At 37.8% G+C, this 57,671-nt stretch carries 46 protein-coding genes (1 of these 46 cut by a window edge); 27 read left to right on the top strand and 19 right to left on the bottom strand.

Annotation, left to right across the window (positions count from 1 at the left end; all coding sequences use genetic code 11):
• The 4 genes from H4J76_RS06560 to H4J76_RS06545 form a co-directional block, all read right to left on the bottom strand.
• Positions 1 to 1,049, bottom strand: partial view of a malate synthase G gene (locus H4J76_RS06560; RefSeq protein WP_182216692.1) — the beginning only. It extends 1,132 nt beyond the left edge of the window; the window shows 1,049 of its 2,181 coding nt (coding positions 1–1,049); its start codon is at positions 1,047 to 1,049; the stop codon falls past the left edge of the window.
• A gap of 472 nt (positions 1,050 to 1,521) precedes the next feature.
• On the bottom strand, positions 1,522 to 2,241 hold the full coding sequence (locus H4J76_RS06555) for an LrgB family protein (RefSeq protein WP_310733510.1): 720 nt from the start codon (positions 2,239 to 2,241) through the stop codon (positions 1,522 to 1,524).
• The gene (locus H4J76_RS06550; protein WP_182216694.1) at positions 2,238 to 2,615 is read right to left on the bottom strand and encodes a CidA/LrgA family protein; all 378 of its coding nucleotides are present in this window, start codon (positions 2,613 to 2,615) and stop codon (positions 2,238 to 2,240) included. The genes H4J76_RS06555 and H4J76_RS06550 overlap by 4 nt, the downstream gene beginning before the upstream one ends.
• A 9-nt stretch (positions 2,616 to 2,624) precedes the next feature.
• Entirely contained in the window at positions 2,625 to 3,560 is a 936-nt protein-coding gene (locus H4J76_RS06545; protein WP_146795953.1) for a LysR family transcriptional regulator, read from the bottom strand.
• 342 nt (positions 3,561 to 3,902) lie between these two features.
• Here H4J76_RS06545 and H4J76_RS06540 point away from each other — a divergent pair, with 342 nt between their 5' ends.
• The 12 genes from H4J76_RS06540 to ribBA all read left to right on the top strand — a co-directional run bounded on the left by H4J76_RS06540 (position 3,903) and on the right by ribBA (position 15,964).
• On the top strand, positions 3,903 to 5,486 hold the full coding sequence (locus tag H4J76_RS06540) for an isocitrate lyase (protein WP_182202968.1): 1,584 nt from the start codon (positions 3,903 to 3,905) through the stop codon (positions 5,484 to 5,486).
• A 145-nt stretch (positions 5,487 to 5,631) separates the two neighbouring features.
• Positions 5,632 to 5,838, top strand: a complete 207-nt coding sequence (locus H4J76_RS06535; protein ID WP_182230290.1) for a hypothetical protein — start codon at positions 5,632 to 5,634, stop codon at positions 5,836 to 5,838.
• A gap of 120 nt (positions 5,839 to 5,958) precedes the next feature.
• Positions 5,959 to 7,425 carry an alpha/beta fold hydrolase gene (locus tag H4J76_RS06530; RefSeq protein WP_182216696.1) on the top strand — a complete coding sequence of 489 codons (1,467 nt, stop codon included), beginning with the start codon at positions 5,959 to 5,961 and terminating at the stop codon, positions 7,423 to 7,425.
• 13 nt (positions 7,426 to 7,438) lie between these two features.
• Positions 7,439 to 8,185, top strand: coding sequence for an ATP-binding cassette domain-containing protein (locus tag H4J76_RS06525; RefSeq protein WP_182216697.1), 747 nt, complete (start codon positions 7,439 to 7,441; stop codon positions 8,183 to 8,185).
• Positions 8,182 to 9,345 carry an ABC transporter permease gene (locus H4J76_RS06520; protein WP_070375855.1) on the top strand — a complete coding sequence of 388 codons (1,164 nt, stop codon included), beginning with the start codon at positions 8,182 to 8,184 and terminating at the stop codon, positions 9,343 to 9,345. The genes H4J76_RS06525 and H4J76_RS06520 overlap by 4 nt, the downstream gene beginning before the upstream one ends.
• A gap of 32 nt (positions 9,346 to 9,377) precedes the next feature.
• Entirely contained in the window at positions 9,378 to 9,980 is a 603-nt protein-coding gene (locus H4J76_RS06515) for an RNA polymerase sigma factor (RefSeq protein WP_070375856.1), read from the top strand.
• Entirely contained in the window at positions 9,977 to 10,666 is a 690-nt protein-coding gene (locus tag H4J76_RS06510; protein ID WP_182230289.1) for a hypothetical protein, read from the top strand. The genes H4J76_RS06515 and H4J76_RS06510 overlap by 4 nt, the downstream gene beginning before the upstream one ends.
• Positions 10,667 to 10,972: 306 nt before the next feature.
• Positions 10,973 to 12,229 (top strand): serine hydroxymethyltransferase, encoded by a 1,257-nt coding sequence (gene glyA / locus H4J76_RS06505; RefSeq protein WP_070375858.1) that lies wholly within the window; start codon positions 10,973 to 10,975, stop codon positions 12,227 to 12,229.
• Between the two features lie 229 nt (positions 12,230 to 12,458).
• Positions 12,459 to 12,914: a transcriptional regulator NrdR gene (gene nrdR, locus H4J76_RS06500; protein ID WP_070375859.1), complete on the top strand. Its 456-nt coding sequence runs from the start codon at positions 12,459 to 12,461 to the stop codon at positions 12,912 to 12,914.
• The gene (ribD, locus tag H4J76_RS06495; RefSeq protein ID WP_182216701.1) at positions 12,915 to 14,051 is read left to right on the top strand and encodes a bifunctional diaminohydroxyphosphoribosylaminopyrimidine deaminase/5-amino-6-(5-phosphoribosylamino)uracil reductase RibD; all 1,137 of its coding nucleotides are present in this window, start codon (positions 12,915 to 12,917) and stop codon (positions 14,049 to 14,051) included. It abuts the gene before it with no gap.
• Between the two features lie 55 nt (positions 14,052 to 14,106).
• Complete coding sequence (locus H4J76_RS06490) at positions 14,107 to 14,772, top strand: riboflavin synthase (RefSeq protein ID WP_182216703.1); 666 nt, start codon at positions 14,107 to 14,109, stop codon at positions 14,770 to 14,772.
• A gap of 82 nt (positions 14,773 to 14,854) precedes the next feature.
• Positions 14,855 to 15,964, top strand: a complete 1,110-nt coding sequence (gene ribBA, locus H4J76_RS06485; RefSeq protein WP_070375862.1) for a bifunctional 3,4-dihydroxy-2-butanone-4-phosphate synthase/GTP cyclohydrolase II — start codon at positions 14,855 to 14,857, stop codon at positions 15,962 to 15,964.
• 70 nt (positions 15,965 to 16,034) lie between these two features.
• On the opposite strand, the gene H4J76_RS06480 is transcribed toward ribBA, so the two are convergent.
• The 6 genes from H4J76_RS06480 to H4J76_RS06455 form a co-directional block, all read right to left on the bottom strand.
• Positions 16,035 to 18,026 carry a TonB-dependent siderophore receptor gene (locus tag H4J76_RS06480; RefSeq protein ID WP_182230288.1) on the bottom strand — a complete coding sequence of 664 codons (1,992 nt, stop codon included), beginning with the start codon at positions 18,024 to 18,026 and terminating at the stop codon, positions 16,035 to 16,037.
• Positions 18,027 to 18,208: 182 nt separating this feature from the next.
• On the bottom strand, positions 18,209 to 19,288 hold the full coding sequence (locus H4J76_RS06475; protein ID WP_182216707.1) for a hypothetical protein: 1,080 nt from the start codon (positions 19,286 to 19,288) through the stop codon (positions 18,209 to 18,211).
• A 155-nt stretch (positions 19,289 to 19,443) separates the two neighbouring features.
• Positions 19,444 to 23,079: a hypothetical protein gene (locus tag H4J76_RS06470; protein ID WP_182230287.1), complete on the bottom strand. Its 3,636-nt coding sequence runs from the start codon at positions 23,077 to 23,079 to the stop codon at positions 19,444 to 19,446.
• Between the two features lie 194 nt (positions 23,080 to 23,273).
• A complete protein-coding gene (gene dxs, locus H4J76_RS06465) occupies positions 23,274 to 25,157 on the bottom strand; it encodes a 1-deoxy-D-xylulose-5-phosphate synthase (protein WP_182222792.1) in 1,884 nt (627 codons plus the stop codon).
• Between the two features lie 37 nt (positions 25,158 to 25,194).
• Positions 25,195 to 26,085, bottom strand: a complete 891-nt coding sequence (ispA, locus tag H4J76_RS06460) for a (2E,6E)-farnesyl diphosphate synthase (RefSeq protein ID WP_182230286.1) — start codon at positions 26,083 to 26,085, stop codon at positions 25,195 to 25,197.
• The gene (locus tag H4J76_RS06455) at positions 26,085 to 26,348 is read right to left on the bottom strand and encodes an exodeoxyribonuclease VII small subunit (protein ID WP_070375867.1); all 264 of its coding nucleotides are present in this window, start codon (positions 26,346 to 26,348) and stop codon (positions 26,085 to 26,087) included. The genes ispA and H4J76_RS06455 overlap by 1 nt, the downstream gene beginning before the upstream one ends.
• A gap of 513 nt (positions 26,349 to 26,861) precedes the next feature.
• Here H4J76_RS06455 and pomA point away from each other — a divergent pair.
• From pomA to thiI, 3 genes are all read left to right on the top strand, one after another.
• The gene (gene pomA, locus H4J76_RS06450; protein ID WP_182216714.1) at positions 26,862 to 27,629 is read left to right on the top strand and encodes a flagellar motor protein PomA; all 768 of its coding nucleotides are present in this window, start codon (positions 26,862 to 26,864) and stop codon (positions 27,627 to 27,629) included.
• Between the two features lie 12 nt (positions 27,630 to 27,641).
• The gene (locus tag H4J76_RS06445) at positions 27,642 to 28,580 is read left to right on the top strand and encodes a flagellar motor protein MotB (RefSeq protein ID WP_070375869.1); all 939 of its coding nucleotides are present in this window, start codon (positions 27,642 to 27,644) and stop codon (positions 28,578 to 28,580) included.
• 194 nt (positions 28,581 to 28,774) lie between these two features.
• Entirely contained in the window at positions 28,775 to 30,229 is a 1,455-nt protein-coding gene (gene thiI, locus H4J76_RS06440; protein ID WP_070375870.1) for a tRNA uracil 4-sulfurtransferase ThiI, read from the top strand.
• 19 nt (positions 30,230 to 30,248) lie between these two features.
• Here the strand turns inward: thiI and H4J76_RS06435 are convergent, their stop codons facing one another.
• Together H4J76_RS06435 and H4J76_RS06430 are read right to left on the bottom strand one after the other, a co-directional pair.
• Positions 30,249 to 31,169: a ketopantoate reductase family protein gene (locus H4J76_RS06435; RefSeq protein WP_182230285.1), complete on the bottom strand. Its 921-nt coding sequence runs from the start codon at positions 31,167 to 31,169 to the stop codon at positions 30,249 to 30,251.
• A gap of 1 nt (position 31,170) precedes the next feature.
• Positions 31,171 to 31,533, bottom strand: coding sequence for a VanZ family protein (locus H4J76_RS06430; protein ID WP_182230284.1), 363 nt, complete (start codon positions 31,531 to 31,533; stop codon positions 31,171 to 31,173).
• A 145-nt stretch (positions 31,534 to 31,678) separates the two neighbouring features.
• Between H4J76_RS06430 and H4J76_RS06425 the strand changes: the two genes are divergently transcribed.
• Together H4J76_RS06425 and H4J76_RS06420 are read left to right on the top strand one after the other, a co-directional pair.
• A complete protein-coding gene (locus H4J76_RS06425; RefSeq protein ID WP_182216720.1) occupies positions 31,679 to 32,161 on the top strand; it encodes a YajQ family cyclic di-GMP-binding protein in 483 nt (160 codons plus the stop codon).
• Positions 32,162 to 32,402: 241 nt separating this feature from the next.
• Positions 32,403 to 33,758, top strand: a complete 1,356-nt coding sequence (locus H4J76_RS06420; RefSeq protein WP_182230283.1) for a sodium-dependent transporter — start codon at positions 32,403 to 32,405, stop codon at positions 33,756 to 33,758.
• Positions 33,759 to 33,943: 185 nt separating this feature from the next.
• Here the strand turns inward: H4J76_RS06420 and H4J76_RS06415 are convergent, their stop codons facing one another.
• Together H4J76_RS06415 and H4J76_RS06410 are read right to left on the bottom strand one after the other, a co-directional pair.
• Positions 33,944 to 34,651, bottom strand: coding sequence for a TIGR01621 family pseudouridine synthase (locus H4J76_RS06415; RefSeq protein WP_182222796.1), 708 nt, complete (start codon positions 34,649 to 34,651; stop codon positions 33,944 to 33,946).
• Positions 34,652 to 36,013, bottom strand: coding sequence for a Na+/H+ antiporter NhaC family protein (locus tag H4J76_RS06410; RefSeq protein WP_182230282.1), 1,362 nt, complete (start codon positions 36,011 to 36,013; stop codon positions 34,652 to 34,654).
• A 270-nt stretch (positions 36,014 to 36,283) separates the two neighbouring features.
• On the opposite strand from H4J76_RS06410, the gene gshA reads away from it, so the two are divergent.
• Both gshA and H4J76_RS06400 read left to right on the top strand, forming a co-directional pair.
• Positions 36,284 to 37,855: a glutamate--cysteine ligase gene (gene gshA / locus H4J76_RS06405; RefSeq protein ID WP_310733620.1), complete on the top strand. Its 1,572-nt coding sequence runs from the start codon at positions 36,284 to 36,286 to the stop codon at positions 37,853 to 37,855.
• A gap of 1,039 nt (positions 37,856 to 38,894) precedes the next feature.
• Entirely contained in the window at positions 38,895 to 39,515 is a 621-nt protein-coding gene (locus H4J76_RS06400; protein WP_182173615.1) for a hypothetical protein, read from the top strand.
• A 498-nt stretch (positions 39,516 to 40,013) separates the two neighbouring features.
• On the opposite strand, the gene H4J76_RS06395 is transcribed toward H4J76_RS06400, so the two are convergent.
• The 3 genes from H4J76_RS06395 to H4J76_RS06385 form a co-directional block, all read right to left on the bottom strand.
• Positions 40,014 to 41,297, bottom strand: coding sequence for an HlyC/CorC family transporter (locus tag H4J76_RS06395; protein WP_182216728.1), 1,284 nt, complete (start codon positions 41,295 to 41,297; stop codon positions 40,014 to 40,016).
• 77 nt (positions 41,298 to 41,374) lie between these two features.
• Positions 41,375 to 42,175: a cytochrome c biogenesis protein CcsA gene (locus H4J76_RS06390; protein WP_182230281.1), complete on the bottom strand. Its 801-nt coding sequence runs from the start codon at positions 42,173 to 42,175 to the stop codon at positions 41,375 to 41,377.
• A gap of 89 nt (positions 42,176 to 42,264) precedes the next feature.
• Positions 42,265 to 43,371, bottom strand: coding sequence for an SO_0444 family Cu/Zn efflux transporter (locus H4J76_RS06385; RefSeq protein ID WP_182230280.1), 1,107 nt, complete (start codon positions 43,369 to 43,371; stop codon positions 42,265 to 42,267).
• Positions 43,372 to 43,628: 257 nt separating this feature from the next.
• Here H4J76_RS06385 and ffh point away from each other — a divergent pair, with 257 nt between their 5' ends.
• From ffh to glpD, 8 genes are all read left to right on the top strand, one after another.
• Positions 43,629 to 45,020, top strand: a complete 1,392-nt coding sequence (ffh, locus tag H4J76_RS06380; RefSeq protein ID WP_070375879.1) for a signal recognition particle protein — start codon at positions 43,629 to 43,631, stop codon at positions 45,018 to 45,020.
• A gap of 320 nt (positions 45,021 to 45,340) precedes the next feature.
• Entirely contained in the window at positions 45,341 to 45,589 is a 249-nt protein-coding gene (rpsP, locus tag H4J76_RS06375; RefSeq protein WP_070375880.1) for a 30S ribosomal protein S16, read from the top strand.
• Positions 45,590 to 45,615: 26 nt separating this feature from the next.
• Positions 45,616 to 46,146, top strand: a complete 531-nt coding sequence (gene rimM, locus H4J76_RS06370) for a ribosome maturation factor RimM (RefSeq protein ID WP_070375881.1) — start codon at positions 45,616 to 45,618, stop codon at positions 46,144 to 46,146.
• 1 nt (position 46,147) lies between these two features.
• On the top strand, positions 46,148 to 46,969 hold the full coding sequence (gene trmD, locus H4J76_RS06365; protein ID WP_259366338.1) for a tRNA (guanosine(37)-N1)-methyltransferase TrmD: 822 nt from the start codon (positions 46,148 to 46,150) through the stop codon (positions 46,967 to 46,969).
• 37 nt (positions 46,970 to 47,006) lie between these two features.
• A complete protein-coding gene (rplS, locus tag H4J76_RS06360; protein ID WP_070375882.1) occupies positions 47,007 to 47,360 on the top strand; it encodes a 50S ribosomal protein L19 in 354 nt (117 codons plus the stop codon).
• Positions 47,361 to 47,938: 578 nt separating this feature from the next.
• On the top strand, positions 47,939 to 48,604 hold the full coding sequence (locus tag H4J76_RS06355; protein WP_182230279.1) for a PEP-CTERM sorting domain-containing protein: 666 nt from the start codon (positions 47,939 to 47,941) through the stop codon (positions 48,602 to 48,604).
• Positions 48,605 to 49,499: 895 nt separating this feature from the next.
• Positions 49,500 to 50,258, top strand: coding sequence for a DeoR/GlpR family transcriptional regulator (locus H4J76_RS06350; protein WP_182216736.1), 759 nt, complete (start codon positions 49,500 to 49,502; stop codon positions 50,256 to 50,258).
• 275 nt (positions 50,259 to 50,533) lie between these two features.
• Positions 50,534 to 52,054 carry a glycerol-3-phosphate dehydrogenase gene (gene glpD, locus H4J76_RS06345; RefSeq protein ID WP_182216738.1) on the top strand — a complete coding sequence of 507 codons (1,521 nt, stop codon included), beginning with the start codon at positions 50,534 to 50,536 and terminating at the stop codon, positions 52,052 to 52,054.
• Between the two features lie 250 nt (positions 52,055 to 52,304).
• Here glpD and H4J76_RS06340 read toward each other — a convergent pair whose 3' ends face one another.
• Together H4J76_RS06340 and H4J76_RS06335 are read right to left on the bottom strand one after the other, a co-directional pair.
• Positions 52,305 to 56,813, bottom strand: coding sequence for a DUF6701 domain-containing protein (locus H4J76_RS06340; RefSeq protein ID WP_182230278.1), 4,509 nt, complete (start codon positions 56,811 to 56,813; stop codon positions 52,305 to 52,307).
• A 477-nt stretch (positions 56,814 to 57,290) separates the two neighbouring features.
• Positions 57,291 to 57,479, bottom strand: coding sequence for a hypothetical protein (locus H4J76_RS06335; protein ID WP_182218724.1), 189 nt, complete (start codon positions 57,477 to 57,479; stop codon positions 57,291 to 57,293).
• Positions 57,480 to 57,671 lie beyond the last annotated feature (192 nt).

Here is a 57,671-nt window from a genome sequence, read left to right as displayed (position 1 = left end):
GCATTGTTCGTCATTAAATGCCCAACATTACGGACAAACATTAAACTACGGCCTTTTAGCGTTAAGTTCGCGCCATCAGTTTGATGATACTGTCTGTCAACCGCCATAGTGCGCTGAATAGTTTTACCATTTTTGACTAAGTCAGTGGTTAAGTTACCTTGCATTAATCCCAACCAGTTTTTATAAGCGACCACTTTATCATCAGCATCAACGGCTGCGACAGAGTCTTCACAATCCATAATGGTGGTTAAAGCCGACTCAAGGGTAATGTCAGAAATACCTGCTTTATCGCTTTTTGCGATAACACTACTTTTATTAAAGTTAATTTCAAAGTGTAAACCATTATGTTCAAACAATAGCGCGGTTGGTGCATCTACTGTGCCTTGATAACCTTTAAAAGCATCGCCATTTGCAAGTTTAACGGTTTCGCCACTTTCAAGTGTAACCGTTAAAAGAGCATCAGATACGTTGTAGTGTTTCGCTTGGACGTGACTACCAGCAGTTAATGGAATACTTTGATCTAAAAATTGTCGGGCAAATTCAATAACCTTTTGACCACGAATGGCATTATAGCCACCAGCGTTTTCAGCCCCATTTTCTGAAGAAATAACGTCGCTACCATAAAGGGCATCATACAAGCTTCCCCAACGAGCATTAACGGCGTTAATGGCAAACCTAGCGTTCATTATTGGTACCACGAGTTGCGGACCCGCCATTGTTGCTAATTCAGCATCTACATTTTTGGTTGTTATGGCAAAGTCATCAACCTCAGGTACCAAGTAATTGATATCTTTTAGAAATTTTTTGTATGATGAAAAATCAAAGTTATCGGCAAAGTTATTCTGATGCCAGCCATCTATTTTTGTTTGTAAATCATCACGTGTTGCTAACAAGGCTTTATTAATAGGTGTTAATTTTTCAATGATTGTTGAGAAGTTTTGCCAAAAATCTGTTGGTGAAATTAGGCTATGAGGAAGTACATCCTGTTCAATAAATTGATGTAAACATTGCGCTACTTGGATATTTTGGATCTTTATGTACGGGGTCATCATGTTTCCTCTTGTGCAATCATTTACGCAACTTCTATTTGAATATTTAACTATGGCGTAAATATTTTTATCATAAATGTATTTAACCCTCTTTCTAAAAGAGCATTAAACATAATTAATAACAGTATCTAAGTGCAATGTAGGAGGTATTATTTTTTCATGCAAGAGCTGAAAAAAGTTTCCTAAAGAAATTAGTTGTTATTTTTGTATTTTGATAAGTGATTTTTATTATATCTAAATGATAATTATAGACTATTTGGTTTTTGATTTTATTAAAATCGGTCCAATAACTAATTATTGTTATTAATAATAGCTACCATAAATATTGTGAATGTAAGTTGTTTGATTTGTTTTTTTTGTGAATGTAACTTTTGATAAAGCGCGTTAATCATTTTTCATCAAAAATATTATGGTGAAGCTGTTGCCGAGTATTCATAGTGAGCACTCTATATAGTAAAATCGTTGTGGGCCGTTAGCGTAAAAAAAGTACCAAAGTATTAATAATCATTGGACTAAAGATGGCAGTGATAACCGCTGAAATAATCAAAGCCAAAGAACTGTAGGCGGCATGCTCATAACTCACTTTGCTAATTGTTGCGGTTCCTAATGCATGGCTCGCCGCGCCAATAGCTAAGCCTTGTGCTTTAGGTGAGGTGACCTTAATTAAAGATAGCCAAGGAGGACCTAATAAAGCGCCAAACAATCCGGCTAAAATTATCGCAAACGCAGTGATGGAATTACTGCCATTGAGTTGTTCCGTTAATGCTATGCCAATCGGTGTTGTTACTGATTTCAAAGAAAGCGAAACGGCAATATCGTATTGATTAATGGTCAATAAAGTGATGATAAAACTTATCGATATGGCGATAAATACCCCAACCAATAGCAGTACCATTATATGTCGCCATTGTTTTTTAATCGTTTGAAGATGCTGGTATAACGGGAAACCCAAAGCCACAACAGCAGGCTCTAAGAGTTTATTTAATGAGGCGGTGGCTTGGTAATATTGTTCAAAAGGAATGTTAAATATTAGCAAAAATGGGATCAGCGTTAGGATCGACAACAGCATTGGATTTAACCAGGCTTTTTTTAATTTTTGTTGTAACTTGGCATAAGCATGATAAACCGCAAGTGTAAGCAGTATAAAAAATAAGGCAGCGCTTATCATTGATAAAAGGGGGTGGCTTATCACTTGTTTTGCTCGCTAGTTGCGGTTAATTGCTGTCGATTAAGTTGTCGCTGATAAACAAGTCCAACAAAGGTGAGTAATAAAAAGGTCGTAAAAAAGATGATGGCAATTAAGGTTAAGCCATGCGCTTTAATTAATTCGAAGTGATTAATGATGCCAACACCCGCAGGGACAAAACAAACCGCCATATTAGCCAACGCCCACTCAATACAAGGTTGAATACGCTTGGCATTAAGTATCTTAAAATGCAGTAGCATGGTGAACATCATCATGCCATATAAACTCGCAGGTAAGATCGGCAGGAAAGTCTCAATCACTTTTCCTGCTAACAAACAAATGCCTACCGAGAATATACTGTAGATTATATGACTAAACATGGCGTAATATTACCCTTGTGCTGCCGCTTCAATAACCAGTTGTCTAAACCAAATATGGCTAGCATCATGATGTAATAACGGGCTCCAAATCATTTTTAATTCTATATCAGGAATGTCAAAAGGGGGATCAACAATGGTATATTTGTTATCATCTTTGTGTAATAAAGCCGCTTTTGTCGGTAAAGTGGCGATTAAGCCATCTTCATGAGCGAGTTGCATGGCAACATGATAATTACGGGTAAATACCTTTATATCTCTTTGCTTGCCTAAACGTGCTAACGCTTCATCTACCCAACCCAATTTTTGTACGTCTTTGGGATCCATACCCACCCCAACCCCAAAGCCAGTTTTTGACACCCAAACATGCTTTGATGACAGATAAGTATCTAAATTGAATTCAGCTACATAAGGGCTATTAGCACTTAACAAACATGAGAATGAATCACGCCAGATGGTTTTCTGATGAAATGACTGTGGTAATTCATCAAAGCGGTTAATCGCCATATCAATTTTGCCAGCTTCAACATCGTGAAAAGTTACGTCACTTGGCGTCATAATATCAATGGTCACATTCGGCGCAATTTCATTTATTTTTCTTAATAAACTTGGCAGTAACGTTGAAGCCGCGTAATCACTTGCCATAATGCGGAAAACACGTTGGCTGTGCTTTTCATTAAACTCTTCTTCACCCTGCAACGCTTCTTCAAGTTCTAATAAGATTTTTCTGATCACCGGTGCTAAAGCGCGCGAGCGTTCGGTTGGTACCATGCCATCAGATGTTCTTACTAATATCGGATCATTAAATAAGTTTCTTAGTCTTTTTAAACCGTTACTCATTGCCGGTTGGGTAATATTAAGCTGGCTTGCTGAACGAGTAACATTTTTTTCTCTTAATAAAACATCAAGGTAAATAAGGAGATTTAAATCGATTTTAGCAATATTCATAGTTTTTATGACCAACAGAAATAATATAACTAATGTATATGTCATGTGCAGAAAAATAAATCAAGAAGTTTTCATTGTCTAATAAAAATATTAATCAGCTTTTAAAGCGGTAATACTGAGGTTTATGCTTATTACCTATTGAAAAATAAGTACAATTATTATTTGTGAGTTTGGTATTTATCTTGTGAATGGTAGTGATTGATATTATATATTTTAAGAATACTCTCAGGATGTTCTAGACTTTGTCTTGTTCGGTGTGTTTGCTTTAATTTTTACTTTTTATTTTAAGTGTTGAAGCGAACAAGACCTTTTAAAAATATTATCAGACTCTTGGAGAGTACTATGTCTAATTATCAAAATGCAATAGAAGCGGTTAAAGCGATTAAAGCAAATGCAGGTACCTCTTGGGATACTATTAATCCTGAGTCAATAGCTCGTATGAGAGCACAGAATAAATTCAAAACTGGTTTAGATATCGCTCAGTATACTGCCGACATCATGCGTCGCGATATGGATGCTTACGATGCTGATAGCTCTAAGTATACTCAGTCTTTAGGTTGCTGGCACGGTTTTGTTGGCCAACAAAAAATGATTTCTATTAAGAAACATTTTGGTGGCAAAACAGACCGTCGTTACTTATACCTTTCAGGTTGGATGGTTGCAGCACTTCGTTCAGAATTAGGTCCTCTTCCTGACCAATCAATGCACGAGAAAACATCTGTCGCTGCTTTAGTTAAAGAACTTTATACTTTTCTTCGTCAAGCCGATGCACGTGAACTCGGTGGTCTTTTTCGCGACCTAGACGCAGCAAGTGCCGCTGATAAAGCCGCTATTCAAGATAAAATTGATAACCATGTTACTCACGTTGTACCAATTATTGCTGACATCGATGCTGGTTTTGGTAATGCAGAAGCAACTTACCTTATGGCTAAGCAAATGATTGAAGCAGGCGCTTGTGCTCTTCAAATCGAAAACCAGGTTGCCGATGAAAAGCAATGTGGCCATCAAGATGGTAAAGTAACGGTTCCTCATGCAGATTTTCATTCAAAAATTCGTGCTTTACGTCATGCATTCCTTGAACTAGGTATCGACAACGGTATCATCGTTTCACGCACTGACTCTGAAGGTGCTGGCCTGACTAAAGAAATCGCGGTTGTTAAAACGCCAGGCGATCAAGGTGATATCTATAACTCTTTCTTAGATGTTGAAGAGATTGACGTAGCTGACATGGCTGAAGGCGATGTATGCTTTAACCGTGACGGTAAACTTGTTCGTCCTAAACGTTTACCTTCTGGTTTATACCAATTCCGTCAAGGTACTGGTGAAGAGCGTTGTGTTTTTGACAGCATAGAAGCAATTAAAGCGGGTGCTGATTTGTTATGGATAGAAACAGCGACACCTAACGTTGCCGATATCACAGCCATGATGGATGAAGTTCGTAAAGAAATTCCAAATGCTAAACTTGTTTACAACAACAGCCCATCGTTCAACTGGACATTAAACTTCCGCCAGCAAGCGTTTGACGCTATGGTTGCTGCGGGTGAAGATGTATCTAACTATGTACGTGCTGATTTAATGAATGTTGATTACGATACGACTGAGTTAGCTGCATCAGCAGATGACAAAATCCGTAGCTTCCAAGCTGAGACTTCACGTAAAGCTGGTATCTTCCATCACTTAATCACGCTTCCTACTTACCATACAACAGCATTGTCTGTAGATAACCTAGCTAAAGAATACTTTGGCGACGCGGCGATGCTTGGTTATGTTGAAGGTGTACAACGTAAAGAAATTCGTCAAGGTATTGCCTGTGTTAAACATCAAAACATGTCAGGCTCTGACATGGGTGATGATCACAAAGAATACTTTGCTGGTGAGAACGCGCTTAAAGCAGGTGGCGAGAACAACACCTCTAACCAGTTCTAATCACGATTAAAAACAGTTTTCTCTAGAAGTAAAAACCGAATAGCATTAAATGTTATTCGGTTTTTTTATGTACAGGATGTACGGTATGTCGTGGTGCCATGGATGGCAATGAACGACGAATGTATACGACTGCATGGATGCATGGATGCAGGAGGTAGAGCGAAGCATGGATGCCCGAGCCGAGGATGTACGGTATGTCGTGGTGCCATGGATGGCAATGAACGACGAATGGTCAGCATTCGTCTTGCGCACTTATCGTCATGCTGAATTTATTTCAGTATCTGTTCTTGAAGTTGCAGTAAAATATCCTAAAACCGTCATGGTAGAAATTACCGATCCTTGCTTAAAATAATACTGCTAAATGTCACTTATAAACAATCATTTAAAAATAAATGCAGCTTTATTAAAATAAACTGTAATAAAAAGTCTAAGGCTGAGACTATATGTTCGATATTTTAAAAGGAATAAAATAATGAAAATAAAATGGCAAAGCCTTTTAGCATTAAGTTTACTGAGTTTTAGCTCACTACTTTTAGCTGAAGACAATAATACACAAAATAATAATAAAGAAGTTTTAAGCTTGGAAAACTGCCACCTAAAGGGCATTAAGTCGCAAGTTCAGTGTGGCACATTACAAGTACCAGAAAATTATAGTTTACCTGAAGGTGAAAAAATAAGCGTTAATTTTGCGGTGTTGCCGGCTATTGATAGTAGTCAAAATAAAACGCCTTTAATGTTTTTAGCGGGTGGGCCAGGTCAAGCATCCGTTGAACTAGCTGCGCATATATTTAGTACTTTTGGTGAAATTAAAAAGTCGCATGACATTATTTTAGTGGATCAACGGGGTACGGGGAAATCACATCCTTTATCGTGTGATGAAAATGAAGTAAGAAACGCTTATGAAATTATTCCTGAAGACTTTTCTCCACAAGAAATCAAAGACTGTATCGCACAATTCAAAGGCGACTTAAGTCAATATAATTCAGAAAATGCTATTCGTGATTTTGATGCAGTACGCGTTGCACTCGGCCATGAAAAAATTAATATTTATGGTGGTTCTTACGGCACACGTGCGGCTTTGGTTTATATGCGCCTTTTTCCTGATGCACTTAACAGTGTCGTACTAGACAGTGTTGGTCCCATTGAAGTGCCTATTGGTACTTTTGGTCAAAGTTCCGCGCGTTCATTTAATTTATTACTCGAAAACTGCCAGCAAGATGAAAGTTGTAACAGCGCTTACCCTTCATTAAAAGATGACTTTACAGCGGTTATTGCTCGATTAGAACAAGCGCCGGTAAATCTTAAAATAGCGCATCCCCGTTTAGGTACAAAGACTGACTTCGTGTTAAGTCGTAGCAAGTTTATTAGTAATTTACGCATGCAATTATACTCTATGCAAACCCGTACTTTAGTGCCCTTGGTTATACATCAGGCTTTTTTAGGTAACTATCAACCTATGATTGGTTTAATTGCCATGTCAGAAGGGGGAATGGGTATGTATGTGGGCTTAACGTTAAATATTGTCTGTAATGAAGACTTTCCTAAAATTACTACTGAAATGTTTGCTGGCGATGCCAACAATACTTTTGGTGGCAACGACAGCCATAGTGCTTGGCTACAAGCCTGTCCGTTATGGCCTAAGTATGCGGTTAGCGATGATTTCTATCAAAGTGTAACGGCTAATATCCCAACACTTATTTTATCAGGAAATTTAGACCCAGTAACACCGCCGAGTAACGGTGATGAATCTGCCAAAACCTTACCTAATAATCACCACATTGTTTCTAAAAACAGTGCACATATTGTTGCTTCAACGCCTTGCGGTATTGAAATTGTTAATGAATTTCTAACAACACTCGATCCGAATGATTTAGATGAATCGTGTTTAGCTGAGTTAAAAAGTGAAACATTTATGACGCATTTAAACGGCAACCTATAAGGATATAATTATTATGATTGAAGTTAACAATTTACATAAAAGCTTTATCGATAAAAAAAATACGGTAAAAGCCCTAGATGGTTTGTCGTTTACCGCGAAAAATGGTGAGATCACTGGTATTTTAGGTCCAAATGGTGCGGGTAAAACGACTTGTTTACGTACTCTCTATGGTTTGCTAAAAGCTGATGAAGGTTCGGTATTAGTCGATGGTATTAATGTTTTAGAAGACCCTTTAGCGGTTAGGCAACGATTAGGAATCTTCCCCGATAAATTTGGTTTGTACGAGCGTTTAACTGCCTATGAACAAGTGGACTATTTTGCCAGCCTTCATGGTATGCAAGGAGCGAAGAAAAAAGCGGCAATAGCGCAAATATTTAAAGATTTAGAAATGGAAGAATTAGCGCATCGTAAAACGGTTGGCTTCTCGCAAGGGCAACGGATGAAAGTCACTTTAGCTCAGGCTTTAGTGCATCAGCCGAAAAACTTTGTTCTTGATGAACCGACTCGCGGACTCGATGTAATGAGCACACGAGTTTTGCGCAATCACTTAGCCAAATTTAAAGAGAAAGGTCATTGTATTTTATTTTCATCACATGTCATGCAAGAAGTTGCAGCCTTATGTGATCGGGTCATTATTGTTTCTAATGGCAAATTAGCCGCACAAGGCACGCCACAAGAGTTATGTGATTTAGCGGGTGAAAAATTATTAGAAGATGCCTTTGTTAAATTAATTGGCTCAGATGAAGGAGTTGCCGCATGATCCAGTTTAAAGCATTATTAATTAAAGAATTAAGAGAAGCCTTTCGTGATAAACGTGCCTTGATGGTCGCGTTAAGTATGGGCTTATTCGCACCAATAATGATTATGGTAATATCGAAAACCATGATCAAAGAAATCGTTGATAACCCCCCTATTTATGTGCAATTTACCGGCGCTGAATTTGCACCCAAATTGATTGAGAAGTTTGCCGTCAATAATATTTTACAATTTGCCGATGTACCTGAAGAAGAAAAGTACGCATGGCAAGAACGTAATATTGAAGTAGATATACCAAAAGATTTTGCTGAAAAAATGTTAGCGGGTCAGGCTATAGACGTTGTTTTACGTGCAGATTTTGGTAAAAAAGCCTCTAGTGCACCGATCCGAAGAGTCAAAGAAGTGGTACGAGAATACTCACTTGCTATCGGTTATAAGCGTTTACTGGTCAGGGGAGTTGATATTAATTTATTACAACCTATTGTTCTGCAAGAACAAGATACAGCACTTCCAACCAGCAATGCAGTGATGGTCTCGATGTTTTTAGGTATCTATTTATTGATGGGCGCTTTTGTTTCAGGGCTATCAATTGCCATTGACTCGAGTGCGGGTGAGCGGGAACGTAATGTTTTAGAGATGCTACTATGTCAGCCGGTCAGTACCCTTAAAATAGTGTTGGCAAAAATGACTTGTGCCAGTTCTATTTCAGTATTGTCTATTGTTATCATGTTGGTATTGACCACCGTTTCTGTTGGCTTTATTGATCTCACTAAAATAGGGGCAACCTTTAGTTTAAATGCCTTTAGTATTGCGGCCTTATTACTACTACTTATTCCACTATGTTTTTTTGCAACGGCTTTACAATTATTCTTTTCGTTTCAAGCGAAAAGTTTTAAAGAAGCACAGTCAACCGTCTCTATGCTAATTATGCTTCCTGCTATGGTACCGTTTGCCATTATGATGATTGATGATAAGCCTGAATGGGTGAATTGGTTACCTATTTCAGGACAATCAATGTTGATGGAAGATGTTTTTAAGGGCTTACCTGTCGATTGGACTGTGCTTGCAAGTACCACCGCAATTACGGTGGGGATGACCGTGGCATTAGTGCTGGCACTCGCACAAAAATTAAAATCAGAAAAAGTGGTGATGTCATTAAGTTAATCTTTATGACAATACGCTGAGTTGGTATTAAGATGAATAACTCGATAGAATTAACATTACAGCAACAAGACCGCTTTCAAACGGCGTATCAACATATATTGAGTTATTCTTTGAAACGTACTGCAAATTATCAGCAAACATTCACCCAATGGATGACAGAGTATGAAAAATTACTCCGTCATATCATTACCGGATTTGAAGCAAAACCGTCAATTCAAGATGAGCTTTTTCAAGAAATAGCCCTCAATCTTTGGCGGGCACTACCTAGCTTTAGAAATGACTGTACGGTAAAAACTTTTGTCGCTCGTATTGCTCATAATGTTTTAGCTACGCATGTTGCCAAAGCAGTAAAAAGTGTCAAGGTAGAGCAAAGTATTGATGATATTTGCCAAGAGACAGAGCAAGATAAAATTCAACCTACACCCCATCAGAGCTTAGAAAAACAACGTAGACAACAACGTTTAGCTCAATCTATTAGGCAACTTAAACTTGAACAACAGCAAGTGATCACCTTAGCGCTCGAAGGCATGAGTTATCAAGAAATTGCCGATATTTTAGTGATATCCGTTAATCTTGTTGGTGTGCGTTTACAACGCGCAAAAATCGCTTTGAGTAAGTTAATGGAGGCGGTATGAACGAAGAAGATTCCCTGTTACATAAAAAAAGTAAAGTGATTTTATCTACTCAAAGTCAAGCTGAGGCGATACTTGATGTTGCAACTTTACCCAAGAATAAAGCGACTAAACCACTCGATAGTTCGGTAATTGATGAACAATGGGCGCAGATGAGCCAAGACTGGCAAAGCCAACCTATTATTAAAACCGATATTAACCGTTTACTTAAACGAACAAAGCAAAGAACTGTGTGGGCTAAATCTTTATTAGTCATAGATATTATGGCTACGTTGGCTATGTTGTTTGTTGCTAGCTATATGTGGCTCAGTGGCTCGAAAGATCAAGCAACCATTATTTACTTAGGTGGTGGTGGCATTCTTTCCATTATTTTTGTAATATTTGCCATTAAAGCTCGTTTATCGGCATGGAAAATAACTTGTGGCAGTCCTGATAAAGCAATTGAACATGCCATTCTCGGTTGTCAGTCGTCTATTAGCTACATCAAGTTAATAAAGTTCTCTTGTCTCATTATTGGGCCCTTTGCCAATTGGTATGTTTTTGCTGTCACCGAGCAATTAGAAAAATCGCCCATTGTTGGTCTAGCTATTTTGAATATATTTCTGGTGAGTATTTGGCTTGTCAGTCAGTCTTTTTATATAAAAAGGCAAGAAGAGTTAAAACAACTAAATGATATTTTAATAAAATAAATATTGGTTATTTCTTAATAAGATAGATTATATTTTGTTTTTCTGCTTTATTTCTGTTTTAAATTTCTTGTTATTGCTTTTTTTCTTCGTTATATTCTATTTACTGTTAACGTTGATCAAAGCTGTAAAAGTTTTTATCGATAATAACAGCAACACTCTTGGCATATTAGATTACTAAATGAGCTAAAGCTTGTACCTTTATCCGTGTACAACTGAGCTGATTTCAGGCAATATACGCCGCATAAATTTTGCTATCCATTAGACAATTGTCTGTAACAGCTAAGGCTGAATAATTGAGGAAAAACCATGTTTACACGTGATATGAATATTGCTGATTTTGACCCGGAACTTTATCAAGCGATGAGCAATGAGAAAGTTCGCCAAGAAGAGCACATCGAACTTATTGCTTCAGAAAATTACTGTAGCCCGCGTGTTCTTGAAGCACAAGGTTCTCAATTAACTAATAAATATGCTGAAGGTTACCCAGGCAAACGTTACTACGGTGGTTGTGAATTCGTAGATATCGCTGAGCAATTAGCCATAGACCGTGCAAAAGAATTATTTGGCGCAACTTACGCGAACGTGCAACCTCATGCTGGTTCTCAAGCTAATGCTGCAGTTTTTCAAGCGCTTGTTACTCCAGGTGGTAAAGTGTTAGGAATGAGTTTAGCTCACGGTGGTCATTTAACGCATGGTTCTCATGTTAGTTTTTCTGGCAAGTCTTACGAAGCATTTCAATACGGTCTTCACCCAGAAACAGGTGACATAGATTACGAAGAAATGGAACGTTTAGCACAAGAACATAAACCAGAAATGATCATTGGTGGTTTTTCTGCTTTCTCTGGTGTTGTTGATTGGGCACGTATGCGTAAAATCGCAGACGGTGTTGGCGCATACTTTTTCGTTGATATGGCTCATGTTGCTGGTTTAATTGCCGCCGGTTTATATCCAAACCCAGTGCCACATGCGCATGTTGTTACTACAACTACTCATAAAACATTAGCCGGTCCTCGTGGCGGTTTAATTATTTCGGGTTGTGATGATGAAGCTATCTATAAAAAATTAAACTCTGCTGTTTTCCCAGGTGGCCAAGGTGGCCCATTAATGCACATTATTGCAGCTAAAGCGGTTGCATTTAAAGAAGCATTAGAACCTGAGTTTAAAGTTTATCAACAGAATGTTTTAGACAATGCTAAAGCTATGGTTGCTGTTCTTCAGGAACGCGGTTACAAAGTTGTTTCTAACGGCACTGAAAACCACTTGTTGTTACTTGACTTAATTGATAAAGATATTACAGGTAAAGATGCTGATGCTGCATTAGGCCGTGCCCATATTACGGTAAATAAAAACTCAGTACCTAACGACCCACGTTCTCCGTTTGTAACTTCTGGTTTACGTTTAGGTACTCCGGCTATTACGCGTCGTGGTTTTGGTGTTGTTGAAACTCAAGCATTAACGGGTTGGATTTGTGATATTTTAGACGATATCAACAATGAACAGACGGTTACTGATGTTAAAGCCAGTGTTAAAGAACTTTGTTCACGCTTCCCTGTATACGCGTAAATTAAGCTAACGACTTTAGTGTCTTAAGCGATATAGCTGTGGCGCTTAAAGTCTAATGGGAAAAGCTATAAATAAGTTAATGTAACAATAGCTTAATTAGACTAAAATGGCCGCATTAGCGGCCATTATTGTTTCTGTCAATTAAACAGAGCTATGTGTCGAAAGTACCGAGTCCATTAAGATAAAAATATACTTATTGGGATTGGTATAACCTTTTTTGGAGCTTTCCATGTATTGTCCTTTTTGTAGAGCCTTAGATACCAAAGTCATTGACTCTCGCTTGGTCTCTGACGGTCATCAAGTTCGCCGTCGCCGCGAATGTCTAGCCTGTCATGAGCGCTACACTACCTTTGAAACTGCTGAGTTAGTTATGCCACGTATTATTAAAAATGATGGTTCACGTGAGCCTTTCAATGAAGATAAAATGCGTAATGGTTTAGTGCGAGCACTCGAAAAACGTCCGGTGAGTGTCGAGCAAGTCGAACTATCGATTAATAAAGTCAAATCAAAACTACGTGCCACTGGTGAGCGAGAAGTATCGAGTGAGTTGCTTGGTAATATCATCATGGAACAATTAAAAGAATTAGATAAAGTCGCTTATGTGCGTTTTGCCTCGGTTTATCGCTCTTTTGAAGATATTCGCGAATTTAGTGAAGAAATTGCGCGCTTAGGTAATGAAAAATAGATGAAAGAATTTTCAGCCGAAGATTACCGTTTTATGCAACGGGCTATAATGCTTGCCAAACAAGGACATTTTACCACCTCGCCTAATCCGCGCGTTGGTTGTGTTTTGGTAAAAGATGGTGAAATTGTCGGAGAAGGTTTTCATCAAAAAGCGGGTGAAGGTCATGCTGAAGTTAACGCGTTAGCAATGGCGGGTAAAAATGCGCAAGGTGCAACCGCTTATGTAACACTTGAGCCTTGTAGTCATTATGGGTTAACGCCGCCCTGTGCTAAAGGACTTATTCTTGCCGGTATTAAACATGTCATAGCGGCGATGGTTGATCCAAATCCTAAAGTTGCTGGTAATGGTTTGAAAATGTTAGCACAAGCGGAAATATCTTCGCAACACGGTTTGTTAAGACAAGCGGCTGAAGATTTAAATGTTGGTTTTATCAAACAAATGACCACAGGTTTGCCCTACGTCCGTTGTAAATTAGCGGCGAGTTTAGATGGAAAAACCGCGATGAAAAATGGTGAAAGTAAATGGATTACTTCCCCTCAAGCTCGACAAGATGTCCAGCGTTTACGTGCACAAAGTTGTGCGATTATCAGTGGTGCTGACAGTATATTAACCGATAATGCAAAAATGACGGTACGTTGGTCTGAGCTAGGAGAATTAAAAGCTAGTTATCAAAAGGAAGACGTTAGGCAACCGATAAGAGTGATTATAGATACAAAAAATCGCTTAACGCCTAACTTAGCTTTATTTAATGAGCACAGCCCAATAATTTTAATTCGTCGTACCATTGAAAACATTCATCAATGGCCTCATTTTGTAAGGCAGGTGGTTTTACCTGTAGTCAATACATTAGCTAATGAACAACAGATTGACTTACATGCATTACTTCAATATTTAGCTAAGCTAAATTTAAATGATGTACTCATTGAGTCAGGTGCTCGATTAGCGGGTGCTTTTATTGAAAAAAATTTAGTCGATGAATTGATTTTATATCAAGCCCCTAAATTGATGGGTGCAGACAGTAAAAGCTTAGTGAATATGACAAGCATTGAAAGCTTGAGCCAAGCAAAAGAACTAAATATAATTGATTTACGTATGATCGGCAAAGATATCCGTATTATTGCTAAACTTTTACCGTAAAATTTTAGTATGGTGTTGAGTTTTACTTGACCTAAAAATGACTTAAAGAGTGATTATGTTCACAGGAATAATTGAAGCAGTTGGTAGCATTCAAGCGATAAACATTACTGGACAGGGTGCAAGAATTGTTATTTCCACCGGTTTATTAGATATGAGTGATGTTAAATTAGGTGATTCAATAGCGACCAATGGCATTTGTTTAACCGTTGTCGCTTTTGACTCATCAACTTATAGTGCCGATGTTTCTAATGAAACCTTACAGCGTACTGGCTTTGTTGATTATCAAACAGGGCAGGCTGTTAATTTAGAAAAAGCCATGTTACCCACCACTCGTTTTGGCGGACATATGGTGTCTGGCCATGTCGACGCTGTGGTTGCAATAACCTCGATTGAACATAATGGTAATAGCCTAGAATACTGGCTTGAAATGCCAAGTGATTTAGCGCCATACATTGCCGAAAAAGGCTCTATCACAATTGACGGCACGAGCTTAACAGTTAACAGTGTCACCGATGATAAATTTCGTCTAACGATCGTTCCTCACACTAACGCGCAAACCATTATTGCTCAATATAAAGCGGGCACTAAAGTCAATTTAGAAGTTGACTTAATCGCCCGTTATATCGAAAGGCTATTAACAAAAAAAGCCGCTAGCACGGCCGAGCACCATAGTTCTGGTGTGACTCATGAACTATTAGCACGTAACGGTTTTATGAAGTAAACAAACAAGGTGGCGTCTGTATATCAAGCGCACTATTGTATTCCTCAAAATTATGAAAAAAAATTAAATAAAAGAGATGATCATGAATTTAAATACCCCACAAGAAATTATTGACGATATTGCTCAAGGTAAAATGGTCATTTTGATGGACGATGAAGACAGAGAAAATGAAGGTGACTTCATTATGGCTGCTGAAAAAGTAACCCCCGAAGCCATTAATTTTATGGCGACTCACGGTCGTGGTTTAATTTGTATGCCGATGACGGTTGAAAAATGCCAGCAGCTCAAGTTACCTTTGATGGTTGAAAAAAATGACGCTCAATTTAGCACTAATTTTACGGTGTCAATTGAGGCCGCTCAAGGAGTAACTACCGGGATTTCTGCTGGCGATCGTGCAACGACTGTATTAGCTGCTGTTGCCAAAGATGCTAATCATTTAAGTATTGTTCAGCCGGGGCATATTTTTCCATTAATAGCCAAAGATGGAGGTGTATTAAATCGCGCAGGCCATACGGAAGCTGGAACCGATTTAGCGCGTTTAGCGGGTTTAGAGCCTGCCGCCGTTATTGTTGAAATACTCAATGAAGACGGTACTATGGCGCGCCGCCCAGACTTAGAAATTATTGCTGAAAAGCATGATTTAAAGATGGGCACCATTGCCGACTTAATTGAATATAGAAATGCTAATGAGACCACTATTGAACGTGTCTCTCAATGTAAGTTACCAACAGCCTTTGGAGAATTCGATTTAACAGTATTTAAAGACACCATTGATGGACAGGCGCACTTTGCCCTAACTAAAGGTGAGATTAAAGCTGACGAACCAACACTAGTTCGTGTTCATCTAGAAAATACCTTTAGAGATTTATTATTTAGCCAACGTGAGAGTGTTGCTCAATGGCCAATGGCTAATGCTTTAGAAAAAATTGCCAAAGAAGGCGGTGTTTTAGTACTTTTAGGTAAGCATGAATCTACTGCGGAGTTAATTTCTCAAGTTGAAAAGTATGCAAAAATTGATGCGGGTGAAGTTGTTAATGAAATAAAGCGTCATGTTGGCTCTCGTAACGTTGGCGTAGGCTCACAAATCCTTTCTAACTTAGGTGTTAGTAAGATGCGCTTGTTAAGTTCACAAACTAAGTATCATTCGTTATCAGGATTTGGTCTTGAAGTTGTTGAATATATAGCGGAATAATTAACGTTAGTCCGAGTTTGTTCATCTATAGAAATATTTTTATAGATGAACATTTAAGCTTGTGATTGCGTTAAAATTGATAGCGATAACTCACTGATATTTCTCTGCCTTTTCCTGGTACTTCACCGTTAAATACTCTTGGGTCGAAGACAACATAATCTTTATCCAGTAAATTTTGCGCAATGAATGAAAGTTGCTGTTTTTTATCAAGCTCATAAGTGACTTTACCTGAAATTAAAAAATACTGTTTTTGTATAAAACGGACATCATTAATTGGAGGTAGTGTTACTTCATCTCGCCAAATACCATTAACATTGAATTTCCATTGTCCTGACTTATAGCTTAAATTGGCGCTACCAAAGTGTTTAAAACTCTCGTTAATGGGGTCATCAAAGAGATGGGTGTAATTGACTGAAAAACGTAATTTTGGCGTTAATTCAACACTGGCACTGCTTTCTAAACCACTAATTTCCATATCAACATGGTTAACAAAAGTAAATTGTGCGTCGCCATCGTCAGGAACCTTATTTATAAAGTCTCGTAAATCATTATGAAAAAAGACCAGTTCACTGGAAAAATCATTATGTTGATATATCCAAACGAGCTCTGTTGTTTTGACAAACTCTGAGGATAAATTAGGGTTGCCGTTAGTCACACTGTCATTTGAATAAAGTTCGTTGTTTACCGGAGTACGAAATGACTCACCATATTGCAGTTTTAAGCTATGGTTTTTATTGGCTTGCCAAACGGCTGCGGCACGCGGTGACAGTTTATGATCAATATCTATCACATTGTCATACCTAGCCCCTAAAAATAAACTAATATTATTGGCGACTTGCCACTTGAGTTGACTGTAAATTCCATGCATTGCTTGGGCTTGGTTTAACGCTTTTGTTTCAGGCATCACAGCGATAGCGACAATTTTGTCGAGATAATTTTCATCACTAACGATAATCCGCTCTTGCTGATAATCATAGTAAGTGACGGCGTTACCCGATTGAAATTGATTAGCGCGGCGATATTCAACCCCAGAATTGAGATGAATACGTGGATTAACTATCCAACTGTGATCTAGGTTTACATCGCTTGATTGAGTGCGCCAAAAGGGCCCCACCAAAAAATCATTTTCGATAAGGCCAGACTCTTCTGCTAAGGCCATCCCAGCAGACTTGATTTCAAAGAGGCTATAAGACGCCTTAATCTCTAGCTGATGCTTGTCATTGTGCCATATCTTACTTTTACCCGATATTGAAAAGCTTTCACTGGTGTGGATATTATCGACAGAATAGCCACCAAGATTAATAAATTCATCGAGTTCATTTTCGCTGTAGCGGATGTTAAGTTTATTATTTTTATAGTGTGCACCGAGTTCTAAATAGGTATTACTATAGGGGTCTTTAACTTGGCGATTCAATGGTGAGGTATATTGATGGCCATTAGACTTCTCAATCGAAATATTACTGTGTAAACGTAAGTTTTTAGAGAGCGACTTTTGCCAGCTAGAGGAAAGTTGCTTATAACCTTTTTCACCTATACTTACTTTAAGCTGCTTAACTGATTGTTGAGTAATTATATTTAACACACCTAAAAAAGCATTGCTGCCATAAAGCGCTGAGCCAGGACCTCGAATAACTTCAATACGTTCAATAATATCAATGGGAATATGGGGGGTATAAACGGAAGCTTTACCAAAGGAAACTTCATTAAGTCGTTCGCCATTGAGCATAACAAGAATATAACCATTGTCTAAATAAACGCCACGTGCATGTTCTTTCGGGACTGCTCCCACCCAATCACCACGAGTCATTTGAAAGCCAGGAACAAAATTCATCACATCATAGGCATTTTTCACCCCTAATGATTCAATATCAGTGCGTTCAAAGACCGTGATTGTTGAAGGTACTGTTAGAACAGTTTCTTCAGTTTTTGTCGCTAAACTAATACGTACTTGCATTAGTTCTTTTATGCTGAGATCAAAGATGTCTTTTTCAACGACAGCAGCAAAACTACTATTAAGGGTAACAATGAAAAGACAGCTAATAATCCAAACGAAAATTTTCATATAAATTAAAAAATTAATAGTTTTGTCATTAAATTAGTTGGTTCTCCCGTGCAATGCAAGCGAAAAGCGACATCACTTCAGCCACCGGCTAACTTTAGAAGTGAAAGTCGAGATTAAAGGCTAAATTTAGCTGTATTTTCAAAGTAAGCTAAAAGTTATATGGCTTTAGCCACTGGCTAGTTTTAGAAGCGATAGTAGAGATTAAAGCCTAAATTTAGTAACATTGCCTGTTCTATTTTAAGACTATCAATCGCAAAGGTAACTGAAAGCCAGTCATTTTTATATTGGATTTCTGGGGCGTTATTTTCAATATCAAATGAAATCCGTGTTGATGAATTTTCGTGTGCGATATCGAATCCTAAATAATAAAAATTTTGCTCGCCCTGTCTTTTATAACGCGCTAGATAACTTATTTGCTCGCTGTGATGATAAAAACCGATAAAGCTTAATTGTTTAGGTAACTTAAACTGATGTTTGCTGGTTGTTTCTTTACCACGATAAACAGGTAAGTAGGCGACCCCGCCAACACTATTAATAAAAGTACCATCGGTATCTATGTTGCCCGCACTAAAGCCAGATTCGTCAACGGTAAAATGGTTATAGATATCTTTTAAGTCAGCGTTAATAGATAAGTATTGGCTTAGCTGCCAACGTAAATGAATATCAATCGTTATACCTGTGCCATCGGCATCCCAATCATTACTGTTGCGGCGCTTTAAAAAATTATTGGCAGTATAAAACTCATCTAATTGTGCAATGGCAGATATATTGCCATTAAGATCACTAGCAAGGGTACCCGTTAAGTTAGACTCCCTCGTGACATTTAAGTCCCAATAACCGAGACGTATTTCACTACTAAAGTTTTCAAATTCATATTTATAGCCGATACGTAAACCATTACTACGCTGATGGAATAACTTTAATGCGATATGATATTCTTCTTGTGTGTCGAGTGCTAAATCGTTTTTGTCTAAATAGAATACTTTTGCTGTATCGGGATTTGAATAAACAAAATAATCATAGCGTTGTGCAACACTCAATGACAAGTGCTGCCAATAACTGCTCATACCCACTTCATTTTGTGTAAAACCGTCACTGGCATTTTTTTTTGGTGATTGTCGCCAGTTGTCAGTAATCAGTTGCTTAACGGGTAAAATATTACTAAATGATTGGCTTGTGGTAAATACTTCAATTTTTGTTGAAGCTTGAGAAAAAGTGGATAAAAATATCAATAGTAATAAAAATAAATAATTAACGTTCATTAACTTCCTTAAGTTCTAGCCGTGTTTTCCATGATATTTATTGTAGTTAAACAAAGTTTAAGTTTAATAAAAAACTTAACTTATAAGTAAAAAAATACCAGTCACACACATGACTGGTATTTTATCTCTACTTTTTGTTTAGCTAATGATGGAGGTTATAATGTTTCGGTTGTTTCATCGGTAAATACAAACCAAATAACACCATCACGATCTTCTATATCTGCAACTTTAGTTGCTGAAGAACCTACTACAATACTACCAATAACATCGGATGTTGAATCTTCCACATCATTCATTATGAGTAATACACCTTCGCTGTTATTTACACTAAAAGAGCCTTCTTCATCAGTTTTCATATGGGCAACAAACTTACGCATATTCTCATCGCCAGGCAATTTGTAACTCATTTCAAGATCGAACTTACCGTCATCAAAAGCGGTACGTTGACCTGATAGCATCAAGTTTACTTGGTAATCACCTAAAGTTGCTTCTAATGAGAGCGCAGCACTTAAATCTAAGAAGACATCTTCGTTTTCTAATGATTCATCACTATCTGGATGCGTGTTAACACCAGAAAAGGTTGTACTACCTATAACTATTGAAGCAATATCTTCGGTTGATAGTTCTGCTTCCACTGAACCTACACCGTCGATATATGTTGTTAAGTAAGATCCTCTTCCATTCACTATAAACTGCTTATAAGCTTCTAAAGCATTTGTTGTTGAAAAAGGATTAAAAGGTATCTGCCAATGAAGTTCAGCACTCTCCCAAGTATCAAATGCATAAAAAGGATTCTCTATTAAAGCGATACCATCTTCATCAACTAATACGCCTTCTTCATTGATGTAATCGCTATATGTGTATGATTGAGTAAAGTAATCAGCTAAACCATCATTATTTTCATCAATAGGAGTGATTCGAACTAATAGATAAAACTCATCGTCTATACCAAAAGAAGCGTGTCGGTTTATTAAGAGCTCTTCTACATCTAAATCAACATCATTCGTTGAAAAAGTTCTTATATCTGTAACCTCGTCTCCGATATTACTTGTTACATGGCGAGTAAAGGTAAAGTTAGCCGTGTTCGTATAATCAACACCGTAGACTCGAGTATAAGTATCGTCTTTTACAGTAACTGTGTTGCTGTCATCACTCACCGTTATTGTAAATACATCTTCAATTGGCAAACTCGAAGTAATATTTGCAGCAATTACTGTGACCCCCCCTTCAGCGATTGCAGAATAATCATTATCGCTAAAGAAAACTGATGCACGAGCACCTGTCGTTAAGTTAGTTTCAAGTTCATTACGTTCAAATGCTTTAATCTCAAATATAAATGCATCTGCTGCATTCGCTATTGAAGCGGGATACATTCTATGTGCTTCCATCAACTCTTCAAATGTATCATAGCTACTTGAGCCCCATTCAGGTGTTACTAAATCATGAACTTCACCCTCATTATTAACTAAAGCGTAATCGTCATTGATTATAGAACCCGAATAGCCTTTCCAAGTGTAACTATCAGCAACGCCATCACCATTATCATCATTTGGAGTAACTGTTTCGAAGAAAGCCCATTCGTCTAAATTGGTTGCAGTATCAAAGCCAGCCATTGTGCCATATGTTCGAGGAATTCGTGTTGTAGTGTTGACTCGATGTGGTGTTTCAGTAGATTGATCTGGATTCCAAATTGTTTCTTCGCTACTCCAAGCACCTTGTGTGTCATGAGAGGTAAAAACAAAAGTATAATCGACAGGTTGAGACATTAACTCTGAAGATATTGCATTCAGAGTGTTTTTATCATCAGATACGGTAATCGTATACATATCGGCAACCGGAGCGCCAATGTATTTAAATTCAGGAGCTTCGTAATTTTCTAAGTTTTTAATGTTAACAGTTAAAGTTGCTCTAATTAAGTTACCTTCTAACGAGCTAAACCCACCACTTAAGGTTAGCATTTCTGGAAGAATATTAGTTTCGGTACTCTTTAAGTATCGATCAACTTCACGCATAGGGTTACCATTTTCATCCCTAATAATTATGTAATTTTCATCTCTTGCATATTGTTCAACTGCATCTAAAACATGTGATTTAACCGGCATTAGCTTAGTTTTAATCATGCCAGTAAAAGCGACGGGGTCTATTACCGTATCACTTGCTTTTTGTTCTAAGATAACTTCAAGCGATAACTCCCCTGAGGTTATTTCTCCTGCGTAGGTATCATCTTCAAGTGAGGTTCGACTGATAGCACTATCAAGGTTAACTTTTGCGAAACTACCTTGAGTTAACGATAGCATGGCACCCGCTGATTCAATTGAACCATCAAGGTTTAAAACAATGCTTAAGCCGTCTTCAGCAAAAACAGCAGAAGCATTTAAGCTGATTTTTTCACTACCTGAAGTGGCACTGATTTTAAATAATATGCCGCCATTAGCCGTTTCTTCATCAAGCGTTATAGAACCTACCGCACCATCAATACTCAAAAATGGGCCTATTGGGAAGGTTCCCTCCGTAATGGTGCCTGCTTCATACCTTATGCCCATTTCTGATAAGGCGTCGGTAACGTCTGCTAGTAATAAAAAGCTCGCTGCTTCAGCCTCAACCATTAAACCAGCACTATCAATGAGCTCGATGTACTTGTCGCCTTCGGTAGTTACACCGGTATTGGCTTCTTTACCCACTTCAAATAGATGACTAAAGAGACGCACATCAGCAACCATAGCTTTTGCTTTAGCAATAGCATCACCTGTTGTTGGTACTTCCGTTTCAGGTTCACTGCGGCCATCTTCATCTTCATTGGCCTCTTCATATTCTGATTGATTTTCTAAGGTGATTTCTTGTTGGTCAAGCTCGCCCAGTATTTCACTGTTATCTTGGCTTGATAATATTGGATCTGCAGCTATCGCTTGAGCTGCAGCAGCTGCGACATCGCCAGCACTATCAAGAACTTCAACTAAAGACAGTTCAAAACCTTCATCGTTATCATCTTGATGTACCAGTAATGCGCCATTGTGTTCGACTATATCTTCAATAACATCGGCTAATCTATTTGATAGAACACCCGTAGCATTTTCTTGGCCGGCAAACAAAACAGACATAATGCCAGCATTGATCAAGCCGTAGCGTAACTCATTAACATTATCTTCACCTGCAACACTGGCTGCATTTTCGACAGCCGTTGGCTCAAGTGCCGTTAAACTGCCCATAATATTAAAAGCATTGGCAATAATAGAAGAGTGCGCTTGTATTGTTGTTTCACTAACTCCGCTTTCATCGGCTTCTATAAGTGCTGCGGCTAAATGGGTGAGAGCTGAAATATTTACATTTGCGGTCCCTGCATTATCACTCCCTACGGTTGAAATCGCTGATAAGACTAAGGTTGGATCAACAGTGGCTAGTGCTATTGGGGCGCCGTGGGCTAATTCACCACAACCTGCAGGAGCATCACATATCATCGTGGTGTTTTCACCTACAGATAATTCTACTTTGATAGCGCCGTCGTAATCTAAAAGGGTAATGGTATAGCTACCATCATCTTCAGTAATAATTGAAGATGCAGCTAACTCGGCATCTTCAAGTTTAACCGCTTTTCCGTCAACGTATTTATAAACAGTAACCACAGCGTTTGCTATTGTGCCTTTTATCGCTTTACCTTTGACAACGGTTTGTATGAGGACTGGAGCAGGTGGTGGTGCTATTGTAGGGGGTTTAGTACTAGAGCTACTGGAGCCACCACAAGCGGTGAGGGCTGAAATTAGCGCAAGAGAAATAATATTTTGAGTGAATTTCATTAAATAATCCTTATTCATATATGAGAAATATATCACGTATATTATTTAAGCAGATAAAGACAAGTTTTTAAAGAAAAAATAATAATTAGTCGTAACAATCTAAGAATAATTAGAAGGAAAGAGAAGGGGGATAAAGATTAAGTCACTAATAATTAACTATTATTAGTGACTTTTGGTGGGCGTTTTAACAATATTTAGCGTTCAATAAAATGGGTTATTTTATCAATAATACCTTTACTATCTAAACCAAGTTCTTGATGAATCTCTTGTTGGGTACCATGCTTGATAAAGGTATCAGGTAAGCCAATATTTAATATTTTAATCGCAACACCTTGGCTTAGTATATATTCATTGACTGCTGAACCTGCGCCACCTGCAATTGCATTATCTTCAACGGTCACAATAACACTATGGCTTTTTACAATGTGGTCGATAAGTGTTACATCAAGCGGTTTTATAAAACGCATATCAATGAGCGTAGTATTTAATTGTTGAGCCGCTACTTTAGCTTCATCAAAAGTACTACCAAAGTTTAAAATGGCAACCTTCGGCTCAGCACTATCAGTGGTTGTTTCTAAAATAGTTTTTGCTTTACCTATTTCAATTGTCTCGCTGATGTCAGGTAAAGGCGCACCGTTGCCTGACCCTCTTGGATAACGAACAGCCGCAGGACCATTATGCTTAAAACCCGTGCTAAGCATCAATTGACATTCTCGTTCATCCGATGGTGCCATAATAACAATATTTGGAACACAACGCATAAAGCTTAAATCAAATGAGCCTTGATGAGTTGGCCCGTCTGCGCCAACAATACCGGCTCGGTCAATTGCGAACAAAACGGGTAAGTTTTGGATCGCCACATCATGAATGAATTGATCGTAACCACGCTGTAAAAAGCTTGAATAAATAGCGACTACCGGTTTTTTACCGCCAATAGCGAGACCCGCAGCAAAAGTTACCGCGTGTTGTTCTGCAATCGCGACATCAAAGTACTGCTTAGGAAAGCGCTGACTAAATTCAACCATGCCAGAGCCTTCACCCATGGCAGGTGTAATGGCTATTAGTGAATCATTATTTTCTGCTGTTCTACAGAGCCAATCGCCAAATATTTTTGAATAAGTGGGTAAACATGGCTTACTCTTTGGCAAACTCGTTTGTGCGGGATCAAATTTAGGGACAGCATGATATTTTATCGGGTCTTGCTCTGCTGCGTGATAACCTTTGCCTTTTTTAGTGGCAATATGAAGGATTTGAGGCCCTTTTAAGTTACGCATATTAGTAATGGTATCAACCAAACCATTGACATCATGACCGTCGATAGGGCCAATGTAATTAAAGCCTAACTCTTCAAAAAAGGTACTGGGTACAACCATGCCTTTTAAATGTTCTTCGGCACGACTTGCTAATTCTTTAATAGGTGGAATACCCTTAAGTATGCGCTTACCACCCTCGCGTATTCCTGTATATATACTGCCAGATAACAATCTAGCAAAGTGATTATTCAATGCACCAACATTTTCTGAAATTGACATTTCATTGTCATTTAAAATAACCAGCATATCGCTTTTAATATCACCAGCATGATTTAACGCTTCAAAAGCCATACCTGCTGTCATTGCGCCGTCACCAATAACAGCAACAACTTTACGATTTTTGGCTTCTTGTTCTGCAGCAACAGCCATACCGAGTGCCGCAGAGATAGACGTGCTTGAATGGCCAACACTTAATACATCATATTCACTTTCTTCACGCCACGGAAAAGGGTGCAAACCATCTTTTTGACGAATAGTATGCAGTTGATCGCGCCGACCCGTTAAAATTTTATGTGGATAAGCTTGATGGCCAACATCCCATATCAGGTGATCAAAAGGCGTTTTATAAACATAATGTAATGCGACCGTTAATTCTATTGTGCCTAATCCAGAAGCAAAATGGCCACTACTTTTACTTACAGAACTTAATAAGTAACTACGCAGTTCTGTACTGGCCTGAATTAGCTGGCTTTTATTTAGCATGCGCAGATCGTCAGGAGAATTTATATTGGCCAATAAAGGGTAGTCGGCAAGATTTATAGTCATATTTATTTTGTTTATTCTTTAAATTGCAAGAGCAAGATCAATGAGCGCGTTTGATAATAAACGTCGCGAATTGAGCTAAGTTATCTGTATTGTAGGGTAAAGTTGCTAAAGCTTGAAGTGCTTGTTGATATAAGTTGTCAGCTTTTTGCTGAGCGCCCTGTAAACCTAATAGCGCAGGGTAGGTACTTTTATTAGAGGAAACGTCTGAACCTGCTGGTTTTCCTAGTTCTTCTTCACTAGAAATAATATCAATTATATCATCGCGCACTTGATAGGCTAAACCAATATGATCAGCAAAAATGGCGAGTTGGTGCTTTTCATCGGCAGAAATATCGTTACTTAACTCTGTAACCATGGTCACAGAAGCTTTTAACAACGCACCTGTTTTTAGTGAGTGTAGTTTTTCAAGTTCAACTAAAGTGATCACTTTATCGGTCGCAGAAATATCAAGTGCTTGTCCACCGCACATGCCTTGGTAACCTGAAGCATTGACTAATTGACGGATTAAGCTAATACGTTTTGATTCAACCGCGGCGCTAAAGTTATGATTAACTAAAATATCAAAGGCAAGTGTCTGTAAACTATCACCTGCTAAAATAGCGGTCGCTTCATCAAACGCTTTATGACAAGTTGGTTGCCCACGACGTAAATCATCATCATCCATCGAAGGTAAGTCATCATGAATTAATGAAAAAGCATGGATACATTCTAATGCTGCCGCAATACCGTCAACGTCAGATAATTCAAGTCCCAGTGCATCACCGGTAATATAACTTAAATAAGGACGCATACGCTTACCACCAATTAATAGGCCGTATTGCATTGCTGATAGCAATTTTTGATCATTTATTTCATAAGCGGCTAATTTGTCGGCAAGGTATTCATTAATGCGCGTTTGATAAAAGTCGAGTTGGTATAATTGGGTCACTAATTACTACCCAAACTTTCTGAGTCAACTTCGTTTTCAAAATCTTCAAGTTGGGCTTTACCATTCTTAGTCAGTAAAATTTGAATTTTTTGTTCTGCATTTTTTAACTTTTCTTGACTGGCTTGGCTGAGATTTAAGCCGCGCTCAAAAAGGGTCATTGAATCTTCTAAACTCAATGCTCCTTGTTCTAAATTCTGAACAATAGTTTCAAGTTCTAAGAGTGATTCTTCAAAGCTTAAGTTTTCTATTTTTTTCTTAGCCATCATCGAGAGTTCAGTGATTAAATATCTAGGCGCAAATTTATACCAAACGCCTTAATTAATCAATAAACTTCAAATGCTTTTGCCCCTTAATGACTATCATATACTTTCTATTGTCGGTCATTCTATGACTACATTGGCGCTTATATTTATCGTTAAAGCGCTGTGGTTAACGATAACTAGATAAATATAAATTGGGTAAGCTTAAATATGGCGAATTTAGTTGGCAGTATTAACTGTCTCTGGACTATACGTTGTTAAAGATATTGAACAATTATTTTGTTCAGCAAAGTTAACCTTAAAAATAGCGACTAATTACTTAAGTTATTGACAATATGGGCGATAATAAACTTATAGAACCGTAAGCCATTCATATGCAGTTTTAACTGCGCGCTTTGGATGGTTACGGTTAAATCACGAGTGTGGATAAGAATATAAGTATTCGCGTATCGTAATACCTTAATGTATTATCAAATAATACGACTATCCGTATCATTTTTTTGTGGAGACTTTTTTGTGGATATAGCAACAATATTAGGTGTAGTAGGCGCAATAGGTTTACTCATTATGGCAATGATGTTGTCTGGTGATATCGGCATGTTTATTGACGTTCAGTCAGTTATTATTGTTTTTGGTGGTTCAATATTTGTTGTTTTATCTAACTATAATCTTGGTCAGTTTTTTGGAATTGGGAAAATTATAGGTAAGGCTTTTATGTTTAAAATTGAACAGCCTGACGACCTTATTGAAAAATCAGTTGAAATGGCTGATGCCGCTCGTAAAGGGGGGTTTTTGGCTTTAGAAGAAGCAGAGATAACTAACGGCTTTATGCAAAAAGGGGTCGATATGTTGGTCGATGGCCACGATGCAGATGTAGTACGTGGCACACTAAAAAAAGATATTGAGCTTACTGCTGAACGCCATGAAACAGGCGTAGGTATGATGATGGCACTTGCTGATGTGGCACCCGCGATGGGCATGATTGGCACCTTAATTGGTTTGGTCGCGATGTTATCAAACATGGATGACCCCAAATCTATTGGTCCAGCTATGGCGGTTGCACTACTAACAACCCTATATGGAGCATTCCTCGCTAACGTTATTGCCATTCCTATAGCGTCAAAACTCAGGCTTCGCCTTGCTGAAGAAAAAATGAACCAGGAGCTTATTCTTGACGCTATTCTGGGTATTCAAGACGGACAAAATCCACGTGTCATAGAAGGGTTACTTAAAAACTATCTTGCTGAAGGTAAACGTGCTGTAAATACCACAGAAGAAGAGTAACGGGAGTAATTTATGGCTGAAAAATGTAAATGTCCACCTCCGGGGCTTCCCGCTTGGATGGGTACTTTTGCTGACTTAATGTCACTATTGATGTGCTTTTTCGTTTTGCTGTTATCTTTTTCTGAAATGGATGTTTTAAAGTTTAAACAAATTGCAGGTTCGATGAAGTTTGCGTTTGGTGTACAAAATAAGATTGAAGTAAAAGATATTCCTAAAGGCACCAGTATTATTGCGCAAGAATTTCGCCCAGGTAAACCTGAGCCAACACCTATAGAAGTTATTCAACAGCAAACCATGGAAATGACCCAACAGATGTTAGAGTTTCAAGCAGGTGATGAAACCTCTGCTGGTGGTCGACAAGAACAACGAGGTACAGAACGTGGTGGACAATCACAAAGTACTGCAGATGAAATGTCAGCCCAGGCAATGCAAAAGGCTCAAGACGAATTAGAGCAGGCTTCGCAAGAGCAAGTAAATGAATTAGTTAAAAAAATTGCTGATCAATTAGAACAACAAATTCAAGATGGTGCCATAGAGCTTGAATCTCTCGGACAACAAGTGATTATTCGTATTCGTGAAAATGGTTCTTTTCCTTCGGGTTCTGCTTTTTTACAACCACAGTTTCGCCCTATTATTAGAGAAATAGGTGAGCTACTCAACACGGTTCCGGGTGAAATTATGGTTTCTGCACACACAGATGATCGCGGTATTAGTTCAGAGTTATTTTCTTCAAATTGGGATTTATCAAGTAAACGAGCTGTCGCTATTGCTCATGAATTAATTAAAGTCCCTGAGTTTGACCAGTCACGTTTACTGGTTGTTGGTCATGCCGATACAAGACCGGTAGTGCCTAATACTAACGCGCTAAATCGCAGAAGAAACCGTCGTGTTGAGATTTCAATTAACCAAGGTAAAGCAAAGGAAACCGAACCTGTTTCTATTATTAAATAATAAATTAAGCCGATAAATTCAACTATCGTGATGGCGTTAAGTGATAAACCCCCGTTTATTGCTTAGCGTACATTTTTCAACTTACTCTTCATTTCAACTTACTCTTTATTTCAATTTCGTGTATAATTCGCGCCATTATTTTTGTCGGCCGATTATGGCCTTTAGTCTAGTTTTATATTTAGGGTCGTTTGTTCATGAAATTCATCGTAAAACTCCAATCTGAAATTGCTGTAAAGAGTCGCCCGGTTCGTAAGCGCTTTACTAAAATTTTAGAATCCAGCATTAAAAATGTTTTACGACGTGTTGATGAGCAAATTACCACTCAGGCAAACTGGGATAATATAGAGGTTAATACTAAAAATAACTGTCCTAAAAATCGTTTGGCACTTATTGATACCTTAAAATGCGTGCCGGGCATCGCTCATTTTCTTGAAGTTCAACAAACAACCTATACAGATGTGCATAACATTTTTGAAAAAACATTAGCAGCACACGAAAAGACAATTGAAAATAAAACGTTTTGTGTAAGAGCCAAACGAATTGGAACACACGACTTCAATTCCTTACAAGTTGAACAATATGTTGGCGGTGGTTTAAACGAGCACGTTGAATCCGCTAAAGTTAAATTGAAAAAACCTGATGTAACTATTCGATTAGAAATAAAAGATGAATACTTATTTATTGTCACAGAACGACATCAAGGACTAGGTGGTTTCCCAATAGCAAGCCAAGAAGATGTTTTATCATTAATGTCAGGTGGTTTTGATTCGGGTGTATCAAGTTTTCAAATGATCAGAAAGGGTGCTCGTACTCATTACTGTTTCTTTAACTTGGGTGGCGCTGCGCATGAAGTTGGCGTAAAACAAGTGAGTTACTACTTATGGAATAAATTCGGTGCATCACACAAAGTAAAGTTCTTTTCGGTTGATTTTGAACCGGTTGTTGCTGAAATTTTAGAAAATGTTGAAAACGGTCAAATGGGCGTTATTCTAAAACGTATGATGATGCGTGCTGCTGCGAAAATAGCGAAAAGAGCGAATATAGAATCTTTAGTTACGGGTGAAGCGTTAGGTCAAGTATCTAGCCAAACATTAACTAATTTAAATGTGATAGACCGAGTTACTGATACGTTAATTCTCCGTCCATTAGTCGCTTATGATAAACAAGATATTATTGATATCGCCCGTAAAATTGGTACTGAAGACTTTGCTAAAACTATTCCGGAATATTGTGGTGTAATATCAAAGCGCCCAACCATTAAAGCGGTATTATCTAAAATTGAAGCAGAAGAAGAAAACTTTGATTTTGATGTTTTAGACAAGGTTGTTGAAGCAACGCGTATGTACGATATACGTGATATTGGTAAAGAAAGTGAAGAAGAAATTCATGCAGTTGATACAGTAGACGATCTTCCTAGCGATTCAATCGTTATTGACATTAGAAGCCCTGATGAAGAAGACGAAAATCCTCTAGAACTTGAAAACGTCAACGTTGTTCATATTCCTTTTTATAAGCTATCTAATAAGTTTAGTGAGCTAGAGCAAGACAAAGAATATTTACTGTATTGTGATCAAGGTATAATGAGTAAGCTACAAGCACTTTACTTAATTGGTGAAGGCTATAAGAACGTTAAAGTTTACCGTCCTTAATATGACTCGTTAACTCGGGTCAATATTTATCCTCAAGTGCTTTAACAGCTAACCATAGTTGAGTATTCATCGCTGTGGTTAGTTTATGTTTCTCCCCTAAACGGTGAATGTAACCGTTGATATACTCTATTTCTGTACGACGTTTATTACGCACATCAGCGCGCATCGAAGAGGTGTTTCTATTGGTGCTTTTAGCAACATTATGGATTAGCTGTCGTAATAAAATTTCACTTAATATTACGCCTTCCTTCGTCGCTACAGCAACGACTTCACTGATAATATCTTCGGTCATTCTTTGGTAAGCTTTTTGATTTACTTCACCATTTTCAATGTCGTTTAGTGCTGAAATAGGGTTGATCACACAGTTAATGGCTAGCTTTTTCCATTGCGCTTGTTGAATGTTTTCTTGCCAGCTAAGCTGTTTCAGGCTTTTATTAAGGTGTTCTAACAATTGCTTTTGCTTTATTGAGTCCAGCGTCCCATAAATAATACCCAGATCGCTATGGCCCATACCTGTATGTTTAACATGATAAGGGGCGACTTTTTTAGCGCCTTGCGTAAGTAACAAAGCCAATAAACATTGTGATGGTTTAAGTCGTGGGCTAATTTCTTCGAGAGTTCCTAAACCATTGTGGGTAAGAATAATAACTGCATCGTCACTGATTAAATGATCAACAGCTTTCAACGCCTCGGTGACTTGATAAGATTTTACACAAAAAATTATAACGTCAGCACTGGCTATTAATTGGTTATCAGCCATTGTAAATGGAAAGCTTTTTGCAATATCATTCATTTCACTAAAAAGGTAATCAGATAATGTTGTTGGCGTTGACGGCCACAATGACACTAAGTTATCACCTTGTTGGTTAATTATCGCTTGAGAAAGCCGATGATAACAAAGTAAACCTATTGCACCTTGGCCAACAATAACAATATTCATCTTATCTTTTTATGCCTTTGGGCTGTTGATAAAGTAAAAAAATCCACTGAAGAACAGCAAAGAAAGATATGCCTACAACATCAGCGACAAAGTCAAAAAATTCCCCACTGCGAAAGCCTAAGTAATACTGGCTTAATTCAGTCAATGCACTATAAAAAAATAAACAAATAACCGTATTGATTAAAGGTAGTTTCATCAAACCGACTAAAATCCAAGTCAGACCAAAAAAACCAATAACATGGCCAATAGTATCTATTTGTATTTTATTAATAACGGTGGTTTTTAAATCGTCAGGGATCAAAAAAATCAGTGCTAATACCAGTAAAAAAACTAATATAATTAGTAGTTGAATGTAACGTTTCATTAAAGGGTAATTTTATGAAGTCATTAGTTTAGAATTATTCATCATAACATGTGAAAATAGCGGTTGCGATCACCTTTACCCGCTAGTGGTAATCTTGCTAAGATTGCCAACACTTAAATTATTGAATTATCGAAAGGTCAAGATCATGCCCTCAATGGATATCGTTTCCGAAATTAATTTGGAAGAAGTAAGAAATGCAACTGAAAACTGCAAGAGAGAATTAGAAACGCGTTTTGATTTTCGTGGTGTTGAAGCGAGCATTGAATGGAAAAAGCCCAATGTGGTAATAAAAGCTGAAGGTGACTTTCAAATAAAACAACTGGTAGATATGGTGCGCGTGCAGTTGGCAAAGCGTAATATCGATGCTAAAGCCCTGACCCTTTCTAATACTGAGCATACAGGTAGAACCTTCACTCAAAATCTTTCATTTAAAGAAGGTATTGAGCAGCCTATCGCTAAAAAAGTCATTAAGTTAATTAAAGACAGTAAGTTAAAAGTACAAGCGGGCATTCAAGGCGATCAAGTACGAGTGACTGGTAAAAAGCGTGATGATTTACAAGCGGTCATGCAATTAATTCGTGAAGGCGATCTAGAGCAATCTTTTCAGTTTAATAACTTTCGCGACTAATACCGAGCTTTCTTCATACGTTCAGTCTTTGAAGGGTGAATATCTCAATACTAAAAAACAGCACTATCGGTGCTGTTTTTTTATACGTTTACTTTTTGTTTTACCTGGTAAGTAATCTTATCTTTACAAGTACACGATGATTTTAGTGACAAATTGCTTACCTTTAGACAATTAACGCTGTTGTTTTGATGACACATTAAGTAGATTAACCGCATTCTAATAATAATAAAGATTACGTTTAATGAGTGTTTCAAGAGGTGGGTTTAGTTCTCGGATTGGTTTTATCATGGCAGCGGCAGGTTCCGCTGTTGGTTTAGGCAATATTTGGGGATTCCCAACACAAACAGCAAGTAATGGTGGTGCTGCTTTTGTTTTAGTTTATTTAGTTTTAGCCTTTTGCTTAGCTTACCCTGCATTTATGGCCGAATTATTGATAGGCCGATACGGGCAAGCGAATGCAGTTAGCTCGTTAGAAAAAATGTCACGCAGTCTTTGGCAGAAAAAATTCGCCTTCTTTGTTGGTTTTGGAGGCATAGTTTGTGCGGCACTTATTCTTAGTTTTTATGGGATTTTAGCTGGCTGGATGATGTCTTATGCCGTTGAACCCGTTTTAACCTTTGTTGGTTTAAGTGATGCAGCGCAATGGGTTATTTCACAATCTTTGTGGCGTAATTTAGGCTTTACCGCCTTATTCATGATCTTGACCGTTTTTATTATTCGCCATGGCGTTGAAGATGGTATAGAAAAATGGTCAAAACGTTTAATGCCAATGTTGATCGGTTTATTAATACTGTTAATTATTTATGTTGTTACCTTAGATGGTGCAGCTGAGGGATTAAATGCTTATTTGAACCCTGACTTTTCCCGTGTATTTGAAGCTGATTTATTAATTAGCGCATTAGGGCAAGCCTTCTTCTCTTTGTCACTAGGCACCAGTGTGATGATTATTTATGGTTCATATATTTCTAAAAAAGAGAATTTAATTACCCTAGGTGCACAAGTCACGCTTATTGATGTGTCTATCGCATTCCTAGCCGGCTTATTAATTATTCCTGCTATGTATGTTGCTCAAGCGCAAGGCGTGGCGATATTTGCTGATGATGGCAGTTTAATCAATGGTTCAAGTCTGGTCTTTACTGTCTTACCCAGTTTATTTGAAAGCATGGGTAATGTGGGCAGTTTTGTCGCTTTTGCTTTCTTCTTATTAATGTCTATTGCCGCTTTAACATCTTCTATTTCAATGCTTGAAGGACCGGTATCTTACGTGGTTGAGCGTCATGACCTTCCAAGAGAAAAAGCGACCACCTTAATTGGTATTGGTATTTTCTTATTGAGCGTGGTTATCGTTTTAAATATTGAAACTATGCTCGATTTTGTTGCCATTGCTGCTACGCAATATGGGCAACCTATTATAGCGATGCTATGTTGTGTTTTTGTTGGCTGGATTTGGCATAGAAATGATGTGCTTATGGAGCTTAAGCAAGGTCATGATAGTGCAGAGCATAGTGTGTTTTGGAAAATCTGGCCTTGGTATACCAAGTTTGTTTGTCCAACAGCGATAGGTGTTGTGTTTATTCATTCATTAAATCTTTTTTAAAACAGTAGAATTTAAAAATGAACATAAAAAAAGCGAGCTAAGCTCGATTTTTTTATGTTCACAGTATCAGTGAATTGGTTAGGATGACTATGCGTTAGTAAGTGGGATGGTGTTTTTCTTTCACCTTTGTCGTCATGCTGAATTTATTTCAGTATCAGGATGACGCTTTCAACAGGAGGCAATTGTTAGCTTATATTTGGCCAAGTAAGTGACCAAGGGGTCTTAATGGCCTCTAATTGTTGTTGGCAAGATTCACTTAAATATTTTTCTCCAGAAGATGGGCAAAGTACAAATTGATATTTTTCCCCATCTAAAGTGAAGCTCAGCGCGAATGCATGTAAATAACCACGTTGCTCTTGATAAGCGTCTTGCGTTGCGTAAAGTGGATCACCGAGTATTGGAGAGCCAATACTGGATAAGGCAACACGTAGTTGGTGGGTTTTACCACTTCGCGGTTTTAATAAATACAAACGCAGACCATCGCTAAGTGAATACGACAAGAACTGTGTAATCGCGGGGTTGACTTGTGTTCGTAGTAATTTCCACATGCCTCGGCGACTTTTTTCCATATCGCCTTTAATCAAACCTTGTTTTTTCTTAGGTTTTTTATCACTGATCGCCAGGTAATATTTTTCAACCTTATGTTGTTCAAATAACGTTTGAAACTGTTGCGTAGTCGCTAAGTTTTTTGCAAAAATCATTAAACCTGAAGTCATTTTATCAAGGCGATGCACCGGGAATAAATCATCAAATTTACCTTGCGCTTTTCCCTGTTTTTTAACTTGGTTGAAAAAACCTTGCTCAAGGTCGCCTTCATCATGGAAGTTAACATCGGCCGGTTTCTCTACAATAATAAAATTATTGTGTTCAAAAATTATATTAATCGATTGCACTTATGAGAGCCCTAATCCTACCAAGATATAAAGAATAATTGTGAGCACAGCACCAAATAATGCATAAGGTAATTGTGTCTTAACATGTTCGAAATGATCACAACCACTGGCGATGGATGCAACCACGGTAGTATCAGAAATAGGAGAGGCGTGGTCGCCAAATACGCCACCACCTAACACTGCAGCGACTAAAAATTCTATCGGTAACCCACTCTGTTGAGCGATAGGTACAGCAATAGGCACCAATATAGCAAAAGTTCCCCAAGAGGTTCCTGTTGCAAAAGCCATTAACGCCGCGGCAATAAAAATAACGGGTGCCATTAAAAATAACGGCAGTTCAACATTAAATAATTCACTGACATAAATACCTGTGCCCAAGCCTTTTATTGCGTCACCAAAAGCAAATGACAAGACTAAAATGGCAACAGCAGGAAACATATGTTTAATGCCTGCAGCTGAGCTGAGGGTTATTTCTTTAACACTAAGGAGTTTATTCAAGGTAATTAATAGCACTAATAAAATAAAAGCGCTGATGATTGACCAAAACACAGCAAATGAGCCTGAGCCACGGCGTATGTCGCCATCACCTGTTATCCATAATAAAATTAGGGTCAGTGCTAATAACGTTAATAAAGGCAACCACATGATATAGGCTGGCGCTATCTGTTTTACAGTATCTTGTTGCTGATCGGTTACCAAAGACTCTGCTCTTTTCATTGGACCATAAATTTTTCCGCTGTAGGCGGTATAAAAAGCCAATAAAATAGCGATTATTGCGTAAAAATTATAACTAACAGTACCTATTAGAACACCCACTGAGTCGGCAAGTTGATAATCATCAAGTAACCCTAATACATAAGCACCCCAGCCGTTTACTAATAATAAGATGCTTACTGGCGCGCAAGTTGAGTCAATTAGGTAGGCTAGCTTTGCGCGGCTCATTTTATATTTATCAAAGAGTTTCTGACTAGCCATACCAGCAGTAAACATACTTAAATTAGTATCGGTAAAAATACTGGTACCAATAATTGTCGGCAGCATACTCGCTTGTCGAGCGTTTTTGACTAAATTTAATGAAGACAGTTTTTCGATAAAACCATTAACCGCGCCTGATTTATTCATTAGGGTTACTAACGCGCCAATTAATAAACTAAAACTAACAATATAAAGGTTACTGGTAGAAGTGAATACACCACCAATCGCCAAAAAACCATCGGTTATGCCCGTTATTATTTGCCAGTTGGTAGACATTATACTTGCTAAAATTAAACCGCAGAATAAAGCTAATAGAGCGTTTTTTCGCCAAATGGCAATCACAATAGCAACAAGTGGAGGAAGTAATGATAAAGGACTGTCTTGCATGATTTTAACTATTTTCTTATTATTATCTTATAAGGCACTTTACCGTAAGCGCTAATGTTTAGAAACTGCTTTGTAAGAGATTCATACAAATTTGATTAGTTTTATTTTGAAAATAAAACTAGCGTATTACGGTCTAGTGCTTTTAGAAAATGAATGTTTATTTTGAGGATGTCACTTAAGATTGATTTTTAATACGATAAAGTATTGAAAAGTTAATTATTACCCTCAAATAGTCAATAGCAGCTACGCTTAATGTATTAGGGATTATTTTTGAAACTTTCTTTTGATGACTATGTAATGGCATTTAGCCAAGATGAACATTTATCTTCCTTAACAGGCATTGGGCGAGGCATAGAACGAGAAGGCTTACGCGTTTTACCTGAAGGACGTTTGTCATTAGCCCCCCACCATAAAAGCTTAGGCGCTGCGTTAACACATCCTAATATCACTACGGACTACTCAGAAACGTTATTAGAGTTTATTACACCGGTGAGTTTTGATCCCGAAACAACTATCGCGCAATTACAAGATATTCAAAAATATACCTTAAGTAAAATTGATGGCGAACTGCTGTGGCCAATGAGTATGCCATGTTTTGTTGATAATGATGATGCTATACCGCTAGCAAACTATGGTTCATCAAACGTAGGTCAAATGAAAACAGCCTATCGTCAAGGGCTAAAAAATCGCTATGGTAGTATGATGCAGGTTATTTCTGGTATTCATTTTAATTTTTCATTTTCTCAAAATTTTTGGCAAAGTATGCAAAAAATTTCAGAAAATAAGGCACCAATAAATGATTTTATATCAGAAAAATATTTTTCATTATTACGTAACTACAAACGATATTGCTGGTTGATACCTTACCTTTACGGTAGCTCGCCAACTATTTGTGGTTCATTTTTGAAAAATAAAACCACCACGCTTCCTTTCAAAAAGTCAGCGAGTGGTTATATGTACCTTGAGTACGCTACATCGTTGAGAATGAGTGATTTAGGTTACACCAACAGCGAGCAAGCATCGTTGAAAATTTGTTATAACGATTTAAGTGGTTACTTAGATGGTGTACAAAATGCGATTAATTTACCTTCAGAAAAATTTGCTGCCTTTGGTGTAAAGGTTAACGGAAAATATCAGCAACTTAACAGTAATATTTTACAGATTGAGAATGAACTTTATGCGCCTATTCGGCCTAAGCAAGTTGCTAAATCTGGAGAGAAACCCTCAGAAGCATTAAGAAATAGAGGGGTTGAATACATTGAAGTACGCGCCCTTGATGTTAATCCATTCTCTGATACGGGGATAAGCATTGAGCAAGTTTATTTTCTCGATGTTTTCATTACCTATTGTGCCTTAGCAGATAGCCCTTTATTTACTTATCAACAACAAGAAAGCTGCGATGCCAATATGGACGAAGTTGTTGTTCGAGGCAGAGATCCACTTTTACTACTCAATGATAATGGTTGTGATAAATCAGTGAAAGCCTGGGGCAGTGAAATTTTCCAACAAATGGAGAAAGTCGCAATCTTATTAGATAGTGCTTATGGCAGTGACAAATATAGTCAAGCGGTGGCCAATGAACAACAAAAATTGCTTGATCCTAATTTAACACCTTCCGCTCAATTACTTGATTGTGTGGTAAATCAAAATCAAAGCTTAACGGGCATCGCTTTACAAAAAGCACAAGACTATCGTCAACAGTTACTAGCGGCAGATTATCAGGTGTTTAATGAGCAGTATTTTATTGACGCGGCAACAAAGTCACATCAAGGGCAAAAGGATATTGAAAACGCTGACCAAGTAGATTTTGATACTTTTTTAGCTGACTATTTTGGTAAATAGTCTTTAATAATTACTCGCCAGAATAGCGCGTTAGTTAACGTGCTATTCTATCTTTCACTCCTGACAATAAAACTCTTGTTCAAGTATAACCGTTCTCGTAAGACCTCACTTCCTTGTTGCGTTGACTTTACTCATTTCATTTTGCTAAATAATAAGCAAACATTTTGCTAAATAATAGGCAAAAAAAAACGCATTACTTAAAAAAGAATGCGCAACAAAAACATAATAATTAAGGGAAACATAAACACTTATAAAGTAAGAGTGTTAGTTGTGGTTTTAGTTCCATTTATTTAGCTATTTTTATTCATTGTTTTATCGACAGAGTCGTTGGTGATTAAATCGGTTGTTGCGGATAAAATGTTGATACACGTTTACTAGAATTTAGGCAAAAAAAAACGCATTACTTAAAAAAGAATGCGCAATAAAAACATAACTACTAATAACTACTAAGGGAGAAACATAAACACTTATAAAGTAAGAGTGTTAGTTGTGGTTTTAGTTCCATTTATTTAGCTATTTTTATTCATCGTTTTATCGGCAGAGTCGTTGGTGATTAAATCGGTTGTTGCGGATAAAATGTTGATACACGTTTACTGGAATTTAGGCAAAAAAAACGCATTACTTAAAAAAGAATGCGCAATAAAAACATAACTACTAAGGGAGAAACATAAACACTTATAAAGTAAGAGTGTTAGTTGTGGTTTTAGTTCCATTTATTTAGCTATTTTTATTCATTGTTTTATCGGCAGAGTCGTTGGTGATTAAATCAGTTGTTCCGGATAAAATGTTGATAAACGTTTACTGGAATTTAGGCAAAAAAAAACGCATTACTTAAAAAAGAATGCGCAATAAAAACATAACTACTAAGGGAGAAACATAAACACTGCTAAGTAAGAGTGGCAGTTCTAGTTTTAGTTCAATAATGTTTCATTTAAAATGAAAAATATTTTTTACACTACTACTCTCACTATTATCTAGTTGGTATAAGGTCGTCTTTCTGGCATGATAACAATATCCAATCCAATAACGTACTGATGTTATGTCGTTTATTAAACCTTTTCTTATTTCATTGTTCAGCATCATACTCCTCTCAAGTTGTGCTACATCACCGCCAAAAAATCCTGAAAATATCTGTGAAATTTTTCGTGAACACCGTGATTGGTATTTTGCTGCCAAAGAAGTGCGTGAGCGTTGGGGGGTGCCTATCCATGTGCCCATGAGTATGATGTTCCAAGAAAGTTCATTTAGAGCCGATGCTTTGCCTCCTAGAGACTATTTACTGGGTTTTATCCCTTGGGGTCGGGTAAGTACTGCTTACGGTTACTCTCAAGCAAAAACGATGACTTGGGATGATTATATTAAAGAAACAGACAATTCTGGCGCCGACCGTGATGACTTTGACGACGCTATCGATTTTATGGGTTGGTTTATATTTAAAACACAGAAAATTAATAAGGTCTCTAAATGGGATGCTTACAACCAATATTTAAATTATCACGAAGGTTGGGGGGGCTTTAAACGTCGCTCTTATAAACAGAAGCCTTGGCTGGCAAAAGTCGCCCGCAAAGTCGATAACCGAGCACGGCGCTACAGTAGCCAATTAAAAAGCTGTGAAGCAGATTTAAATCATGGTTGGTTATGGCGATTATTTTTTGCATAAAGTTTATTTGTCGATATAACTGTAATTAGCTTTGTGAGCATGGTCTTTTATAAAAAGGTCATGCTTTTTAGTTTTAAGGCTAAATTAAAGCCAATGATTGTTCGCCGAGTTACATAACATAAGTAGTGATAACATGTAGCATAAATAGTGCTTATATAATCTCTTTGCAGTAAAAATGCTCGCAAAGGCTTTCGTTTCTTATCATAAAAATTATTGTAAAAAAAACTTCATAAATATTAAAGAAAGGCATTGCATTATTTGAGGGCTGGCTCTTATTGGGCTGCGTTTTGTTATCCACAGAAATTGTGGAAAAATCATTATTAGATCAAGTGGTGTGAATAACTCTGTGAATAACTTTGTGGCTTGCTGCTATTATCCACAAAAGAAGAAATAAGAGCATCTAAAAGTAATTGTTACTTATGATAAGGATTTCATAAAAAAAGGCCTTAAAATGATGATTTAAGGCCTTGTGTTATATCTGTGGTGTAACCAAACTTGCTACTTTTCTTTATCATTATCGAGATAAAGTTCAGGAAGGATCCTAACTGTTTTGATCATATTATCTGAGACATCAACAATTTCTAAAGGGTAACCTGCTATACGTACACTTAAATTAGCTTCTGGTATATCTTCTAAATATTCGATAATTAAGCCGTTTAATGTTTTAGGGCCATCGGTAGGGAAATTCCATGTCATTTCTTTATTAATATCCCTCACCGTAGCACTACCATCGACTAAATAACTACCATCAGGTTGTGCATTAACCTCTTCACTTGTCGTCGGCGTCATCGTTGTTGTAAAGTCACCAACGACTTCTTCCAAAATATCTTCTAGGGTTACTAAGCCTTGAATGTCCCCATATTCATCGACGACTAAGCCTAATCGTTCTTTGGCATGCTGAAACTTTAATAGTTGCACATTCAGGGTGGTGCCTTCGGGAATAAAATATAATTCTTTTATTGCTCTGATTAAGGTGGTTTTAGTAAATTGATTTTTGAATAAGAGTTTCAATGCATCACGTAGATGAATATAACCGACAACATCATCCATATTGTCTCGATACAATAACACACGGGTATGGTTTGATTGTGCCAGTTGTTTTTGAATCTTTTTCCAGTCATCATTAATATCAATGCCCACTAACTCATTACGTGGGATCATAATATCTTCAACGGTCACTTTCTCTAAATCAAGAATACCGACCAACATATTTTGATCGCGCTCGGGTAACATAGCCCCAGAGTCATTAACAACGGTTCTAAGTTCTTCTGAGCTTAAACTGTGATGAACACGTTGTTCAGAACTAACACCGATTAATAGCAATAAACCGTTAGTGATCCAATTTACAGCAACAACGAAAGGGAACAACAGCTTCAATAAAACAGATAAGACAACTGAGCTTGGAAAAGCGATTTTTTCAGGGTATAACGCCGCTAATGTTTTTGGGGTTACTTCAGAAAAAATAAGCACAACAAGTGTTAATGCAATGGTTGCAACCAACACACCCATGTCACCAAATAAACGTAAGCCGATAATAGTGGCAATCGCAGAGGCCGCTATATTAACAAGATTATTGCCAATAAGTATTAAACCAATTAAACGGTCTGGACGCTCTAATAATTTACTGACGCGTTTAGCACCTTGATGATTTTGTTTTTCTAAATGGCGAAGTCGATAGCGGTTAAGCGACATAATGCCAGTTTCAGATCCTGAAAAATAGGCTGATAGAATAATTAGAATGCCAAGAATGGCAAAGAGCATTTCCGTTGATATGTTGTCCAAAAAAGGAACCCTATGTTGTGTTATAGATAGTCATTAAGTACGTTATATACTTATTTAATGACCATTATTTTGATAATTTACAGTAAAATAAATTCTTTAACAAATCGACTACCGAAATATGCCAATGTTAATAAAGCACTACCGGTAACCATTAATATTAATACTCGATGTCCTCGCCAACCCCTATTGTAATGACCCCAGAGTATCGTTGAATAGACCAGTAGGGCTAATATAGACAATATTGTTTTATGTAAGTTTTCGTGTGAGATCATCCCATCTAAAAATAAGAAGCCAATAACTTGGCTGAGTAATAAAAAACTCGTGCCAATACTTAATATAATAAAAAGCTGACCTTCAACTTGCATCAGTGGCGGTAAATGATTGACCGCCGCCAAATTTTTTGTTTTTAATTTAAAATGGATGTAAGCCACTTGAAACGCATAAAGTGTCGCAATAATCAGCGTACAATAAGAGAGCAGTGCAAGCGTTACATGGCTTATTACACTTAATTGGTGATTAATTAAGGGGGCTTGTTCAACACTCGGTATGAATACCATCAAAAATTGCCAAATACCCGCAAAACCATAAATAACTGGTAAGAGTAAATTCACCTTAAAGCGCAAAGCAAATGCAGAGACTGATAAACAAATAATTAAACTGACTAAAGAAATAACGTTAGGCAATGCAAAGTTAATATCCGCTTGAGCAACTAAAAACTGTGCATTACTTAACGTGTGAAGCACCATAGCTAAACAGCCAAAAAATAATACAAAAACTAAATTAGGCCCTTTAGGGTGAAATAAACGTAATAACATTGCAGAAGTTGCTACAGCATAAGCAAAAAATGCAATTAAAGAACAAATATCCGAAAAACTCACAACGTGCTCCCACACAAGAACTTAAAAGTTAGGTATTTATACCTGCAAACGATTCTATCAGAATGCGGGTAATACACCCTATATTAAAACTATAAAACTAATTTTCTTAAAGGCTTTATTGATAAAAAGGCAATTAACCCTGCGCAAGTTAACCCAAACCAAAAGGGTAGTAACTCATGGCTATGTTGCATTTGCTGCGTAATATTAATATCAAAAAACGCCAAGCCCCAATCAAGTAGTAAGCCAAAGCCAATTGCACACGACGAAATACCTAATAAATACCGGATTAAAACACTGCTGCCCATTTCATTTTTAATGACGCCCAATGTTGAAATATTGGTTGCAGGGCCAGCCATCATAAAGACCAACGCCGTGCCAGGAGATATACCGGCTAAAATAAAGCCAGCGGCGACAGGGGTCGATGCAGTGGCACAAATATACATAGGGATTGATATAACGATCATCACTAACATTGCGCCTAAACCACTACCGTAGCTAAGTAAAAAAGAGGCGGGTAAAAATGTTTTTATTAACGTGGCAAAAACCAAGCCGACTAATAACCAAATAATGATATCGTCTATCAATTGCGTTGCCGCGTAATGAATACCTGAGGTGGTTTTACTGATAAAGCTTGTAGATTTTGTTGGTGGTACAGTAATTTTTTCACTGGCACAACATGAAGACTTTACATTTTCTGTTGCAAGTACAGGTTCATTAACTACTTTTTTCTTACTTGGACAACAACTAGGTGCATCATCAGCTGCTGATTTTGGCAGAGTAATGTCTTCTTTTTTTATCGTTGAAACCAATAAGCCTGTAATAATAGCAGAAAATATCGCAGTTATTGGACGATAAATAGCAAACACTGGCCCTAATAAAGCATATGAAACAGAAACAGAGTCAACGCCTGTTTCTGGGGTCGCAACTAAGAAGGATGAGGTTGCAGAAGCGGAAGCGCCACTGCGACGTAATTCAGTCGCAACAGGGATAACACCACATGAGCATAAAGGTAAAGGTGCGCCAATGAGTGCGGCTTTAATAATAGCGAGTTTCCCTTCGCCTAAATGTTGACTTAAAATTTTAGTGGGTACCCAAGACTTCATTAAACCAGCGATGAGTAAACCTAATAATAACCAAGGACTTGCTTCAGCACTTAGGGCTAAAAAGTTTGTCAGTAATGCAGATAAATATTCCAAGACAGTCACTATATTAATTATATAAAAGTTAAACCAACCTACAGCTTACCATACTTATATTAAGGTGCATTAGTCGTTATCAAATAACGACGATTTATTTATCTGATCTGCTGTACTTTACTCTTGTAGTTAATTGATAAATCTAACGCTAATGAGTATGAAGAAACTGAGAGGATTTGCTATTAATCCTTTCGCTTATTTTATTGGCGGGTATAATATGCAATAATTTTTATATTCAGCACAATATAGAGTCATACATGTTTGAGAATCTTTCCGATCGTTTAACGAAAACGTTAAAAAATATCAGCGGCCGTGGCCGATTAACAGAAGACAACATTAAAGAAACATTACGTGAAGTGCGTATGGCACTTCTTGAAGCGGATGTTGCCTTACCGGTTATTCGTGATTTTATCGCTAAAGTAAAAGAGAGCGCGGTTGGTCAAGATGTCTCTAAAAGTCTTACTCCAGGACAAGTCTTCGTAAAAATTGTTCAAAAAGAACTTGAACACGCTATGGGTGAAGTCAACGAGACCCTTAATTTAAAAGCGGCTCCGCCAGCCATTGTATTAATGGCAGGTTTACAAGGGGCGGGTAAAACAACCTCTGTGGCAAAGTTATCAAAATACTTAACAGAGCGTGAAAAGAAAAAGGTATTAGTCGTCAGTGTCGATGTTTATCGTCCGGCTGCTATTAAACAGCTAGAAACATTAGCAAACGAAATTAATATTGAATTTTTCCCAAGTGATATTTCGCAAAAACCAATAGATATTGCTAATGCAGCTATTGAACATGCTAAAAAGTTTTTATTTGATGTATTAATTGTTGATACTGCGGGTCGTTTACATGTCGATAAAGACATGATGACTGAGATACAAGACCTACACGCGGCTATTAATCCAATAGAAACATTATTCACCGTTGATGCAATGACGGGACAAGATGCGGCAAACACAGCGAAAGCCTTTGGTGACGCTTTACCGTTAACCGGTATCATACTGACCAAAACTGACGGTGACGCTCGAGGCGGTGCTGCGCTTTCTATTCGCCATATTACCGGCAAGCCTATTAAATTTATGGGTGTTGGCGAAAAAATTGAAGCATTAGAACCTTTCCATCCTGACCGTATTGCCTCACGTATTCTTGGTATGGGCGATGTACTTTCTTTAATCGAAGAAGTTGAACAAAAGGTTGATAAGAAGAAAGCTGAGCAATTAGCCAAAAAATTTAAAAGTGGTAAAAGTTTTGATTTAGAAGATTTTCGTGAGCAACTTGTGCAAATGAAAAACATGGGTGGCATGACTAGCATGATGGACAAATTGCCAGGTATGGGCAATATGTCAGATAAAATTAAAGATCAAATGGATGATAAATTAACCTTACGAATGGAAGCTATTATTAGCTCTATGACTAAAGGTGAACGTGAGCGTCCTGATATTATTAAAGGTTCTAGAAAACGTAGAATTGCCGCAGGTTCAGGTACTCAAATTCAAGATGTGAATCGTTTATTAAAACAATTTATGCAAATGCAAAAAATGATGAAAAAAATGTCTGGTAAAGGTGGCATGCAGAAAATGATGCGCTCAATGAAGGGTATGATGCCTCCAGGCGGTGCAGGCGGTGGCCCAGGTGGCGGGATGTTCGGCCGTTAAAGATAACATCATTTATAAAAAATAATGATGCTGCAATATCCTGTGGAAAGGCATGATGCTTCTAAACTGCGGTGCAGGCGGTGGCCCAGGTGGCGGGATGTTCGGCCGTTAAGAAAAACAATATTTAATTTCAAAAGGTAGCGTTCGCTACCTTTTTTGCTTTTAGTCTTTAGTCATTTCAGGTTTATCATTAGCACTGGGCGATCTTTATACTTGCTATTTATCCTAGGAAGCGTAAAATACGCGAGCTTTTCTGTCACCTAGGGTGTCAGGAAATGTCTGGAAAATTCGTTTTAACACTTTAAATAATAGAGGGCGATATGGTAACCATTCGTTTAGCTCGTGGCGGCGCCAAAAAGCGTCCATTCTATCAGGTTGTTGTTGCAGATAGCCGTAACTCTCGCGATGGTCGTTTCATCGAGAAAGTTGGCTTTTTTAACCCAACAGCAGAAGGTCAAGCTGAGAAATTACGCTTAGACCTAGACCGTATCAACCATTGGGTTGGTCAGGGTGCTGGTTTATCTGATCGTGTGGCTAAGTTAGTTAAAGACGCTCAAGTAGCAGCTTAATTAATTTAGTAGGTTTAGGAGTTGTTGTGGAAGAAATAAATAAAGAAGTCATCTTAGGTAAAGTAGGCGCAGTTTACGGTATCAAAGGTTGGTTGAAAATTCATTCGTTCACTGATGAAACCGAAGCTATATTAGACTATTTTCCTTGGTCTCTAAAATTAGGGAATAAAATACAATCAGTCGATATATCTGATTGGCGCAAACATAATAACGGACTCGTTGTTCATGTTGCTGGTATTGATGATCGTGATATAGCCCAAAAGCTTGTCGGATCAGAAATATTTGTCAACGAAAGCGCACTAGCAGAATTGCCCGACGGGGAGTTTTACTGGCGCGATTTGATCGGCATGTCTGTTGTTACTGACAAAGGTTACGACCTTGGTCATGTTTCTGAAATTTTAGAAACTGGCGCTAACGATGTACTGGTTGTTAAAGCTAATCGTAATGACGGCTTTGGTCAAAAAGAGCGTTTAATTCCGTATCTTTTTGAACAAGTTGTAAAATCAATTAGTGCTGAAAATAAACAAATTTGTGTTGACTGGGACCCAGGTTTCTAACTTGAGTAATAGTGTTTTAACAAACAAACGATGGTATGGGGTGATAAGCCTTTTTCCTGAAATGTTTGACGCCATTACAGAGTATGGGGTGACAGGCCGAGCGATCCGTAACGGGTTAATTGAATTTCATAAGTGGAATCCAAGAGACTTTACGCACGATAAACATAGAACCGTTGATGACCGTCCTTATGGCGGTGGTCCGGGCATGTTAATGATGGTGCAACCGCTACGTGATGCTATTAAAGCTGCAAAAGCTGCTGCGAATTTCGCTGCAGATTCTGCGATAGGTGATAATAGTAGTTCTGATAAAGAACAAGTCAAGGTTATATATTTGTCGCCGCAGGGACGTAAACTCGACCAAGCTGGTGTACGCGAATTAGCACAACATAATAAGCTGCTATTTATAGCAGGGCGTTATGAAGGCATAGACGAACGATTAATTGAGTCGGAAATCGACGAAGAATGGTCTGTCGGTGATTATGTTTTGAGTGGTGGAGAACTCCCCGCAATGAACATGATCGATGCTATAGCACGTTTTGTGCCCGGTGTTTTAGGACATAATCAGTCAGCTGAGCAAGATTCTTTCTCAGAGGGTTTATTAGATTGTCCTCATTACACAAGGCCAGAAGTACTCGACACTTCAATAGAAGCTATGTCGGTACCTAAAGTGCTATTAAGTGGTAATCACGAACACATAAAGCAATGGCGTATGTTTAAGTCACTAGAAAGAACATGGACCAGAAGACCAGAACTATTAACTAACCTAGCTCTGACAGCAGAACAAAAGAAAATGTTAGCTTCTATTAAAGAAGATAATAAATGATTTTGTTGATGCCTGTGAACCCTAGGAAGAAGGTATTATGAGTAACATTATTGATATGCTCGAAAAAGAGCAGATGAAAACAGATTTACCAGCATTCGCACCAGGCGACACTGTTGTTGTACAAGTAAAAGTTACAGAAGGTGATAAATCACGTCTTCAAGCATTTGAAGGTGTAGTTATTGCAATAAAAAGCCGTGGCATCAATTCTGCATTCACTGTTCGTAAAATCTCGAACGGTGTTGGTGTAGAACGTGTATTCCAGACACATAGCCCTATTGTTGACTCTATTGAAGTCAAACGTCGCGGTGATGTACGTCAAGCTAAACTTTACTACTTGCGCGAGCTATCTGGCCGTAAAGCACGTATTAAAGAAAAATTGGCAAAAAGATAATCTCTTTTTAAGCCCGTTTTGCTTTAGCAATACGCATAAAAAAAGCCTGAATAATTCGTTATTCAGGCTTTTTTTGTTTTAGTCTATATTCTGATACAGTAATCTATCTTACTGATTCTACTGGTTGTATTCTTATCCATTCAAGATGACTGACAAGCTATTTACCCGTCGGTTTTAGTTCGACCCTCTCACCGTAGAAGAACGAGTTAAACCCTAGTTTAACGATCATATTACTTGACTGAAGATTTAAAGCTCACTGACTTTACTTACTATAGTAATTTATTAACTTAATTGGAAAGTACTAATAGCGAACATAAGTTTTGTCGCCCTTGGTCGGTTTACAATCTAGTTTAGCAGTCTGATGTCATAAAGGTTGGTTAGTCATTTCTCATAATAGTTTGCAATTTAATAATGTTATTATTTTATTTTACTCTATGTCGTTGAATTTAATTGTTATTTTTATTGGTGTGCTTTTTGCATTAATAAGTGAGTAGAGTGGTTTATTTGCATAATAAAAATTATGTTATTCATTCTGCGAATATTTATTCTACGATTATTTATTATAAGAGGTAAATCCAATGAAATTTAAACTTTTAAAGCAATTAATAATAATGTGCTCTATGGTTGCAGGTGTATATGCGAATGCAGGATTAATAAGTAAAGATTACTCAGCAGCAGCAGATGGATTACTGACTGTCGATACTGTTGGTCAAACTGAGTGGTTAGATGTATCAATTTTTTATGGTATGAACTTAGATGCTCTCCAAGGTTCTAATCAGTGGGCGGCTGATGGGTTTCATTTGGCTACAGACGTAGAATTAATCTCGCTATTTAAAAATGTTGGTATCACACTGGGAGTAGACGGAACCGGTTCTCTAGGATTCGGGCTAGGACTAGGACATTCAACGGCTAGCATAATAGCTATGCAAGATCTCCATGAAAAATTTGGCGGAGGTCCTGGCGGATTACCCTTAATACAGGGGATACTCGCTGATACGAACAACGATGGTTTAAGCAACTTAGGCGGTTTAAATGCAATATCAAGTATTGCAGCCGTTAATCTAGGTATAGATATTTGGGGAGGAGGTTTCCTAACCAATAACGTTGACGATACTGTAGGAGCATTTTTTGTACGTAGTGTTGACGTTCGTGAGCCATCTACGGTTCCTGAGCCATCGACATTTGCTATTTTTTTATTGGCAATGACAGGTTTTGCATCACGTAAATTTAAAAAACAGTCTTAAAATAGTTTATATCATAATTAATTATCGTCGATTTTAAAGCTGATAATCCTATATATATCATCAGCTTTTTTATTATCAATAAGCATTTATTCGTTTAATAAATGCTTTATTATAAACTATAAATTCAGACATTTTTTAGCCTAATCATTAATTAAAAATGATTACTTATTTGACTGATAGGTTTTGATCTAGATAATGCTTTTACTTACTTTGTATGGAGTGTACGGAAATTTTCAGTCGTCATATAAATTATCATAAGTTGTTTTATCTAATTTGAATCGAAATGCCTTTCTCTTTGCTACATATCTGCTAATCCCTCAAGAGAATTATATAACACAGCCCTAGGTCACGCGATAGAATCTATATCTGCTATGACTCTTTCGATACCTATAATGTTTTAATGGTAACGATAAAGATAGTAGAAGCCTCTCTATAACTGCTGGTATTAAAGCATGGGTAATTTTTAAAAGGGTAAGTGTTTTTTTATTCCGTTCGTGTACATGAATACCAATAACACATTATCTGATGTACTGGTTGCCGCAGTGTAATGTCTTTACCACAGGTTCATTTTGACAATATTCACTATTAACACTGTCAAAGCTAGCACACGATTTTACAGTGTTGTGAGCGCCATCAACGCTGTCTAAAACAACTTTTGTTATCTAAACAAAGGATAATAAATAATGTTATTTCTATTCAGATAGTGCTTCTAAATTGTCGTCAGTGCTGAAGAATTACAATGCGTTGTTAAATTTTCACTTAAGTTCACTTATGTTCATTTTGTGGTTTATACATAACAACTAAACGATTATATAAAATATTATTAGTTAATTTGTTTGCTTATGTCGATGCAGGTGGCAAAATAGCGACATCTAATTCATAAAGTATAAGTTTAATGACACAACAGCAACGACAAGCGTTAATTTTAGAGATGATTAAAAAAAGCGGTTTTGTCAGCATTGATGAACTTGTTGAACACTTTAAGGTGACACCACAAACGGTTCGCCGAGATCTTAATCAGTTAGCTAAAGTACAAAAAATTTCACGTCATCATGGTGGTGCCGGCATTGAATCAAGTACTGTCAATACTGATTATCAAACACGAAAAATTATGGATCTTCAGGCCAAGGAAAAAATTGCTGCTGAGTTAGTGCGCATGATACCCAATGGAGCATCTCTTTTTATCAATATCGGTACAACCACAGAAACCATTGCGCGTGCCTTATTGGATCATAAAAGCCTTCAAATTGTGACGAATAACTTAAATGTTGCTTCTATACTGGGTGCCAAGGAAGATTTCTCTGTTGTTATTGCTGGTGGCGAAGTTCGCCATAGAGATGGCGGCGTCATAGGTGAAACAACGGAAGACTTCATTAAAAATTTCCGTATGGACTTTGGTATTATTGGCATAAGTGGTATTGATATCGAAGGTTCACTTTTAGATTTTGATTACCGAGAAGTTAGAGTAGCTCAAGCTATTATTGCCAATTCACGGCAAGTGATTTTAGCGGCCGATCACTCAAAATTTGGTCGTAACGCTATGGTACGCTTAGGTAATATTAATCAAGCAGATCACTTTTTTACCGATGCTCCTCCTCCTGATGAAATACAGAAAATCCTTTCAGATCATAACGTCACTTTACATTTAGTTTAATTTATAATCATTATTTATTAGCACTAACTGTTAGCAATATATAGCTCCTTCTCCTAAGGTTTAGTTTAAAGCCTACTTGCTAAATAAATTTTTTATAATCAACAATTCTTTAATTATCAAAAAAGTATACAGATATGTTCGTTTATGTTCGTAATTTATTGCTTTGTTTTCACATTGGTTGTATTGTTCAGCAAATAATATCAACGTTAAGTAAAGGCAAGCGACAAAATAGTGAGGGCTAAAGTAATTTCCTCTGGTCGCAACTAAGGAACAATATGAAAGATCAAAGCGTTATTTATGATTTACTCGTTATTGGTGGGGGGATCAACGGTACAGGCATTGCTGCCGATGCAACAGGTAGAGGGTTAAATGTTTTACTTTGTGAAATGAATGATCTTGCCTCCTCAACATCATCAAATAGCAGTAAACTTATTCATGGCGGTTTACGTTATCTCGAGTACTATGAGTTTCGCTTAGTTCGAGAAGGGCTTGCTGAACGTGAGATCTTATTAAAAAATGCGCCCCATATCATATGGCCTTTACGCTTTCGTTTACCTCATCGTAGTCATCTACGCCCTTCTTGGATGATAAGAATTGGCTTGTTTATGTATGATAACTTAGCTAAACGAGCAACACTAAAGGGCTCAAAGGGAATTAAATTTGATAAAAATAGTCCCGTTGTAGATACAATCACTAAGGGATTTGAATACTCTGATGCATGGGTTGATGATGCTCGGATGGTGGTTCTCAATGCCATTGCCGCTAGAGATAAAGGCGCGAATATTATGACGCGTACTCGTTGCTCAGATGCAAAAAGAGTTGGTGATATTTGGGAAGTAACACTCAATGATAATATCACTGGGGAAAAACAGCTTGTTAAAACTAAAGCGTTAGTAAATGCTGCCGGTCCATGGGTAACAAGTATTTTCGATGAAGCATTAAAAAAGCCATCACCTAAAAAAATTCGTTTAATTAAAGGCAGCCACATTATAGTGCCGCGTATTCATAATGAGTCGCAGGCTTATATTTTACAGAATGAAGATAAACGTATTGTCTTTGTTATTCCTTATGAAGATGACTTTTCTTTGATTGGAACAACGGATATAGAGCATGTCGGCGATCCAGCGACAGCTTGTATTTCAAAAGAAGAAACTGATTATTTAATCTCGGTAGTTAATGACCATTTTAAACACCAAATATCAAACAAAGATATCATCGCGACTTATTCAGGCGTTAGGCCCTTACTCGATGACGAATCAGATTCGCCTGCAGCGGTAACCCGTGATTATACTTTCGAAGTAGATGCACCTAAGGGAAAAGCGCCTTTGTTATCAGTATTTGGTGGAAAAATTACCACTTACCGTAAATTATCTGAAGCTGCAGTTAATGGAATTATTGATCATTTTCCCGATGCGGGTGAATGTATAACAGCAGATACTGCTTTACCAGGGGGCGATTTTGACAATCAACACAATTTACAAACCAGCTTGCAACACCAATATAGCTGGTTACCCTGTCAAATAATTAAGCGTTATGTTCGCTCTTACGGTACGTTAAGTCATAAAATCTTGGCTGGAATTAACTCACTAGAAGGCATGGGTGAGTATTTTGGTGCCGGTCTTTACCAACGCGAGGTAGAGTACTTAATTCAACAAGAATGGGCTGTTGATCTTGAAGATATTATTTGGCGAAGAAGCAAACTTAGCCTACATTTAACCGCCAAAGAAAAATCTGGATTAGCACATTTTTTAGTGACATTTAATTCCAGTAAAAAAGTTACATCTACCAGTGAATAATAACAAATAAAAGCCGAGTGATATTCGCCTGTTCTTTGTAAATACAGTGCTCGCTTTGACGACTTTAGTTTGCTCTGTACTGTATTATCTTTGATAAAGGAATAATAACTTTAAATAATCGCAACTAATTCAATGGCGTTATCGGCTTTATTATTAGGTATATTCTGTCTGTTCAACTCAGTAAACGTAACACTTTAAAGTATTACGTTTATGTTGTTTTGCTTAATGATTTTAGAATATCCAATTTTCATTAATTAAACACTTCTTGCCAGGAGATAATCCGGTCGTTACCTCGAAATATACCAAAGGTAGCAACAGCGGTAGGGTTATTATTATAGAGGCCATCATTATTCCAATCGTATTCCAACCATTCATAAGCATCATATGAGACACCGATTTGTCCCTGATTATTAGCGCCCGGTGCGGCCAGTTCGATGTCTTGTGTTTTACCGGCAACGAAATCTCCTGTGCCGCCTTGGACATTAGTCAGTGCGGGATCTAAGCTAATATCGGTCAATGAAATATTATTATCATTATAACCTGCACAATTATTATTTAAGCTGGTAATAAAGGCGCTGCCATCAAAATGTTGCACTTTCATCGGTTGCTTAATATCGGAGGTTTCTGATCCAAAGCTATTTTCTAACACTAAGCGACCGTATCGAATTTCAACGCCGGTGGGTAATGCATCAACCGTTGTGGTTACGTTAATGGCGTCTGTATCTATAATAGACGCTGTAGCAATAACAATATCGGAGGTAAATGGCTGAACAAGTGCATTGGCAGAGCGGTTGTAGAAATAATGATCGTCATCTGACAATCGATAGTGCAATACACCTTTGGGTAATGCGACGACACTAGGTAATTGAGTTAAGTCAATTTGACTTAAAGTACCGGTATTTATATTGGCAGTTAACGATAGCCTGTTACCATTAATTCCTCTCGCTAATTGGTCTAATATTGGTGTGGTGATATTGATATTATCAGCAATGAGTTTCATATAATCATTATCGCTACCTTGACTATCCTGAAAATAATTATGGGTAATATTGTCTTGTTTATTATAAGCGGTAATTGCCAATACCGGATTGGTTAAATATGAAATTGCCCCAATACTATTGGTTGCTTCATCTTTTTGGCCGCTATAGGCAAAGGCTTTTCCGGTATTACAGGTCGCAATAAAATAACCATCATCCGCCACTGTTTGGCTAAAGTGATGTGGAATAAAGCGCCCAATGTTAATTGCTTCGCTAGGTATAATAACACCAGCGTTGCCATAGTTACTGTCTTGAACATCTAAATTAAGCAAACCTACCTCTGAATATTGAGCAGCACTATAAATTGAGCTCCCCAATAAAAAATTGTTCAGGGTGACATTTTGAAAGACTGCACTTGTCTTGGTGACTAAGTGACTTAATGCCTTGTAGTCTAGATTACCGTTGACACTGTCTGCTAAGGTTGGGCCGATGCGATTAAGCTTTAGTGCGATTTGTCCCGGCAAGTAATTAGGTGTAATAACAGCGGGAGAAGCAGCATTATAAGCAGTAACAGTCAGGGTGAAATTTTCCCCAGCGGGATAAGTTGTTGTTGCGGTTGCGCTAGCGCCATTTAAGTTAACGCTCCCAGACTTTGCACTAACCATAAGCTTTGCTGGACTCACCCAAAATGAATTACTGCTACCTGATAGGGTAATGCCGCCGATGTCATAATTGGCATGTAATCGAATTTTTCCTGCATCGTTATATATCGGTGTCGGTATTGTCGCGATACTGTTGGCACCAAAATTTAATAGCGTATCAGTAGCATTTGAGTGTTTGGCAATGTCTTTGTTATTGACACTAAAACTCAGACCACTGCTGCCACCGGGATCGACATTTTCCTGAGAGAGTCCAACCTTAATATCATTGTTAAATAAACCACTACAGACGCCATTAGTATTTTTCACCGCTTGAATCTTTAACGTTTCAGCAAATACCGAGCCTGCTGTTTGATTGGGTATTATGGCGTTATTAGCTGTACCTGAAAGAAACCTAAAACCGGCATCGGTAAATGCCATATCACAACTATTGCTACTGTTATCGTCACACACTACTGGGTTAGCTGCCTCAATAGTGGCATTAGCCAGCGAAAAAGTCAGCGTTTCAACTACCGTATGATCAACATTAACGATAGTACTGCCGCTAAAGGTTGGTGAACTAATGACTGTGCTGTTAGCAATAAAATCAAGGGTTACAGACTCGGTACTTAAAGTTGAACAGCTGTCATTGAGACAAGCTTTAATGGTCACAGATTCAGTATCACAGGTTAATCCTTGGCCATCATGTACAATTTCATAATGATGAATAACGGGACTACAAGCATGAGTTTCTCTATAAATGGTAGATATTTCGTTGGTAGTTAAAGCTTCTCGATAGACTTTTACTTCATCAATATCTCCGGTAAATCGATTTCTTGCTTCGCCTAAATCTGTTTCTCCACCAATAGTTGTTGGGCCTGTATCTTCTCCCCAAGTTCCGCTGTAGGTATTACTGGTGAGGCCTCCGGTAATTGTTTGCGCCTCGCCATTAATAAAAATCTGTCTGGTTTTGGTTAAACTATTATGCACCGCGGCAACAAATGTCCAGGTATTTACAGGAATAGATGTTGTTGTATCAACACTTACAGGATTTACACTTCGTGCATAAAATCTTAATTTACCATTGCCTGGATCGCCTAAACTAAAGCCAAAACCACGGGTGTTTTTTTCATCATCGATAAATATTCTTGAACCAGCATTAACATTACTTGGGTTGATCCAAGCCGTTACTGTGAAACTGTCTGTTAAGTTTTCAAAGCTATCGGGTAACACTACGTAATCATCTACGCCATCAAAACTGCCATAACGACAAGTGCCTGGATCACCGGTAATGGCGGCAGTAACTGACGCAGTTAATGCGCCATTAATTGCTTGTGCGCTAAAATTACCAATTTCATCAACAACTTCACCTGCATTCCCTGACCATATTTGCTCGTCAAAATGATATTCGGCCGCAGGTGTTATTGTCCTGCAAGGATGTCGTTCGGCCATAATAGTGGCTACTTGTTCTGTAGTTAATGCGCTTTGGTATACGCGCACCTCATCCATTAATCCATGAAAGTCATAACTTGCATTAATAGACCAACCACCGATGCGTAATTCACTATCGATAAAGGCTCGGTTATTATTGGGCGAGTTCCTTCGCTGTGTTAGCTCCTGTTCGACACCGTCAATATGTATGCGATTACTCGTTACACTGCCGTTAGTGAACTCGACAGCGATATGATGCCAACTTTTGGCTAATCCGGCACTAGCAACACCATATATATCATTATTGCCGGTATTAAATCCTATCGAACCATCGATTATCCAAATGTCGTGGATCCTCCAACCAATGGGCATGGTATTAGTTGTTCCATCCCAATTCATCCAAAAGGTAACGGTGGTTTTTACCCCGATGGTGCTGGTATCTAATGGCAACCCCGTTACCTGAATAGCACCATCATTTTGACTAGCATATCCGCAGGTACCAGGATCACCGGTTAAAGCAGGCGTAATGGTTTGCGGTATAGAATTATTATTAACCTGGGCATGATAACCATTGCCGGTATTGTCGAGTATCTCACTTGGACTCATATTCCAACTAGCTTCCTCAAATCGGTATTCTAGAAGCGGGGTGGGAGTTAACTTGCAATTAAGTGCGCCAATGATGTTGCTGGCGCCTAATGTAACTGCACCAGTGGTAGTAAATAAGCCACCACAAGCATCACCAATCCCCTCTAACATAGTGTTTTGTCCAGTCAAAATATAAGAACTCGCAAAAAAGGTACCAATGATACTCGCGTTTTCGCCAGTCGCAGTATAACTTGCTGCATTCCAAGTGATGGTGCTGTCAGCCGTTACATTAAGTAACACCATTGTTGTATTGGCAGCAAAATCAAAAAAAGAGTCACTATTGATAAGCCAATGTCCTTTCTGACCTTTGCCATCAAAAGTGATTGTTATACCCGCAGTGATTGAAAGTGCTGTTGCATGGTAAATACCGGCATCTAGTTTAGTATCTAGGGTCATTGCCGTAGGGAGTTCATTTGTTGAAGGTGCTTGTATGGCAGCTAAATTAGCTTTTATTTTTTCAAGTTGAATTCGTTGATCTTCGATAGGGGCATTGATAAGAAGTGTCGGGCTTCTCTGCGTAGTTGTGCCGCCGACCGTTGCTCCTGTTCCAAGTGTAATAGTGGTTCCTGCTGTTGCATCGCCTATCACTTTTGCGTTTATGCCTAAAGTTAAAGCGCCTATTCCTGCTTGAACATTACCACCGATTGTAGTGTTTTCACCGAGTGTTAAGGCAGTACCAGCCTGAGCATTACCACCAATGATTGCGTCTTCACCGATGTCCGTAGATCCTAAAGAACCAGAAGTAAGGTTGCCGATAATGACTGATTTCTTACCAACACTTATTGCGGCTCCTGCTGTAAGATCACCGTTAATTTTTGCAGATGCACTGAGCGTTACCGATGCTGCTGTGTGAAGGTTGCCACCAATGGTTGTATTCGCGCCAATATTTCCAGCGGCCATGGCCTGTACATTGCCATTAATTATTGAATTTATCCCCATGACTACTGCCGCACCAGAATAGACTGTTAAGCTATCTAAAGGGGGATCTAGTTTTGGCGGTAGATCTGCTTTTGCGTTAGAGCAAACAAAAAATATCAGGAATAAAAAGTATTGCGATGTATATTTCATAAAGTCCGTTTCTTATTATTTATTGTTATCTAAAGGGTATTGGCCAAAAAAAAGACCTTATACTGCCATTTATTGATAAATATTAGCCTCAGGTAGAATGTTGATCTAATAATTACAATTGTCTTAATGGGTAGATATTAATATTCGACGAACGGGTAGCAGATGTGGGAAACGTTAATTAAGAGGGCTAGATGTTGATAACCCGATAATAAGACCTATTAAGGTATTATGATTAACGCTGCCACTTCTTTTTACCCTGAGAAAAGTCAATACAGCCTTGTTAGTGCCAATGACTTTGCCCGATTTATGATAATTTATTCAATGGTTTGACGTGTAAATCTGAATAACTGATTTTAAGTTAACACATAAATACAATTTATAGCTTTAAATATTTAAAGTAATAACTCTAAAGTTTTTGTCACTTGGCTCCAACCAATACAAAAAGTAGACTTGGCGGCGCTTATTCAGCAAGTAACTTTATTGAATTGGTGCTGATACTGTTATTGGTAAAAAAGATTGTACCAATGGCGAGCTCAGAACTTCTGCTGATGGTCTTGCCGTCACTGAAGTTCCCGAGCTTGCAAGGCTGTGGTTATTCGCTCTTGCACTTTTCGGTTTAGCAATTAAAGCGCAAGGTAAAAAAGCATAAACAAGTATCTTAGTCATACATAACCACTCCTTTAGGAGTCGTTTTAATTTGTTAGCTGACATATTTGGGCATTATTGCGATATAGACTCACTGCAACGCAAGATGTCATTGTTCAACAATATTCACCTATAATAATCTCTTAAATATAGTGTATATCACCACTACGTTATAATAACGTCATCATCAAATTTAGCTAACAACGTGCTGCT

This window comes from Colwellia sp. BRX9-1, assembly GCF_014077195.1.
GTDB lineage: Bacteria > Pseudomonadota > Gammaproteobacteria > Enterobacterales > Alteromonadaceae > Colwellia_A.
This window is presented reverse-complemented; position numbering and strand designations above follow the sequence as displayed.

What these genes read in the sequence shown, in the direction of transcription:
- H4J76_RS06550 (WP_182216694.1), bottom strand. Translation starts at nt 2,615, where the DNA reads ATGTTTAGTCATATAATCTACAGTATATTCTCGGTAGGCATTTGTTTG.
- H4J76_RS06545 (WP_146795953.1), bottom strand. Translation starts at nt 3,560, where the DNA reads ATGAATATTGCTAAAATCGATTTAAATCTCCTTATTTACCTTGATGTT.
- H4J76_RS06540 (WP_182202968.1), top strand. Translation starts at nt 3,903, where the DNA reads ATGTCTAATTATCAAAATGCAATAGAAGCGGTTAAAGCGATTAAAGCA.
- H4J76_RS06535 (WP_182230290.1), top strand. Translation starts at nt 5,632, where the DNA reads ATGCAGGAGGTAGAGCGAAGCATGGATGCCCGAGCCGAGGATGTACGG.
- H4J76_RS06530 (WP_182216696.1), top strand. Translation starts at nt 5,959, where the DNA reads ATGAAAATAAAATGGCAAAGCCTTTTAGCATTAAGTTTACTGAGTTTT.
- H4J76_RS06525 (WP_182216697.1), top strand. Translation starts at nt 7,439, where the DNA reads ATGATTGAAGTTAACAATTTACATAAAAGCTTTATCGATAAAAAAAAT.
- H4J76_RS06520 (WP_070375855.1), top strand. Translation starts at nt 8,182, where the DNA reads ATGATCCAGTTTAAAGCATTATTAATTAAAGAATTAAGAGAAGCCTTT.
- H4J76_RS06515 (WP_070375856.1), top strand. Translation starts at nt 9,378, where the DNA reads ATGAATAACTCGATAGAATTAACATTACAGCAACAAGACCGCTTTCAA.
- H4J76_RS06510 (WP_182230289.1), top strand. Translation starts at nt 9,977, where the DNA reads ATGAACGAAGAAGATTCCCTGTTACATAAAAAAAGTAAAGTGATTTTA.
- glyA (WP_070375858.1), top strand. Translation starts at nt 10,973, where the DNA reads ATGTTTACACGTGATATGAATATTGCTGATTTTGACCCGGAACTTTAT.
- nrdR (WP_070375859.1), top strand. Translation starts at nt 12,459, where the DNA reads ATGTATTGTCCTTTTTGTAGAGCCTTAGATACCAAAGTCATTGACTCT.
- ribD (WP_182216701.1), top strand. Translation starts at nt 12,915, where the DNA reads ATGAAAGAATTTTCAGCCGAAGATTACCGTTTTATGCAACGGGCTATA.
- H4J76_RS06490 (WP_182216703.1), top strand. Translation starts at nt 14,107, where the DNA reads ATGTTCACAGGAATAATTGAAGCAGTTGGTAGCATTCAAGCGATAAAC.
- ribBA (WP_070375862.1), top strand. Translation starts at nt 14,855, where the DNA reads ATGAATTTAAATACCCCACAAGAAATTATTGACGATATTGCTCAAGGT.
- H4J76_RS06480 (WP_182230288.1), bottom strand. Translation starts at nt 18,026, where the DNA reads ATGAAAATTTTCGTTTGGATTATTAGCTGTCTTTTCATTGTTACCCTT.
- H4J76_RS06475 (WP_182216707.1), bottom strand. Translation starts at nt 19,288, where the DNA reads ATGAACGTTAATTATTTATTTTTATTACTATTGATATTTTTATCCACT.
- H4J76_RS06470 (WP_182230287.1), bottom strand. Translation starts at nt 23,079, where the DNA reads ATGAAATTCACTCAAAATATTATTTCTCTTGCGCTAATTTCAGCCCTC.
- dxs (WP_182222792.1), bottom strand. Translation starts at nt 25,157, where the DNA reads ATGACTATAAATCTTGCCGACTACCCTTTATTGGCCAATATAAATTCT.
- H4J76_RS06455 (WP_070375867.1), bottom strand. Translation starts at nt 26,348, where the DNA reads ATGGCTAAGAAAAAAATAGAAAACTTAAGCTTTGAAGAATCACTCTTA.
- H4J76_RS06445 (WP_070375869.1), top strand. Translation starts at nt 27,642, where the DNA reads ATGGCTGAAAAATGTAAATGTCCACCTCCGGGGCTTCCCGCTTGGATG.
- thiI (WP_070375870.1), top strand. Translation starts at nt 28,775, where the DNA reads ATGAAATTCATCGTAAAACTCCAATCTGAAATTGCTGTAAAGAGTCGC.
- H4J76_RS06435 (WP_182230285.1), bottom strand. Translation starts at nt 31,169, where the DNA reads ATGAATATTGTTATTGTTGGCCAAGGTGCAATAGGTTTACTTTGTTAT.
- H4J76_RS06430 (WP_182230284.1), bottom strand. Translation starts at nt 31,533, where the DNA reads ATGAAACGTTACATTCAACTACTAATTATATTAGTTTTTTTACTGGTA.
- H4J76_RS06425 (WP_182216720.1), top strand. Translation starts at nt 31,679, where the DNA reads ATGCCCTCAATGGATATCGTTTCCGAAATTAATTTGGAAGAAGTAAGA.
- H4J76_RS06420 (WP_182230283.1), top strand. Translation starts at nt 32,403, where the DNA reads ATGAGTGTTTCAAGAGGTGGGTTTAGTTCTCGGATTGGTTTTATCATG.
- H4J76_RS06410 (WP_182230282.1), bottom strand. Translation starts at nt 36,013, where the DNA reads ATGCAAGACAGTCCTTTATCATTACTTCCTCCACTTGTTGCTATTGTG.
- H4J76_RS06400 (WP_182173615.1), top strand. Translation starts at nt 38,895, where the DNA reads ATGTCGTTTATTAAACCTTTTCTTATTTCATTGTTCAGCATCATACTC.
- ffh (WP_070375879.1), top strand. Translation starts at nt 43,629, where the DNA reads ATGTTTGAGAATCTTTCCGATCGTTTAACGAAAACGTTAAAAAATATC.
- rpsP (WP_070375880.1), top strand. Translation starts at nt 45,341, where the DNA reads ATGGTAACCATTCGTTTAGCTCGTGGCGGCGCCAAAAAGCGTCCATTC.
- rplS (WP_070375882.1), top strand. Translation starts at nt 47,007, where the DNA reads ATGAGTAACATTATTGATATGCTCGAAAAAGAGCAGATGAAAACAGAT.
- H4J76_RS06355 (WP_182230279.1), top strand. Translation starts at nt 47,939, where the DNA reads ATGAAATTTAAACTTTTAAAGCAATTAATAATAATGTGCTCTATGGTT.
- H4J76_RS06350 (WP_182216736.1), top strand. Translation starts at nt 49,500, where the DNA reads ATGACACAACAGCAACGACAAGCGTTAATTTTAGAGATGATTAAAAAA.
- glpD (WP_182216738.1), top strand. Translation starts at nt 50,534, where the DNA reads ATGAAAGATCAAAGCGTTATTTATGATTTACTCGTTATTGGTGGGGGG.
- H4J76_RS06340 (WP_182230278.1), bottom strand. Translation starts at nt 56,813, where the DNA reads ATGAAATATACATCGCAATACTTTTTATTCCTGATATTTTTTGTTTGC.
- H4J76_RS06335 (WP_182218724.1), bottom strand. Translation starts at nt 57,479, where the DNA reads ATGACTAAGATACTTGTTTATGCTTTTTTACCTTGCGCTTTAATTGCT.